The organism is Thermosporothrix hazakensis (genome assembly GCF_003253565.1).
GTDB classification, from domain to species: Bacteria; Chloroflexota; Ktedonobacteria; order Ktedonobacterales; family Ktedonobacteraceae; genus Thermosporothrix; species Thermosporothrix hazakensis.
The window spans coordinates 57,672-114,966 of sequence record NZ_QKUF01000002.1; the positions used below are offsets into that span (position 1 = coordinate 57,672).

59 protein-coding genes and 3 pseudogenes (1 of these 62 running past the window's edge) are annotated in these 57,295 nt (G+C 53.5%); 28 read left to right on the top strand and 34 right to left on the bottom strand.

What is annotated here, in order from left to right; translation table 11 throughout:
- The first annotated feature begins 530 nt into the window (after positions 1-530).
- From EI42_RS05450 to EI42_RS05460, 3 genes are all read left to right on the top strand, one after another.
- Positions 531-839: a hypothetical protein gene (locus EI42_RS05450; RefSeq protein ID WP_111319667.1), complete on the top strand. Its 309-nt coding sequence runs from the start codon at positions 531-533 to the stop codon at positions 837-839.
- A gap of 75 nt (positions 840-914) precedes the next feature.
- Positions 915-1,499, top strand: a complete 585-nt coding sequence (locus tag EI42_RS05455) for an RNA polymerase sigma factor (RefSeq protein WP_111319669.1) — start codon at positions 915-917, stop codon at positions 1,497-1,499.
- A gap of 27 nt (positions 1,500-1,526) precedes the next feature.
- Complete coding sequence (locus EI42_RS05460) at positions 1,527-1,844, top strand: RNA polymerase sigma factor (protein ID WP_111319671.1); 318 nt, start codon at positions 1,527-1,529, stop codon at positions 1,842-1,844.
- 163 nt (positions 1,845-2,007) lie between these two features.
- Here the strand turns inward: EI42_RS05460 and EI42_RS05465 are convergent, their stop codons facing one another.
- From EI42_RS05465 to EI42_RS05480, 4 genes are all read right to left on the bottom strand, one after another.
- Positions 2,008-2,214, bottom strand: a complete 207-nt coding sequence (locus EI42_RS05465) for a hypothetical protein (protein ID WP_111319673.1) — start codon at positions 2,212-2,214, stop codon at positions 2,008-2,010.
- Positions 2,215-2,308: 94 nt separating this feature from the next.
- Positions 2,309-3,439, bottom strand: a complete 1,131-nt coding sequence (locus EI42_RS05470) for a glutamate--cysteine ligase (RefSeq protein ID WP_111319675.1) — start codon at positions 3,437-3,439, stop codon at positions 2,309-2,311.
- Between the two features lie 385 nt (positions 3,440-3,824).
- Entirely contained in the window at positions 3,825-4,448 is a 624-nt protein-coding gene (gene merB, locus EI42_RS05475) for an alkylmercury lyase MerB (RefSeq protein ID WP_111319677.1), read from the bottom strand.
- Positions 4,449-4,547: 99 nt separating this feature from the next.
- Entirely contained in the window at positions 4,548-4,955 is a 408-nt protein-coding gene (locus tag EI42_RS05480; RefSeq protein WP_111319679.1) for a pyridoxamine 5'-phosphate oxidase family protein, read from the bottom strand.
- A gap of 147 nt (positions 4,956-5,102) precedes the next feature.
- On the opposite strand from EI42_RS05480, the gene EI42_RS05485 reads away from it, so the two are divergent.
- Entirely contained in the window at positions 5,103-5,513 is a 411-nt protein-coding gene (locus tag EI42_RS05485) for a MerR family transcriptional regulator (RefSeq protein WP_111319680.1), read from the top strand.
- Positions 5,514-5,632: 119 nt separating this feature from the next.
- On the opposite strand, the gene EI42_RS05490 is transcribed toward EI42_RS05485, so the two are convergent.
- The 3 genes from EI42_RS05490 to EI42_RS05505 all read right to left on the bottom strand — a co-directional run bounded on the left by EI42_RS05490 (position 5,633) and on the right by EI42_RS05505 (position 7,819).
- Entirely contained in the window at positions 5,633-5,863 is a 231-nt protein-coding gene (locus EI42_RS05490; protein ID WP_111319682.1) for a hypothetical protein, read from the bottom strand.
- A 366-nt stretch (positions 5,864-6,229) separates the two neighbouring features.
- Entirely contained in the window at positions 6,230-7,027 is a 798-nt protein-coding gene (locus EI42_RS05500; RefSeq protein ID WP_146505339.1) for a hypothetical protein, read from the bottom strand.
- Positions 7,028-7,279: 252 nt separating this feature from the next.
- Positions 7,280-7,819 (bottom strand): hypothetical protein, encoded by a 540-nt coding sequence (locus EI42_RS05505; RefSeq protein ID WP_137686044.1) that lies wholly within the window; start codon positions 7,817-7,819, stop codon positions 7,280-7,282.
- A 122-nt stretch (positions 7,820-7,941) separates the two neighbouring features.
- Between EI42_RS05505 and EI42_RS32320 the strand changes: the two genes are divergently transcribed.
- The 3 genes from EI42_RS32320 (at position 7,942) to EI42_RS32330 (ending at position 9,402) form a co-directional block, all read left to right on the top strand.
- On the top strand, positions 7,942-8,109 hold the full coding sequence (locus EI42_RS32320) for a hypothetical protein (protein WP_170142383.1): 168 nt from the start codon (positions 7,942-7,944) through the stop codon (positions 8,107-8,109).
- A gap of 302 nt (positions 8,110-8,411) precedes the next feature.
- The gene (locus tag EI42_RS31865; protein WP_146505341.1) at positions 8,412-9,146 is read left to right on the top strand and encodes a hypothetical protein; all 735 of its coding nucleotides are present in this window, start codon (positions 8,412-8,414) and stop codon (positions 9,144-9,146) included.
- A 91-nt stretch (positions 9,147-9,237) separates the two neighbouring features.
- Positions 9,238-9,402: a hypothetical protein gene (locus tag EI42_RS32330; protein ID WP_170142384.1), complete on the top strand. Its 165-nt coding sequence runs from the start codon at positions 9,238-9,240 to the stop codon at positions 9,400-9,402.
- Between the two features lie 48 nt (positions 9,403-9,450).
- On the opposite strand, the pseudogene EI42_RS05515 reads toward EI42_RS32330, so the two are convergent.
- Positions 9,451-10,141, bottom strand: a pseudogene (locus EI42_RS05515) (CocE/NonD family hydrolase).
- A gap of 80 nt (positions 10,142-10,221) precedes the next feature.
- On the opposite strand from EI42_RS05515, the gene EI42_RS34805 reads away from it, so the two are divergent.
- Both EI42_RS34805 and trxA read left to right on the top strand, forming a co-directional pair.
- Positions 10,222-10,413 carry a type 2 periplasmic-binding domain-containing protein gene (locus EI42_RS34805; protein WP_428843950.1) on the top strand — a complete coding sequence of 64 codons (192 nt, stop codon included), beginning with the start codon at positions 10,222-10,224 and terminating at the stop codon, positions 10,411-10,413.
- A 200-nt stretch (positions 10,414-10,613) separates the two neighbouring features.
- Positions 10,614-10,931, top strand: coding sequence for a thioredoxin (trxA, locus tag EI42_RS05525; protein WP_111319694.1), 318 nt, complete (start codon positions 10,614-10,616; stop codon positions 10,929-10,931).
- 269 nt (positions 10,932-11,200) lie between these two features.
- Here trxA and EI42_RS05530 read toward each other — a convergent pair whose 3' ends face one another.
- Positions 11,201-12,268 (bottom strand): lactonase family protein, encoded by a 1,068-nt coding sequence (locus EI42_RS05530; protein WP_111319696.1) that lies wholly within the window; start codon positions 12,266-12,268, stop codon positions 11,201-11,203.
- 352 nt (positions 12,269-12,620) lie between these two features.
- Here EI42_RS05530 and EI42_RS05535 point away from each other — a divergent pair, with 352 nt between their 5' ends.
- The 3 genes and pseudogenes from EI42_RS05535 to EI42_RS34645 all read left to right on the top strand — a co-directional run bounded on the left by EI42_RS05535 (position 12,621) and on the right by EI42_RS34645 (position 16,211).
- Positions 12,621-13,127, top strand: coding sequence for a 2Fe-2S iron-sulfur cluster-binding protein (locus EI42_RS05535; RefSeq protein ID WP_111319698.1), 507 nt, complete (start codon positions 12,621-12,623; stop codon positions 13,125-13,127).
- A complete protein-coding gene (locus tag EI42_RS05540) occupies positions 13,124-14,116 on the top strand; it encodes an FAD binding domain-containing protein (protein WP_111319700.1) in 993 nt (330 codons plus the stop codon). The genes EI42_RS05535 and EI42_RS05540 overlap by 4 nt, the downstream gene beginning before the upstream one ends.
- Positions 14,113-16,211: pseudogene (locus EI42_RS34645) on the top strand (xanthine dehydrogenase family protein molybdopterin-binding subunit). Before EI42_RS05540 ends, EI42_RS34645 begins: the two are co-directional and overlap by 4 nt.
- A gap of 298 nt (positions 16,212-16,509) precedes the next feature.
- Here the strand turns inward: EI42_RS34645 and EI42_RS05550 are convergent.
- The gene (locus EI42_RS05550) at positions 16,510-17,610 is read right to left on the bottom strand and encodes an inositol-3-phosphate synthase (RefSeq protein WP_111319702.1); all 1,101 of its coding nucleotides are present in this window, start codon (positions 17,608-17,610) and stop codon (positions 16,510-16,512) included.
- 417 nt (positions 17,611-18,027) lie between these two features.
- Between EI42_RS05550 and EI42_RS05555 the strand changes: the two genes are divergently transcribed.
- Positions 18,028-19,032: an alpha/beta hydrolase gene (locus EI42_RS05555; protein ID WP_170142385.1), complete on the top strand. Its 1,005-nt coding sequence runs from the start codon at positions 18,028-18,030 to the stop codon at positions 19,030-19,032.
- Positions 19,033-19,078: 46 nt separating this feature from the next.
- Here the strand turns inward: EI42_RS05555 and EI42_RS05560 are convergent, their stop codons facing one another.
- The 3 genes from EI42_RS05560 to EI42_RS05570 all read right to left on the bottom strand — a co-directional run bounded on the left by EI42_RS05560 (position 19,079) and on the right by EI42_RS05570 (position 22,294).
- A complete protein-coding gene (locus tag EI42_RS05560; RefSeq protein WP_111319706.1) occupies positions 19,079-19,939 on the bottom strand; it encodes a carbohydrate ABC transporter permease in 861 nt (286 codons plus the stop codon).
- Positions 19,936-20,874: a carbohydrate ABC transporter permease gene (locus EI42_RS05565; protein WP_111319708.1), complete on the bottom strand. Its 939-nt coding sequence runs from the start codon at positions 20,872-20,874 to the stop codon at positions 19,936-19,938. Before EI42_RS05565 ends, EI42_RS05560 begins: the two co-directional genes overlap by 4 nt.
- A 76-nt stretch (positions 20,875-20,950) precedes the next feature.
- Positions 20,951-22,294, bottom strand: a complete 1,344-nt coding sequence (locus EI42_RS05570; protein WP_111319710.1) for an extracellular solute-binding protein — start codon at positions 22,292-22,294, stop codon at positions 20,951-20,953.
- Positions 22,295-22,681: 387 nt separating this feature from the next.
- Here EI42_RS05570 and EI42_RS05575 point away from each other — a divergent pair, with 387 nt between their 5' ends.
- Positions 22,682-23,704, top strand: coding sequence for a LacI family DNA-binding transcriptional regulator (locus EI42_RS05575; protein ID WP_111319712.1), 1,023 nt, complete (start codon positions 22,682-22,684; stop codon positions 23,702-23,704).
- A gap of 32 nt (positions 23,705-23,736) precedes the next feature.
- On the opposite strand, the gene EI42_RS05580 is transcribed toward EI42_RS05575, so the two are convergent.
- From EI42_RS05580 to EI42_RS05620, 10 genes and pseudogenes are all read right to left on the bottom strand, one after another.
- The gene (locus tag EI42_RS05580; RefSeq protein ID WP_111319714.1) at positions 23,737-24,219 is read right to left on the bottom strand and encodes a hypothetical protein; all 483 of its coding nucleotides are present in this window, start codon (positions 24,217-24,219) and stop codon (positions 23,737-23,739) included.
- A 214-nt stretch (positions 24,220-24,433) separates the two neighbouring features.
- The gene (locus tag EI42_RS33115; protein ID WP_211326038.1) at positions 24,434-24,793 is read right to left on the bottom strand and encodes a hypothetical protein; all 360 of its coding nucleotides are present in this window, start codon (positions 24,791-24,793) and stop codon (positions 24,434-24,436) included.
- Positions 24,765-24,968: a hypothetical protein gene (locus EI42_RS05590; RefSeq protein WP_111319718.1), complete on the bottom strand. Its 204-nt coding sequence runs from the start codon at positions 24,966-24,968 to the stop codon at positions 24,765-24,767. Before EI42_RS05590 ends, EI42_RS33115 begins: the two co-directional genes overlap by 29 nt.
- Before the next feature lie 153 nt (positions 24,969-25,121).
- Positions 25,122-25,943 carry an ATP-binding cassette domain-containing protein gene (locus tag EI42_RS34260; RefSeq protein ID WP_281278992.1) on the bottom strand — a complete coding sequence of 274 codons (822 nt, stop codon included), beginning with the start codon at positions 25,941-25,943 and terminating at the stop codon, positions 25,122-25,124.
- Positions 25,944-26,027: 84 nt separating this feature from the next.
- Positions 26,028-26,783, bottom strand: a pseudogene (locus EI42_RS34265) (ABC transporter transmembrane domain-containing protein); the annotation flags it as partial.
- 94 nt (positions 26,784-26,877) lie between these two features.
- Complete coding sequence (locus EI42_RS05600) at positions 26,878-28,626, bottom strand: ABC transporter ATP-binding protein (protein ID WP_170142387.1); 1,749 nt, start codon at positions 28,624-28,626, stop codon at positions 26,878-26,880.
- Positions 28,627-29,438: 812 nt separating this feature from the next.
- Positions 29,439-30,308, bottom strand: coding sequence for a TIGR03560 family F420-dependent LLM class oxidoreductase (locus EI42_RS05605; RefSeq protein ID WP_246046274.1), 870 nt, complete (start codon positions 30,306-30,308; stop codon positions 29,439-29,441).
- Positions 30,309-30,538: 230 nt separating this feature from the next.
- Entirely contained in the window at positions 30,539-31,537 is a 999-nt protein-coding gene (locus EI42_RS05610) for an aldo/keto reductase (RefSeq protein WP_111319726.1), read from the bottom strand.
- A 366-nt stretch (positions 31,538-31,903) separates the two neighbouring features.
- Positions 31,904-32,560 (bottom strand): hypothetical protein, encoded by a 657-nt coding sequence (locus EI42_RS05615; RefSeq protein WP_111319728.1) that lies wholly within the window; start codon positions 32,558-32,560, stop codon positions 31,904-31,906.
- A gap of 52 nt (positions 32,561-32,612) precedes the next feature.
- Positions 32,613-33,230: a hypothetical protein gene (locus EI42_RS05620; protein ID WP_111319730.1), complete on the bottom strand. Its 618-nt coding sequence runs from the start codon at positions 33,228-33,230 to the stop codon at positions 32,613-32,615.
- 163 nt (positions 33,231-33,393) lie between these two features.
- Between EI42_RS05620 and EI42_RS05625 the strand changes: the two genes are divergently transcribed.
- A complete protein-coding gene (locus tag EI42_RS05625; RefSeq protein ID WP_111319732.1) occupies positions 33,394-33,675 on the top strand; it encodes a hypothetical protein in 282 nt (93 codons plus the stop codon).
- Between the two features lie 45 nt (positions 33,676-33,720).
- Here the strand turns inward: EI42_RS05625 and EI42_RS05630 are convergent, their stop codons facing one another.
- A complete protein-coding gene (locus tag EI42_RS05630; RefSeq protein ID WP_111319734.1) occupies positions 33,721-34,695 on the bottom strand; it encodes a carbohydrate-binding protein in 975 nt (324 codons plus the stop codon).
- Positions 34,696-35,162: 467 nt separating this feature from the next.
- Here EI42_RS05630 and EI42_RS32340 point away from each other — a divergent pair, with 467 nt between their 5' ends.
- From EI42_RS32340 to EI42_RS05645, 4 genes are all read left to right on the top strand, one after another.
- The gene (locus tag EI42_RS32340; RefSeq protein WP_170142388.1) at positions 35,163-35,564 is read left to right on the top strand and encodes a hypothetical protein; all 402 of its coding nucleotides are present in this window, start codon (positions 35,163-35,165) and stop codon (positions 35,562-35,564) included.
- On the top strand, positions 35,521-35,949 hold the full coding sequence (locus EI42_RS32345; protein ID WP_211326039.1) for a GNAT family N-acetyltransferase: 429 nt from the start codon (positions 35,521-35,523) through the stop codon (positions 35,947-35,949). Before EI42_RS32340 ends, EI42_RS32345 begins: the two co-directional genes overlap by 44 nt.
- An 82-nt stretch (positions 35,950-36,031) precedes the next feature.
- Positions 36,032-37,216, top strand: coding sequence for a DNA glycosylase AlkZ-like family protein (locus tag EI42_RS05640; RefSeq protein ID WP_111319738.1), 1,185 nt, complete (start codon positions 36,032-36,034; stop codon positions 37,214-37,216).
- 336 nt (positions 37,217-37,552) lie between these two features.
- Positions 37,553-37,963, top strand: coding sequence for a nitroreductase family deazaflavin-dependent oxidoreductase (locus tag EI42_RS05645; RefSeq protein WP_111319740.1), 411 nt, complete (start codon positions 37,553-37,555; stop codon positions 37,961-37,963).
- 760 nt (positions 37,964-38,723) lie between these two features.
- Here EI42_RS05645 and EI42_RS05650 read toward each other — a convergent pair.
- The gene (locus EI42_RS05650) at positions 38,724-39,359 is read right to left on the bottom strand and encodes a TetR/AcrR family transcriptional regulator (protein ID WP_170142390.1); all 636 of its coding nucleotides are present in this window, start codon (positions 39,357-39,359) and stop codon (positions 38,724-38,726) included.
- Between the two features lie 154 nt (positions 39,360-39,513).
- Between EI42_RS05650 and EI42_RS05655 the strand changes: the two genes are divergently transcribed.
- Complete coding sequence (locus tag EI42_RS05655; RefSeq protein ID WP_111319743.1) at positions 39,514-41,079, top strand: FAD-dependent monooxygenase; 1,566 nt, start codon at positions 39,514-39,516, stop codon at positions 41,077-41,079.
- 344 nt (positions 41,080-41,423) lie between these two features.
- Here the strand turns inward: EI42_RS05655 and EI42_RS05660 are convergent, their stop codons facing one another.
- Entirely contained in the window at positions 41,424-42,125 is a 702-nt protein-coding gene (locus EI42_RS05660; protein WP_111319745.1) for a PIG-L deacetylase family protein, read from the bottom strand.
- A gap of 707 nt (positions 42,126-42,832) precedes the next feature.
- Here EI42_RS05660 and EI42_RS33790 point away from each other — a divergent pair.
- The 7 genes from EI42_RS33790 (at position 42,833) to EI42_RS05695 (ending at position 47,974) form a co-directional block, all read left to right on the top strand.
- Entirely contained in the window at positions 42,833-43,495 is a 663-nt protein-coding gene (locus EI42_RS33790) for a TetR/AcrR family transcriptional regulator (RefSeq protein ID WP_111319747.1), read from the top strand.
- A 216-nt stretch (positions 43,496-43,711) separates the two neighbouring features.
- Positions 43,712-43,987: a DUF5808 domain-containing protein gene (locus EI42_RS05670; protein ID WP_111319749.1), complete on the top strand. Its 276-nt coding sequence runs from the start codon at positions 43,712-43,714 to the stop codon at positions 43,985-43,987.
- Between the two features lie 100 nt (positions 43,988-44,087).
- Entirely contained in the window at positions 44,088-44,684 is a 597-nt protein-coding gene (locus EI42_RS05675) for an exonuclease/endonuclease/phosphatase family protein (RefSeq protein WP_111319751.1), read from the top strand.
- Between the two features lie 5 nt (positions 44,685-44,689).
- A complete protein-coding gene (locus EI42_RS05680) occupies positions 44,690-44,959 on the top strand; it encodes an exonuclease/endonuclease/phosphatase family protein (protein ID WP_111319753.1) in 270 nt (89 codons plus the stop codon).
- 141 nt (positions 44,960-45,100) lie between these two features.
- Positions 45,101-46,027 carry a hypothetical protein gene (locus EI42_RS05685; RefSeq protein ID WP_111319755.1) on the top strand — a complete coding sequence of 309 codons (927 nt, stop codon included), beginning with the start codon at positions 45,101-45,103 and terminating at the stop codon, positions 46,025-46,027.
- A gap of 326 nt (positions 46,028-46,353) precedes the next feature.
- Entirely contained in the window at positions 46,354-47,418 is a 1,065-nt protein-coding gene (locus EI42_RS05690; protein WP_111319757.1) for a MarR family transcriptional regulator, read from the top strand.
- A gap of 145 nt (positions 47,419-47,563) precedes the next feature.
- Positions 47,564-47,974 carry a PPOX class F420-dependent oxidoreductase gene (locus EI42_RS05695; protein ID WP_111319759.1) on the top strand — a complete coding sequence of 137 codons (411 nt, stop codon included), beginning with the start codon at positions 47,564-47,566 and terminating at the stop codon, positions 47,972-47,974.
- A gap of 84 nt (positions 47,975-48,058) precedes the next feature.
- Here the strand turns inward: EI42_RS05695 and EI42_RS05700 are convergent, their stop codons facing one another.
- The 6 genes from EI42_RS05700 to EI42_RS34270 form a co-directional block, all read right to left on the bottom strand.
- Positions 48,059-48,253 (bottom strand): hypothetical protein, encoded by a 195-nt coding sequence (locus tag EI42_RS05700; protein ID WP_111319761.1) that lies wholly within the window; start codon positions 48,251-48,253, stop codon positions 48,059-48,061.
- Between the two features lie 57 nt (positions 48,254-48,310).
- Positions 48,311-48,850, bottom strand: coding sequence for a class I SAM-dependent methyltransferase (locus tag EI42_RS05705; protein ID WP_111319763.1), 540 nt, complete (start codon positions 48,848-48,850; stop codon positions 48,311-48,313).
- A 227-nt stretch (positions 48,851-49,077) separates the two neighbouring features.
- Positions 49,078-49,863, bottom strand: coding sequence for an enoyl-CoA hydratase-related protein (locus EI42_RS05710; protein ID WP_111319765.1), 786 nt, complete (start codon positions 49,861-49,863; stop codon positions 49,078-49,080).
- A gap of 21 nt (positions 49,864-49,884) precedes the next feature.
- Positions 49,885-50,484, bottom strand: coding sequence for a TetR/AcrR family transcriptional regulator (locus EI42_RS05715; protein ID WP_111319767.1), 600 nt, complete (start codon positions 50,482-50,484; stop codon positions 49,885-49,887).
- A 124-nt stretch (positions 50,485-50,608) separates the two neighbouring features.
- Positions 50,609-51,094 carry a 3-hydroxyacyl-CoA dehydrogenase family protein gene (locus EI42_RS05720; RefSeq protein ID WP_211326041.1) on the bottom strand — a complete coding sequence of 162 codons (486 nt, stop codon included), beginning with the start codon at positions 51,092-51,094 and terminating at the stop codon, positions 50,609-50,611.
- Positions 51,095-51,277: 183 nt separating this feature from the next.
- A complete protein-coding gene (locus EI42_RS34270) occupies positions 51,278-51,409 on the bottom strand; it encodes a hypothetical protein (RefSeq protein ID WP_282957310.1) in 132 nt (43 codons plus the stop codon).
- Positions 51,410-52,762: 1,353 nt separating this feature from the next.
- Here EI42_RS34270 and dnaE point away from each other — a divergent pair.
- Complete coding sequence (gene dnaE, locus EI42_RS05735; RefSeq protein ID WP_246046273.1) at positions 52,763-56,260, top strand: DNA polymerase III subunit alpha; 3,498 nt, start codon at positions 52,763-52,765, stop codon at positions 56,258-56,260.
- Position 56,261: 1 nt separating this feature from the next.
- On the opposite strand, the gene EI42_RS05740 is transcribed toward dnaE, so the two are convergent.
- Positions 56,262-56,711, bottom strand: coding sequence for a response regulator transcription factor (locus tag EI42_RS05740; protein WP_111319777.1), 450 nt, complete (start codon positions 56,709-56,711; stop codon positions 56,262-56,264).
- Between the two features lie 88 nt (positions 56,712-56,799).
- Positions 56,800-57,295, bottom strand: partial view of a pyridoxamine 5'-phosphate oxidase family protein gene (locus EI42_RS05745; protein ID WP_111319779.1) — the 3' portion only. The gene runs 422 nt beyond the window's last position; the window shows 496 of its 918 coding nt (coding positions 423-918); its start codon lies beyond the right edge, outside the window — the gene reads right to left on this strand; its stop codon occupies positions 56,800-56,802.

A 57,295-nucleotide genomic window follows, 5' to 3' on the forward strand; every position in this document is an offset into this window, starting at 1 on the left:
TAATCTTTTCACCGAAACAACATCTCTTTAAGTAGAAGCAACATTCTCTACCTGCTTTTGAAGACTGGCCGAATGGTCTCAATAATGCTTTTCGCTCTCGCCTGCCAAGCATCGACGAAGGGCATTGTTGCACTGCTCACTCAATGGCCAGTCTTTTTTCTTTTCCGTCACATGGTGCCCTGACCTCTGCCCTATCGCTCGGAGGCACCCGGTGCGCCTCCCTCAAGCGATAAGCTATTCATATTGTGAAATTCCTGTTAAAAATAACACTGGGTCTTCAATTCAAGACAAAAAAGTGTTGCATATCCTTGTCTAAATGCATAACATTGATTTATACTGTTATTAGATCAGAGTGAGCAAAGTACAAGTTATTGAGTATCGATGCTTGGCAGGCGAGAGAACTCATAACTTGTAAGACCATGAGTGATACACGAGGAACGAGTATTCTTTTCTCAGACGATCTCCATGCAAGCTCCCCCTGGTCTCCTGACACATGTACACGGCAGTTACACGTGACAAGGAGGCAGCATATGGACATGCTCCAGCTTATCACCGTCTTGCCTCCATTCTGGCAGATCTTCTGGGTCAGTTGCTTTCTACTGATCATGCTTCTGGCCCTGCTTCTCAAGACCTTGCCAGACTTGCGACGCACCTTCTTCTTGCAGCAGCAGAAGAAGCGCAAACCGAAGAGCGTGCCTCTGAAGGGGCTTCCCGGCAAGTGGCACGACATCTTGCCCTTTCGCCAGAAGAAGGGACGCAAGACCGCCTTCGGTGTGAATGTGCACTTCCTCTTCTTCTCTGGTCGTCAGAAGAAGAGCAGTCAATTGAAAAAGCGGTAACGTAGGCTGTTTCTAGCAGGAGAGAACGATACATATGGTATCGTTTCTTCTCCTGACTCCAGGGAAAGATGCATTATGCTTGCAAGAAGCAGAACAGACTGCCTGGACGATCAATTGACGTCATACATGGCATTCATTCGCAGAACCCTCTATCAGAGCTCGTTCCGCTTGCCTGCACCAGATGTAGAGGACATCGCGCAGGAAGTGCTGATCAAGCTCTGGCTCACCCTCAGGCAAAACCATAGCATTCAGCGCCTTGAGCCCTACATCCGGCGGATGGTGCACAATGAGGTGATACAACACCTCCGCAGGCGAAAGCTGGTCTACGCCCTTCCGCTTGACGAGCAAGGCGAGCTATGCGATGGAGAGCTGCTCTCAGCAGCGGGTGAGCTGGCAACCGATCCAGCCGAATGCGTCGAGCGGCAACAACTGCTTGACGACATCATGCAGGCTGTGAAGACCCTACCACCCATGCAAAAGAGGGCCATACAGCAAGCGATCAGGGAAGTGCTGGTCCCCCACCTACCCGGACAACCGGAACTGACACCACCCACCACTGCGGAACGTATCAGGCTCCGGGCCTCCCAGAGCATCGCTCGCAAGCGGCTGAGAAGGATCGTACATGTCACTACGGCAGAGCGTCTCGCTCCCTGTCTGTAGCAGTCACAAAAGGCAGGTAGAGAAATCATGGCAAACTCACAAACGCAGATCTCGAAACCGTTCTGTTGTTGTCCATCATGTCCACTTCGGAAAGGGAGGTCACAACAGCACTGGCTTAAACCGGAATATATCGAACGCCTGAACGAGCTTGAAGAGCCGTATCGTACCGTACTCAAGCACCATGATGTTCTACGAATCCCCTACGGCAGTATCGCGCTGAAATTCAAGTGTCCGCCCGGCACCATCAAAGCGCAGGTCTCACGCGGGCGGAAAAAGCTGAAAGATATCCTCGATATTAAAGAGACAATCTGCCCTCCCGATTGTCCTATGAGCAAGCTTCAATAGCCTGCTCACACAGCTTCAGGAAGCCGCCGTCTTTCCTGGACGACGGCCTCTTTTCCTTTCAAAAAGGGAGGAGAAAGCATCACCCGTATCTCCTCTCACACAGCAACAAAAAGCGATCATGGTTCTCATTTCTCTATTCAACAGACAGAGAACTGGCATCGGGCTACATATCCGCCAGCAAGACGCCTTTTCGATCAAAGATACGACCACGGAGCGGCACATTGGTTTCCAGGCAGAGGCGCATATTCCGGGGATTGGAAACCACCTTTCCCGCAACATCAACCTGCCAGTACACCAGTGTACCACTCATGATCACAAAGAGGACCACAATCAGGATTGACAGATGATCTACTCGACGCCCTATCTCCATAGTTCAGCCTCCTTTCCCTCTGAGCATAGCAGGCAAAACAGCCCAGGTGGGGAAAAAGGAGATACAGAGGGAGATACAAAATGCTCGATATTGCCTATCCAGTACTGGCACCGGCAATCCGCAACGCCTCCTCAATACTCCCGATATCCTCATACAGACGAAGCAGCTCATGGGCAGGGGTAATCTTGCGCTGCACCTGCTCATGCAGCCGAGCCAGCAAACTCACGTCGGGATCAGCAACACGCTCAAGGGCAATGGTTGCTGCCCGCACAACCGCTCGGGCACCCTCTTCGATCTCTGGATGTTGAAAGCCTGAACGCGCTGCAAGCTGATGCATGCCCGGATCGGGCACTGTCATCCGGCCCTCAAGCGTCTCATCGATGAGCAAGCCCTTGAGCAGCGCAAGCAAGGAAGCATAGAGCGAAAAGTCAGCACTACTATCACACGCCTTGAACTCAATACGCCCGACCTCACGCGGAAGCCGCGCAAGCTGTGTCAATGATGGGTCGCTGTCGATGAGCTCATGTGTATGCTCTACAAAAACAAGCGTGGCCGGACGCATACCGGTCCGCTTCAGGGTGCGTATCGAGAGCCCTCCCCACGGCCTGCCTTGAAAAAAGGGAGAGCTAAAGCTGAACGGGACGATATACGGGCTGTAGAACGTCAACTTGCGCCCCCGGTCAAGCACCTCTTCAGGAGTAAGCTCAGGACACGAGATATTCAAATCGGGGCCATAGGTCAGCATCGTGATAGCAGATGAACGCATTTCAGGCGATTTATTATACAATCCCTGCTCAAACGCGTTCATTGGTGGGTCTGGGAAGAACGTATCTTTATAGGGGTGAAAACTTGTCAGGGCAGGAACAAATCCGATATCTCGTGTATGCTGCATCAACAGCGTGAAGCTCATTCTCAGCTCATTGATTGCTCCCTGAATCGTGGGGTGAATCGTTGTCCGTATCTCGATTCCCTTCGGTCGAAAATCGATAAATTGTCCGTCCGGGCTGAAACGCCGCTGCCCTTCCAGGTACCAGCGCTTCCGCTTGATGCCACTCTTCCCGTTCACAAGCTGTTCGATATCATCATCATACACGGGCAAACGGGCAATAATCGCAGCTACTTCTGCAAAGGACGTGTTCGCATGATCAGCAAAATGGCCTGCTGGATTGAGAAAGGCGACCTCATGCTCACAACCAAAACCAAAACGGGTGAACGCTCTACTCATCGCCTTGCAGCCTCCTGAGTGTCCGATCAGCGCGCATACAAGAACATCAGAGAAGGACACGCGTTTCAATGCTGGATCTCTTATCCGCATCAAAAGCGCGAGTTCATGGAGTTCCCTCGGCTCACCAAACGGACGATGCTATGACAGCTCAACAGTATTACCCTCGATCCAGAAGCCGTCCAGTCCAACCTCTGGATGAGTACAAGCCCCCCGTGACACCTGCTCATCAACAGGATGAGCAGCTCGGACCATCATTTCTTTTTAGTATACTGTCAGTTCAGAGCTCATCGACAGCGATATGTCCCCGCTTTAGAGCGGAAGAGTCATTCTCTTTTCCAACAAAAAAGAAAGCGGGAGGCAGTGAGCCTCTCCGCTGCACATTCATCTATTTCTTGATACCAAAGCAAGCAGCAGCTACCTGTTGCCCGACCTGTGATGCCTGTTCGAGTGAGAGCAACACCGCGTTCGGATGAGTTGCAAGATAGGGCGTCGCCGCACGCTCTGACGAGAAGAAGAGCGCATTTTCGCAGAACGTCTGACGAACGCGGTTCTGATCGAAGGCAATAAGCAGCGCAAGAATGCTTGTGGTGGGCGAAAGATCGCGAATTGCTCCCGAGGGTGAGGCCACAAAACTGATCGGCTCGCCCGTCGTGGGGCAATGTGATAGAACATGTGCCTCCTGACCCAGGCAAGGCGGAAAGAGCACCGTATCAAAGGCACACCATGTATAGAGTTGCTTCCCGTTCACCTGAAAGTGATGTCGCGTCGGGACCAGTGTCACGCCCCATCCGACCACATCGCCATTCTCGTTATACTCGGTGTCCGGCAATTGATGCAACCGCTTCTCAAGCCCATCCTCGCTGATATGAAGCTCGCTGGCAAGTTGGGCTTTCGATACTGGCCCCCCCTGACTGATCCGTCGCAGAATCAGCAGACGCAGCTCCTTCTGCTCAGACTGGAGTTGCTCAATCAAACCTGTCGTTATCGCTTCAAGAGATGGTACTGACATTCCTTTCCTCTCTTCTACATGAAACTTGTTCTATTCTTGATGAAATACTGTATCCAGTATCATACAACAGAGCAAGCAGAAGAGAGCAGGCACCAACCCTTACAAAGACTCGATCACATTGATAGGTTGGAAGTGAAGTGAGATGCGATCTTGCCGACCGAATATCTCTCTATATTGTTGACGTGTCTCCTCCCTATCAATATAACGTGCGATCAGTCGGGCAAGCTCATCCTGGACCCTGGCTCGATCCTGGGAGATCTCGACTATTCCGTTGATAGTGACATAGCGCATTCCGTCCTGTATACAAAGCGCGACGCGTGCATCACGAAACATATTCTTCGCCTTCCGTAAATGCTTCTGCGTATTCAGTATAATTGTTCCATCATCTTCGAGTAGATACCAGACCGGAGTGAGCTGTGAGCTTCCATCTTCGTTGAGTGTGCTTAATACCGCAATATTGGGCTCCTGAAGATACGCTTGTGCTCGTTCTGAGAACTGTGCAGTCATAAGTCAATTCCTCTTTCCACTTGGAATTATTGCTGAAAAGCAAGTTTCATTTTTCATGGGGTAGTATAAACTATGACACTGATGGCATAGTCAAGAGGTCTGGCCATGCTCTGACACTACAGGGAAGTTACCAGGAGGTCTTTATTGATGCGCATCAGCGAGCTTTCTCGTTTCACCGGCGCAAGCATTCGTTCGCTCCGCCATTATGAACACAAGGGACTGATTCACCCCGCACGATTGGAAAACGGCTACCGTGACTACGAAGAACGGGTTATTGAGCAGGTCAGGCTGATCCAGCTCTATCTGAAACTGGGGCTGAACATCGACGAAATAAGTATTCTTGTTTCCTGCACCGGCTTGACCGAGGACGCCACCAACGAAGATAAGCAAAGCGCTATTACCGGGCTCCTCAAGCTCTATAAACAGAAGGTTCAGCGACTTGATAGCCAGATTCAGGAACTCAGCACGACAAAGAGCCGTCTGCTTGAACGTATCCAATCAATCGAAGAGAAAAAGATCCTCAACGAAGAAGAGATCAGGATTTTGTGGGGCAAATAACAGAAAAGCAGATTGCCCTTCAAAAAAAGAGGAAGGGCCCCCCGAAAGGGGAGCCCCATGAGGGCATGAGGCAGTCACCTCACTTGCGCTTCTTCCTGAAGATGCCGCCGCGCCGCTCCTCAGGCTTCTCTTCCATCCTCAGGACACGGCCCGTCCTCTGACGGCAGCTCGGGCAGGTGTCGCAGCAACAGCCCCTTGCGCAGCCGCACCCCGACCTTGAACGCTTCGAGGACCTCATTCTCTTTTCCTTCCGTACGAACTGAGCACTCCAGCGGTTTGCTGAAGATATTGCCCTCCGGAATGATTCCGAAGAACAACACCTGCGACAAACAGTACGGAATGATCTTCATCGCCCTCATATCCTCTCTACGTTCCCAAAACGCGCTTCTCTTGAGAAGCCCGGTTCTGCGAACCATATGGTGCGATCCGGTTGGGCAACGAGACAGGAAAAATGAAAATGTGCTTTCAGGATACTCTCTACGTGTACTTCACACAAGAGGAAAAGAGGGAAAAAATGCTACACGCATTCACAAATCGGGAGAAGCACGAGTGGTTGGAGCTTCCTGCTACGAAAGCGCCGGCCGCGTCCTGTGGGGCAAAGAGCAATGACCACATCTCTCAACTCCTATTGCCCTCAAAAAGAGGGAGGGGGCTCCCCCAAAAGGAAGCCCCCTGAAGGTGCAAGGTGACATACCTCCTCTTCTGGCTCACGGCCTTCAGCGCCGATAAGTGACCTGATTGGCCATCCACAGCAGCTTCTTGAGCTGAACGAGGAACGCAAGGTCCTCTTCCGTGGCCTGTCCGGACGCGAAGCGGCACTTCTGACAGGCCGCACAGGTGCAGCCGTGCGGGCAGCGGCAGCGCACGTTCGGGTCGAGCTGCCACATCATCCGCTGGAGCGCATCCCGCGTCGAGCGCAGCGCTTCCCTCATGAGTTCCTGCGTGTATTGCCGCTCGACCCGGCGGATATCCCCTTCCGCCTGGGTGTACTCCGGGCTGTTGAGCCAGACATCCAGCTCACAGCGTGCACAGGTGCCCGCACCGTTGCACGTGCAGTTCGGCACAGGCTCTTCAGGCGCCAGTCGCCAGAGCGGGCTCTTTCCTGTCCGCCGGACGAACTTGCGGTAGGCCGACCAGATGCGGTCCTCCTTCCACTGCGGCAGATCGTTCGTCTCCAGGTAGATCTCGATGAGCGTACGCGCTTCCGCCTTACAGGCATCACACGTACACCCCGGCAGATGGAAAGCTTTGTGTTCCATCAGATCCCCTCTCTCGGTCGCTTGCTTGCAGGTGATGTTGCCCTCCGGAAAACATGCTCCGAAGAACAAAACCAGCGACAAACAGCGAATGCGATGAGATCGGTTGCCAGTGTTGCAGGTACTGCCTTGCTTCTCCTCCTTCGTGGTTGCTGCTCCCATTCCTTCAAGCTCCCTGTGACGACAGAGGCGAGAGAACCGGGCTGTCCTGTACCCTCGATTCTGCGAACCGTTTCCGGTGCGATTCGAGCGTAACACGACATTGAGCAGATGTAGTTATAAACGATAGAGATAGCATAAAGAATTTTTTGCGCTCTCTACAAGAGGAAAAGAGGGAAAGAATGGTATGCTTCATGGCTGAGCGAATCGCTTATCACTTCCATCAGAAGGATGCTGTGTCCCATCAAAACTGCTCGCAGCATCGGACGGGAAAAACACCTTGCCAGCCCCAAAACAAAAGGGAGGGGCTCCCTGTATGGGGAGCCCCGTGAAGGGGAGAGGTGGCGTCCTCTAGCTGCTGATCAGCCTGAGAGCCTCCTGCACCAGCACTCTCAACTGGACGAGAATCAAGAGATCCTCTTTTGTTGCACGCCGGTATTTGATCCGGCAGCGCCAGCACTCGGAGCCTTTCTGTGAACACGAACACCTGAAGTCCTCGTGCACATTGAGCTGCTCTGCCAGCCGCTGGACCTCCATTTGCGCAGCGGAAGCCTCTCGGACGGTGAAGCCCTGGTCGGCCTCCTGAATCGCCTTGTCGACTGCCGCTTTCACCCCGGCGTACTCCTCACTGGCGAGCCAGATGGCCCGCTTACACCGCGCACAGGTGCCGGCCCCGCCGCAGGAGCAGTCCGACAGAACCTCGTCCGGCTCCAGCAGCCGAAGAGGGTTCATCCCCGTCCGCCTGGTGAAGTTTTCACAGGCCCGAATGAACCTGTCATCTGCCCACAGCGGAATATTGAACCTCTCCTGGTTTTCCTCCAGGATCTCGCATATTCTCTTTGTGCAGTCCTTGCATGTACATCCCAACGGGAACTGTTTGTTGTGTCCCATTTGATCCTCTCTCTCGCTTGCTTGCAGGTGATGTTGCCCTCCGGAAAACGTGCTCCGAAGAACAAAACCAGCGACAAACATGCCATGAGAAGGGATTGGTTGCCAGTGTTTCAGGAAGTGTCTTGTCTCTCCTCCTTCTTGATTGGCTGCTCTGTTCACTCAAGCTCCCTGTGGCAACAGAGGCGAGAGAACCGGGCTGTCCTGCACCCTCGATTCTGCGAACCGCTTCCGGTGCGATTCGAGCGCGTCACGACATTGAGCAGAAGTGGTTAAGCATGCGTATAGCATAAAGAACTTTCTGCTCCTTCTACAAGAGGGAAAGCGGGAAAAAACATTGCACTCGAGGACTGTCGATCATCTCTACCACACCTCTCATCGACGACGCTTGCAGCATCGAGCTGGAAAAGCATCTTGCCGGCCGCAAAACAAAAGGGAGGGGCCCCCCATACGGAGAGCCCCATGAAGGTGAGAGTGACGTACCTCCTCTGCTGACTTACGGCTTTTCCTCACGCCTGAAGCCCAGGATCCGCCTCCCGAGCTCCTTCACTGCCTGTCCACCCTGGACGAAGAGCCGTACGTCCGTCTCCGTCAGTTGCAGAGAACCCATGCGGCACTTCAGGCACCTCATGCAGGAACAGCCGCGAGGGCAGTTGCACGAGACATCCGGGTCGATCACATCCGCCAGTTGGCGAAATACGCTCACCAGCGCCCTCGCCTCCCTGACGCCACACCAATGGGTGTCGACGCGGATGATTTCGTCAGCCTCCGCTTGCGCCTCGGCTCGCTCCGGGCTGTTGAGCCAGGCGACCCGCTCACACTGTGCGCAGGTACCGGCCCCGCCGCAGGAGCACTTCGACGGAATCTCGTCCGACTCCAGCAGTTGGAGCAGGTTGATCTCCGTCCTCCGGGCGAACCTGCTGTAGGCCTGAAGGAACTCGTCGAGTGCCGCAGTCACCACCCTGGTGGTGAACCACTGAGCGTTCAGCCGGGCGAGTGCACGCACCTTCGCTTTTGCCGCGGCTCGCTCCGGACTCCTGATCCAGGAGTCCAGCCTGCACTGCGCGCAGATGCCAGCACTGCGGCAGGAGCAGTCCGACAGAACCTCGTCCGACTCCAGCAGATGAAGCGGGTTGGTCCTCGTCCGGTAGACGAACGCGTTGTAGGCCCGAATGAACCTGTCATCCACCAACTGCTGAACCCTGAACGATTCCTGGCTCTGCTGAAGAAGAGCCTCCACCTTTGCGGCGCAGTCCTTGCACGTGCATCCCAGGGGAACCTGCTTGTTGTGTCCCATTTGATCCTCTCTCGGTCGCTTGCTTGCAGGTGATGTTGCCCTCCGGAAAACATGCTCCGAAGAACAAAACCAGCGACAAACATGCCATGAGAAGGGATTGATTGCCAGTGTTTCAGGAAGTGTCTTGTCTCTCCTCCTTCTTGATTGGCTGCTCTGTTCACTCAAGCTCCCTGTGGCAACAGAGGCGAGAGAACCGGGCTGTCCTGCACCCTCGATTCTGCGAACCGCTTCCGGTGCGATTCGAGCGCGTCACGACATTGAGCAGTGTAGTTGTAAAGAATATATCTAGCATACAAAATCTCCCCTGTTCATACAAGGGGAAAAGAGGGAAAGAACGCTATACGCGCTCGATCACCGGGAGAATCAGGCGTGAAGGGTACTCCCTACCATGATAGACACGCTGCATGGCGGTCACGAAATCGTCCTCTCGCTCGGTTGCAATAACACCACCTGTATTCGAGTTGCGATCAAAGCGCAGGAAATTGCTGCTTGACACTTCCAGCCGTACCCGATGCCCCGGCTGAAACAGGTTCGAGATCAAGCCGTAGCTCATAGACGCGTTCCGACTCCAGGAACGTCGGATGCGAGAATGATTTCCGATAGCGATCGCGAAGAATGCCATCAGTAAGCAGCACAGCACGTCCATCGGGATAGATATCGACTAGCTTCCCGGTATAATCGGTATCGCGTGCAGAAGATGAGACATAGACCACCAGTTCAACCGAGCCTGTAACTTCAAGTGGCTGCTCAAGCGGGGGCGTGGTATAGCAGAGCACATCATCTCGCTCCTCAACCGCCCGCTGATCATAGGGACCGGGATCGCCCCAGATGATCCCACTTGCCGTTGGGACCGGGTTATGTAGATCATAGCAGTAGGTATCGAAAGCTGCATGCTCAGACACACACGGAGAGAGCAGGCCATCCCCATCGGCAGTATTCGCATGTCCCTGACTCTGCAAATAGTAGGGGCGATACTGTGTATCGGGCAACGGCCATGCCTCCTCATCGCGCCACTGATCGACCCCCATGACAAAGAGATGGACCGGTTTTTCCCGCTCAATTCCATGCGCTGGTCAGTCTGGTAGCAGCAGGTATCGGTATCTCAATTCTGCCCGCCTGGCCCCGCATCCCGCTGGATAGCGTGGTGTGTCGCCCGCTACAAGGCCTTTCTCTGATAGCCAACCTCCAGATGATATGGAGCGCCAACGAGCCAACAACAACGCTTCAACAGTTCCTTCAGGTGGCACGAGAGGTAAGCACCCAGGCTCTTCAAACAGAGACCTCTTCCCTGCCAGCCTGACAATCGTTCTCGCATGCCTGATTCTCGCGCCCTTTCGCTTCGACTTTACGATTATGACTGCAAAAAGCATGAGCTTGCATCGAGCGATACAATAGGGGATAAGATCATTTATCAACTTGCATACATACTCATTGTCTTTTTTCTGTGGGGGTCTCCGGGCTCTGGCAGAGAGACGGTACAGAACGAAAGGAGAAGCGCCAATGTCAGATGTACAGGAACTCAATGAGCAAAACTTTGAGGACGAGGTGCTGCATTCATCCGAGCCAGTCCTTGTTGAGTTTACAGCGAACTGGTGTGGTCCCTGTAAATCGTTCGCACCTATTACAGAAAAAGTCGCATCCGACTATCATGATAAAGTAAAGGTCGCACGGGTGGATATCGATCAAAACCCGAATGTTGTGCAAAAGTACGGCGTTCGCTCCCTTCCCTATGCAATGGTTTTCAAGGATGGCCATAAGGTCGATCAGCTGGCAGGTATGACCAATTACGAACACCTTGTCCACATGCTAGGTGTCTGAGGTGCATTCTGGCGCATCTCATTCCACTGGTGTGGACGATGCGCCAGAACACCCTTTTATCCTCCCTGTCACAACATGGGCTCTGTTCCCGATTTCACAGCCATGCGCCTCCCACCCGTCACGCGCCTGACAGAACGCATGCAACCGGTCAGACGCAGCAAAAGCCCTTCCTACCCTCTTCTCTGAAGCGAGAACACGATCCGATCAAAAGACCTCCCCGACCTGATAGTGAGGAGGCCCAAACACCTGATACGCAAACAAACTTTCCATTACACAAACTTTAAACAAACAGGGTGCGAAAGCGCCAGCGCCTCGCCCGTCGCGCCCAGATGCCCGGTATCTGGATCGAGCGAGAATACGATCACTGAATTTGAATCCTGATTGGCAACCAGCAAGAAACGACCATTCGGAGTAATACTGAAATTACGTGGAGTCTTGCCCTGCACGGATGCTCGCTCAATGAAGCTCAGCAGGCCTGTTTGTGGATCAATGCGGAAGGCAACAATACTATCATCACCACGGTTTGAACCATAGAGAAGCTCCCCGGACGGATGCACACAAATTTCCGCACCGGTATTTTCGCCCTCGAAACCTTCGGGCAGCGTCGAGACAGTCTGCAACGGCTGTAGCGCCCCATTCTCGAGCTCATAGCGATACGCCACAATGGTCGAGTTGAGTTCATTGATCACATAGACGAACTTGCCCGACGGATGGAACGCCAGATGACGCGGACCTGCCCCCGGCTCAGCCTTCGTCTCGGTGCACAGTTCCAGGTGACATGTCTTTCGATCTAATGTATAACTGGAAATGGTATCGATTCCTAGATCACAGAGCAGCACATGTTGTCCACCGGGTGAAAGAAACGCGGAATGCACATGCGGACCTTCCTGCCTGCTTGGGTTCACGCCATGCCCTTCATGCTGGACAAGTTGCGCTATTTGCCCGATCTTCCCATCGCTCAGCAAGGGAAACACGCTGGCACTTCCACCGGTATAGTTCGCAACAATCAGACATGATCCGCTGCGGTCCGCGACCAGATGGCAGGGCCCCCGCCCGAGGGTCGCTTCCCGATTCAAAAAGGTCAGCGTCCCCTGCTGCGGATCAATGGCAAAGGCCGCGACCGAACCACCTGGCTTGCCCTCATACGTGTCTGTCTCACTCACCGCATACAGAAATCGTCCATCATGACTCGGCGTCAGGAACGAGGGATTCTCAATACCAGAAAAGCCCTCTATTAGCCTGAACTGCCCGTCCTCCTCGTCGAACTCATAAATATAGATCCCGGGGTCCTGCGCTGGCGCATATGTGCCTATATAGAGAAATCGTTTTGGAGCCATCTCCGTTTTTTTCCTTCCAGACAAATTACGTTTACTCTCGCTTCACCAAAGGAGAGCCTCTATCTTCTACTATTATTGTAGCGCAAGCCAAGCCCATGCGAGAACGCCCTTATCCCCTCTTTCTTTCCTGCTCGCTTTACTTCCCTTCTTATTGCCATGGAACCCGTTCTTCCCTTCTATACCACCATCCATCCTATGCAGGACGCAGGCCACCTTTGTGGCTCGCCTTGTTCCTGTTTGTACACTGGTAGTATGACCCATCGACATATATAAGAGGATATGGTCTCGTTCCCGTCCATAAGCCGCAGCAAGCGTTGCTTCAATGCGCTGCCGAAAGGAGATCTATACTGTTATGAATGTTGAGATCACGCTTCGAGTAAATGGCACAAGCCATCGGCTTACGCTTGACACACGTACGACGCTGCTGGATGCGTTACGCGAGCATCTCGGATTGACCGGTGCGAAAAAAGGATGCGACCACGGCCAATGCGGAGCCTGTACCGTTCTCCTCAACGGGCGGCGCGTCAACAGTTGTCTGATGCTTGCCGTCGCTCATCAAGATGTCGATATTGTAACCATTGAGGGTCTCGGTGATCAGGAGCATCTGCACCCGCTTCAGCAGGCATTTATCACACATGACGCTCTGCAATGCGGCTACTGCACACCTGGTCAGATCTGCTCGGCTGCTGGAATGCTGCAAGAGGCTGAGAATGGATGGCCGAGTTTTGCCAGTTCCGACCTCAAGGCGCAGCAGATCGTCCTGGACGAGGATGAGATCAAAGAGCGCATGAGTGGAAACCTCTGCCGTTGTGCAGCCTACGCCAATATCGTTGAGGCAATCAAGGAGGTGCGTTCATGAATCCTTTCCGCTACGAACGCGCCAGCGACACATCTACGGCTATTGCCCTGCTGACACGCTTCCCGGAAGCCGCGCTCCTGGCCGGGGGAACAAACCTTGTTGATCATATGAAGCTTGGCATTGCCCAACCGCACACTGTGATCGATATCACGCAGCTTCCCTATCAACAGATCGAACAGCTTCCAGATGGCAGCCTGCGCATTGGAGCGATGGTGCGCAATAGCGATCTTGCCGCTGATACCACCATACGTCAGCGTTACCCGGCGCTGGCTCAAGCCCTGCTCTCGGGTGCATCCGGACAACTGCGCAATCTTGCCACCACTGGCGGGAATCTGCTTCAGCGCACGCGTTGCGTCTATTTTCAGGACGTCTCAAAGCCTTGCAACAAACGCGTACCCGGAAGCGGCTGCCCCGCACGTCAGGGCTACCATCGCAACCTTGCCATTCTTGGCGTCTCGGAACACTGCATTGCCAGCCACCCATCTGATATGGCGGTCGCAATGATGGCGTTTGATGCCACCGTTCATATCGTGGGTCCACAGGGAGAACGAACCCTCCCGCTGCTGCTGCTCTATCGTCAACCTGGCAACGAGCCGGAGCGTGATACCGTGCTCAAACCAGGTGAGATGATTACGGCTGTTGATCTCCCACCACTTCCGATGGCCGCTCACTCGCGCTATCTGAAAGTACGTGATCGGGCTTCCTACGCCTTCGCCCTGGTCTCAATAGCCGCCGCACTTGATGTGGAAGACAACACGATTCGTGATATACGCCTTGCGCTTGGCGGCGTTGGCTCTATGCCGTGGCGCGCGCTGAAAGCCGAAAATGTGCTCCGTGGCTCCCCTGCAACCGAGGAGATGTTCCTTCAAGCAGCCAACGCAGAGCTAGCCGATGCCTACCCGCTGCCTGGCAACGCGTTCAAAATCGACCTTGTACGCCGGGTCCTGCCACCATTCCTACTTGAGCTGACGGAGGAGAGCAAGCGATGAAGACACAACTCGTGACACGCGTCGTCGGCACCTCCCTGGATCGCGTTGATGCCGCAGCAAAGGTCACCGGAACGGCCCGTTACGCCAGCGAATATCCGGTTGAAAACATCACATACCTCTACCCGGTCCTGAGTACCATCGCGAAAGGGCGCGTCACCAGCATCGACGCAGAGACAGCGAAGCAGATACCCGGGGTGCTCAGCGTGCTGTGGCATCAGAACACGCCACGTATTGAGCCGCTTGCCAACGGAGATCTTGAGGTGCTGCAACATGATCAAGTCCATTACCGGGGGCAGATCGTCGCCGCAGTAGTTGCCGACTCGCTCGAGACCGCTCGCCATGCTGCCGAACAGGTCGTTGTCTTCTACGAAGAGCAGCCCCATACGGTTGAGCTTCGAGTGATAGCAATACACTCTATACGCCCTCCGAGGACGCTGTAGGCGCACCGGCTGACTCGCTTAAAGGCAATGTAGAGAACGCGCTTGCCCACGCCGAGTTCTCGCTTGACGCGGTCTATACCACGCCCACCGAACATAATAATCCAATGGAGCCCCATGCCACAATAGCGCACTGGGAAGGCGATACCCTGATGCTCTATGACTCGACACAGGGTGCTCACACCTCACAAGAAATGATCACCAGGGCGTTCAATATTCCTCCCGAAAATGTGCATATCGTCTCGCAATACATCGGCGGCGGCTTCGGCTCAAAGGGGACACCCCATCCAAACGTGATCCTTGCCGCGCTGGCTGCCCGAGCCACAAAGCGCCCGGTCAAATTCGCGATCACTCGCCAGCAGATCTTCTCGCTTGGAGGCTATCGCGCCCCGACGATCCAGCACATTCGTCTGGGAGCCAGAGGCGATGGCCGGCTGACAGCAATCTCCCACGACGTCATTACCTCAACAGCAACAATCAATGAATACGTTGAGCAGGCCGCCCTGGCGACACGGATACTCTACTCTGCCGAGAATCGACGCACCACCCATCGCGTCGAACAGCTCGATCTGCCTGCGAACTCCTGGATGCGCGCCCCGGGCTGGTGTCCGGGCGTGTATGCACTTGAGACAGGGATAGACGAACTGGCGATCAAGTGCGACATCGACCCGATCGACTTCCGGCTGCGTAATATCCCGTCGGTTGACCCTGAGAGCGGGCTTCCCTTCAGCAGTCATGGTCTGGCAGCCTGTCTGGAAAAGGGGGAGCAGCTCTTTCACTGGCAACAGCGCGACCCGAATCCCGGCATCTGCATCGAGGGCCGCTGGCGCATCGGGAGCGGCGTCGCAGCCTCAACCTACCCGGTTGAGATATTCCCCTCGACAGCTCGCATCGAAGCCAGACCCCCGAATCGCTATGCTGTCTTCATCGATGCAACCGATATCGGCACCGGGGCCCGCACCGTCCTGACGCAGATCGCCGCCGACGCGTTGGCTGTCCCGATTGAGCAGGTTCATCTTGAGATCGGTGATAGCACGCTACCACAGGCAAGCGTAGCAGGCGGCTCAAGCGGTTCTATGTCATGGGGATCGGCCATTTTCGACGCTGCAACCAGACTACGTACAGTTCTGCAAAAGAAGCACGGCGGGATCATTCCACCCGAAGGAGTGGCCGTCACCGGTTCGATCAACTCGAATCCGCTTACCAAACGCTATGCGATGCATGCCTTCGGCGCAATCTTTGCCGAAGTTCGCGTCCATATGGACACCTGCGAAATACGCGTCCCGAGGCTTCTGGGCGTCTTTGCGGCGGGGCGTATTCTGAACCCGAAGACTGCTCGCTCGCAATTCATCGGTGGCATGACAATGGGACTCTCAATGGCGCTGCACGAGGAGAGCATCCTTGATCCCGCCTTCGGTGATTACGTCAACCACGACCTTGCCGAATACCATATCGCAACCTGTGCAGATGTGGGGAATATCGAGGCAACCTGGATTGACGAGCAGGACATGTACGTTAACCCACTTGGGGCAAAAGGCATCGGTGAAATCGGGATTGTGGGGACAGCCGCAGCCATTACCAACGCTATCTTTCATGCGACAGGTATTCGTGTCCGCGAGCTTCCTATCACGCTTGATAAGTTGCTTCAGGTTTCCTGAGCCCGCCTCTCAAAGCGGCAGGCGTTGCTGATCGTCCTTCGATCAAAGGCGCCTGCTTGCTTTTCAGGCATGGAACTGATAAAAAATGAAGGAGTTTCTCGGGGTACAAAGTCTATTTCCCTTCAGTTTGTATTCAATTGCTCCATTTCTATTGCACTTTCCCTCCGACTATGGTACATCTTCAAGAGAGAGATGTTGCGTCTGTCCCCCCTGAACTGACGCAATGCGAACCTGACAGAAAATCTCTCGGACTCACAGGCGGGGAGCAGAAAATCTGCTCCTCGTCTTTTTTAGCGCCTCATTGCTTCTGAAGCCGCGCAACCGCCTCCTGAATAAAGGTCTCGGTCAGCTCGTGGGCAACAGTATCAGGATGTTGCACCGGTGGCGATTTCATCAGGTAGGCACTTGGCCCCTCCAATGTCCCGCTGATTCCGCAATCCCGCGCCAGCTTGACAAGCCGCACGGCATCAATCACCACGCCTGCCGAGTTCGGCGAGTCCCAGACTTCCAGCTTCAACTCAACGTTGAGCGGCACATCCCCGAACGTGCGCCCTTCCAGCCGGATATAAGACCACTTGCGATCAGCCAACCAGGCAACATAATCCGACGGCCCGATGTGTACATTCTCCTCCCCAAGCTCATAATCGAGCTGGCTCGTCACTGCATTCGTTTTGCTGATCTTCTTCGATTCCAGCCGCTCGCGTTCCAGCATATTGTAAAAATCCATATTTCCGCCGACATTGAGCTGCATTGTTCGCTCAAGTTTGACGCCACGCTCCAGGAAGAGACGAGCAAGCATGCGATGAAGAATCGTTGCCCCCACCTGACTCTTAATATCATCACCAATCATTGGCAGCCCCGCTTCGGTGAAGAGCTTCTGCCAGTACGCTTCCCGCGCAATAAAGACGGGAATACAGTTCACAAATCCGACACCAGCCTGCAAAATCCGCTCAACATACCATTTCGTCGCCGCCTCCGAGCCGACCGGCAGATAGTTGACCACGACATCGGTGCCCGTATCCTTGAGAATCTGCACGACATCGCTTGCCTCACCCGAGGCGCTGGTCACCACCTGTGAGAGATAGGTACCCAGACTATCGTTTGTCATCCCACGATAGACCTTCGCCTGAAGGTGCGGCACAGTGGCAAAGCGATAGGTATTATTCGGGGCTTCATAAATAGCCTCGCTCAGATCTTTCCCTACCTTCCGCTGATCGATGTCAAAAGCCGCTGAAAACTCGATATCCCGCACATGGTAACCGCCAAGCTCAACATGCATGAGCCCGGGAATAAAGGCATCAGGCAAGGCGTCACGATAATAATGCACTCCCTGGACAAGCGAGCTGGCGCAATTTCCTACGCCGATAATAGCGACACGTACCTTTTTTGGACCATTCATAAAACAAATATCCCTTTCTATCCATTTTCGTTTCTCCAGCAATCGCACCTCGTCTGATCCATCAAAAGAAGAACCGGGCAAGCGTCCGATGAAAGGGTCAATCTATTCATAGAATACAGTGAACCTGTATTGATAGATATGATATATGCAAATAAATTGCATATACTACAGAGAAAATCTATCCACGCTTCTGCAAAATGTTCTTCCTGAGCTCTTTTTATATACCTCTTTTCCTATACAGTGAGGAAAGGGAGCGTTTCTGTGATAGAAGTAGAGTGTGGGCAATGTTTCCCGCCAAATCATAAAACAGAGAGGACAAACATGTTCATCATACTTGCGCTTCTGATCCTTTTTCTTCTACTTTTACTTGAACTCTGCTGGTATTTCGCGCATCAAGTTCTCAGGCGCAAAAGCGACATGAAGAAGAGATTTGTTCGTATTCATAAAATAGAGGAGGGAAAAGATATCACATTACAGAACACCCGGGAGACCAGAAGGCCGGGCATCTTCGGACTGGAAGGAAGTGAGGGACAGGCGATTGTTGGCCCGGTCTTCGCATCTGATGCCCAGAGCGTCACGCGCCAGCTCATCCATGTGGAAGGGAAGATCTCCCCCCGGACAGCAGGCATCTGGAATACCACTATTTATGGCGGTAAGATGCAGGCACAACTGAATCTCCCTATTGAGGAGGTGGCTGTACCAACACCACTCGGTGATATGCCTGCATGGTTTGTGCCGGGAGGTTCGTGTTGGGCGATTCTGGTACACGGCGCAACGGCCAATCGCGAGCAGGGTTTACGCGTCCTGCCGACGCTTGCGGAATGTGGGCTCTCGACCCTCACCATCACCTTTCGCAACGATGCAGAAGCACCGGCAAGCCCCGACGGCCTGAGCCATCTGGGAGCCAGCGAATGGGAGGACCTGGAAGCAGGCGTTCGCTACGCGCTGGATCATGGTGCAGAGCAGCTTATCCTCTATGGCTGGTCGATGGGAGGCACGATTGTGGAACTCTTTTTGCGTCAGTCTGCACTCGCTTCGCATGTTCGAGCGGTTGTGCTCGATTCACCTATCCTGAACTGGCGGGCCAGCCTGGAAAGCATCGCGAAAAAGAATGGCCTGCCAGCCTTCTTTGTTCGCCTTGTCGAGCCAATCATCTTACTGCGTACCGGCATTCGCCTCTCCACCCTCGACCTGACAACGCGCAGCCAGGGAAACAGTGCGATCCTTTTGTTTCATGGCACCGAGGATACCATCGCCCCTATTGCTCTCAGCGACCGCTTTGCCAGCACGCACGCTGACATCATTACCTATCATCGCGTTCCGAATGCCGAACATACCCAGTGCTGGAACGCCAACGGGGAAAAATACGAGGCCATCCTGCATGCATTTCTGCACAACATCCTGAAGAAAGACGCTCACTAAACCGGCTCAGAGAGGGAAAGCGTACAGCGTTCCCTCTCTCATTATCCTATCCTTTGATACCGGTTCCAGCGATACCCTGCACGATTTGCCTCTGAAAGAAGAGGAAGACGATCAGCGCGGGCAGCGCTCCCAGAACCGCCGAGGCCATCACCTGAGCATAGTGGATACCATAGGCTGTCTGCACAGTTGCCAGCCCAACCGGCACCGTCATCATATCGACGCCCGTGACTACGATATATGGCCAGAGGAAGTTATTCCAGGCAGAAACAAAGGTGAAGATGGCCACAGCGGCGACAGCGGAACGCGAGAGCGGCAGCCAGACTTGCCAGTACAGCCGCCAGCGCCCGGCGCCATCGATAACCGCCGCCTCTTCCAGCTCATGCGGCAATGAGTCAAAGAATTGCTTGAAGATAAACACCGCGATCGGCGAGGCAATCTGCACCACGATCACGCCTGCATAGGTGTTCACCAATCCAAAAAGCTGCATTAACGAGAACAGCGGCACAATCAGAATCTGGCCAGGGACCATCAAGCCCGCCAGAATGACCCAGAAGACAAACTTACTGCCGCGAAACGGGATACGCGACAGGGCATATGCGGCCAGGCTGGCAAAGAACACCGCCAGCATCGTAATCAGAATCGAGGTCAGGAAGCTATTGAAATACCAGCGCAGCAGGTTCCCGGCATTCAACACATTTTCATAGGCCGCTCCGGTAAAATGCGTGGGAATCCAGGAGACAGGAATAACGGTTGTCTCTCCTTCGGGTTTGAAAGACGTATCAACTGCCCACAACAATGGGATTGCCCACAGAACCATCAAGAAGAGCAGCAGGAGAAAGGCGACCACCTGTGAGATATGCGGGCGGCGGAATCTCCTCTCAGGCGCATTGACAACAACACTGCTCATGCTTCGCCTCCCTTCTTACGATAGAACAGGAAAAACTGGATACCAGAGATAAGCATAATCAGAATGAAGAACAGGTAGGACATTGCCGAAGCCAGACCAATGCGGAACGAGGAGAAACCCGTCTCATAAACATACTGCATTAGCGGACGCGTCACATAGTTCGGGCCACCGCCGGTCAACAGGAAGATCTGCGCGAACACCTGAAGCGAAGAGATCACCTGCAAAATCATGACGAGCAGCGTCGTATTCTTCAGCAAAGGAAGCGTAATATGCAACAATTTGTTCCAGGAGTTGGCTCCATCAATTGAGGCCGACTCATACACTTCCTGCGGGATCTGCTGTAATCCAGCCAGATACAGCACAAAGTTAAAGCCAACCGTCCACCAGATCGTTACGATAACCGTGGACACCATTGCCACGTTTGGATCACTCAACCACCCGACCTCTTTGAGGCCAATCGCGGTCAACATGCCGTTAATCAGACCAAAACCAGGCTGATACAGCCAGTTCCAGACCAGCACCACAGCCGAAACTGGCAGAATGTAAGGAGCAAAAACAACCGTGCGGAACAGCCAGCGTCCCGGGATCTTCATATTTGCCAGTAATGCCAGCACCAGTCCGAACACCATTAACAGCGGCGTACTGATGACCGTAAAGAGCACCGTATTCCCCAGTGAGCCCCAGAAACTCGGGTCTGTCAGCGCTTCCTGATAGTTCTGGAGCCCCAGGAATTGATCTTTTCCCGTCCCGGCCAGACTCCAGTTAAAGAAGCTCATCCCAAATCCCAGAATGATCGGAAGGAATACAAAGAGAGCGTATGCAATCAAAAAAGGGGCAACAAATGCATAACCTATTACGTCATTCTTCCAGCGAGCAGAACGCTTACCCGGTTTCTCAGCCGCCTGCACCTGCTCTGAAATCAGCATATTTGCCATATTCTCTCCTTTCACCGTTACCCCTCATCAGGGAAACAGTTTGGCGATGACGCACATGTCAGCGTCCTTGCAGGGGTTAAAAAGGCCTGGGAACACGCAGCAGCTTTTCCATCGAGCGACGGAACTGCTGTACTCCCTGCTTTGGCGTGAGCTGCTTCGCCATTGCAGCCGCAAACGCCGCTCCTGCCTGATTTTCCATGTCAGAGGCCGCGCCACTGAACCAGGCAGGCGGATCAAGCACCAGGTTGGCCGCTGCACCGGCATAGTGTGCCTGCGGTACCAGGTTTTTATACTCAGCGCTATTGGCCACACCGAGATAGGCGGGAATATGGCCGCCCTGCGCCCAGATCAGACTATTTTTCAACATGGTACTGATAAAGAGGAGCGAGGCTGCCCGACGTTGCGGATCTGGAGCCATCTGATGAGGAAGGACAAACGCGTGAGAATCGGCCCAGGTGTGATAATTGCCAAATATATTCGGGAAAAGGGTCGCATCAAACGGAATCTTCTGATTCTGGAAGGTGGTCACTTCCCATTCCCCATTCCAGAGTAGGCCAGCCTTCTGATTACTAAAGTAGGCCACTGCCGCCGCTGCATCGATACTCGGGTAGGCACCCTCGGCCACGACTTCGGTGAGAAATTCTACCACCTGCTCAGCCTTTGCATTGTCAAGAATCAATTCTGTGCCATCGGGAGAAAATATCTGGCCGCCAAGCTGGCTATAGAGCGCGACAAAGAGCCTCCAGGGATTCACTCCTACTGCCTCCATCACCAGGCCATATTTTCCGGTCACTTTTTTCACGGCCCGGATTGCATCCATCATTTGCTCAGGCCCTTGCAACTGCTTCAAGCGCCCATTCCTATCAAGTAGCCCGGCCTTGCCGCAGATATCGGTGTTATAAAACATAACCAGGGGATGCGTGTCGAGCGGAATTGCATAGAGTTTCTGGTTGCGGTGCGCGTTCGCCCAGACGGGCGGCAGAAATGAATCATTGGTAATCCCATACTTTGCCAGTTCGGCGGGATCAAATGGATCAATCAGGCCTCCAGCGGCAAACGTTGCCAGACGCGACATATGAATAATACCAACGTCAGGAGCGCGTCCGCCCGCTGCCGCCATTGCCAGCTTGGTATAGTACGGGCCTCCCCATTGCAGGGTCACAGCTTCAAGCTGTACTTCCGGATGCTGCTGCTTGAATACATTCTGCATCTGGACCATACGCTCTCCATCTCCTCCACCAAACAGGTTCCAGAACGTGATTGCAGCCGTACCTCCTCCCGAAAGGCCACACGAACTGAGCAGCGGCACCAGAAGACCACTCCCAAGCCCAAGCGCTGCGGTCTGACCCAAAAAGCGACGACGCGTGAACAGGCGACGTTCATCACGCTTCATGTGGACATACTGCTGTCCTGAATTCATACTGACCCTCCCTCATCTCGTAATAGATCCGCCCATAGAATCGCTATTACTGATGAACTTGAAGCCTCCTCACAAAAAACGAGGAGAAGCCAGGAAAAGGAGCCGGGAAACATGCACGAAAAGCGAAGCAGAGGGGGCACCTTCGTGATCTCGCCTCCATGCAGCATCTCGACATCGAGCACTTTTACAACGTTGTAAAAAGAATTCCAACGTTGTAAGCGATTGTAGCATAACTATTTTCTCTTTGTCAATTCACAAAAGCGCAAATTCTCCATGAAGCAGCCCGAGATAGTCGAAAGCTGCATCCATGCAAGATTGACAAAGCTCTTCTCACGATGTTATAGTTTCCGTTGCAAACCTGGGAAGAAAAATAGAGGGATAAAAAGCGTGCCTACTACATTGAAAGACGTTGCTTTACGTGCAGGAGTCTCTATTAAAACCGTCTCAAACGTTATTCATGGCAACATTCATGTAAAAGAGGAAAAGCGGCAGCGAGTCTTACAGGCACTGAAAGAACTGAACTATCAGCCAAACCTTCCGGCACGTTATCTACGCAAAGGACGTGTAGGGATTCTCTCACTGGTCATTCCCGAGTTACGCAACCCCTACTTTGCAGAAATCGCTGAAGCGGTTATTGACGCCGCCGCCGAGCAATCATATCGTGTCATGCTTGATTTTACCAGCGGCACCTATGAGCATGAGCGTCAGGCCATCGAAAAGCTGCATTCAAACCTGATAGATGGTATTATTCTCAACTCGCTGATGTTGAAAGCCGAGGATCTGCATATCCAGGGCAACGAGAAACTCCCTATCGTTCTGCTCGGTGAACACTCGCTCGATATGGAATATGACCATGTCACCTTTGATAACGTGGCAGCAGCCTATGCAGCAACCACCCATCTGCTCCAACTCGGGCGACGGCAGATTGCTGTCATCGGCTTCTCGCGACAGATGCAACGTGAGACAACTCTATTACGCTTTCGAGGCTACGCCCAGGCGCTTGCTGATGCTGGACTCTCCCTGCAAGAATCGCTACTTGTGTATACGCCCACAGCCTACGATCGAGAGAGTGGGGCGCAGGCTGTACACACGCTGCTTGAGCGCCAACAGCCTTTTGACGCCCTCTTCTGTTTTAACGATCTGATGGCCTTTGGTGCTATGCGAGCGCTCTATGAGCGGGGTCTTCATGTTCCAGAAGATATTGCGGTCGTTGGCTTCGATGATCTGGAAGAGGCTCGCTTCTCTGTTCCGTCGCTCACCACAGTAGCACCCGATAAACGCCAGATAGGAACCACCGCCGTGACGCGGCTGCTTCAGTGCATTAATGGCCCGGAGACACACGTTCCCGGAACGGTCACGGTCCCCTTCCGCCTGACTATGCGCGAGAGTACCGGATTTACCCCTCAATGAACTGCTGCAATACTCGTACGCGTGCAACGCAACTACGCCTGCACGCCGAGTATCTCTCTCAGTTGTGCTAAAACGGTGGCCTCTTGCTCATCGATCCGCTTTGCACCAATGCCCAGAAAGCCACCGCCCTTTGAGACACCTGCAATCCGTTCCGCGCTCTGATACAGCCACTGCTTGTATGCCTCGACCTCTTCAGGTGTGGTCTTGCTTTCGAGAAGCGTTAACGCAGCCCGACACCGCTCAAATGTAAGCAGGATAAGCTGTTCCTTCTCACTGATCGTCTCTTTACGGGTCTCTTTCACCTGCACCTCACCCCCTGTGAAGAGCTCCTGAATAAGCGGGACAGCAGCAAACTTCTGTGTGGTTTCCCGCACTTTGGAATACAACGAGAGCGCCTCTCTGGTCTTCCCGATGGCCCCACTTTTCGAGACAGCAACCAGTGTCGCACCGATCATATACGGCAAAGACGCCAGTATATTCCATTCTTCCGTGGTATAGTCTGCCTTTGTTGACATAGAGCCTTTCCCTTTCGCTCGTTTCCCTTCCTCTTACAGGGTAGAAAGAAGTGCTATTTCTTGCATAGCCTCTTCCAATCACTCAAAAATGTACGAGGATCTTTTTCTATTTTACACACTAGACTCATCTTTATCAATGCTTTTCCTCTCATACCAGTATTTCCTTTATCACTCTATGGAACCAGCGATTACATGTCCTTCTTCTCTCCCCTTCTTACACCAGCCCAGGCTGTTGAGCAAGGAGAATCAAATGAGCTCTATCGCGGGCACCAAGTTTGGAAAACTGGCGCAATTGTTCCTGCACCTCCTGCAACCGAACGACCAGAAAATAACGCGATCGCTGCACTCCACCACCCCAGATCAAGAGCAATGCAAGCAGTAGTGTTTCACTCATATTCGCCAGATCCGACCACTGGAATGCAGCCTGCATATGAGAGCCACCATTCCCGAGCAGCAGCGCTACCATCCCGATCAGCGCAAATGGTGCAGCCCAACAAGCCGGAAAGCGATAGAACAGGAGACTGCACAGGGCATAGAAGCCATAATCACCCCGGCTCCACCACCTTGAGCACAATACGACAGAGCAGGCAGGCACCATACATCAAGAAGACCGCGGGAAAGCGCGTCATAGACCGCGAGATGACCAGCAGACCAATACGAGCAAAAAGAAAAACTCCACGCGCACCAGCGCCCACCACGTAGTGCAGTCTCACATCGCTTTGCGCAACAATACCCTGCTTACACGCCATTGTTCTGGCACCACTCAGTCAGGGAACACGGAGTGCCAACGAGAAAGCCTGCTGGTGAGGTTCCACACCTCTAAAACTACAGAGGTTGCACCCGCTCTGGGCCACAAGGAGTGAGCAAGGGAAACAAGGGTATGCTCCCCTGCTCATCTCAGCCTATTCCTCGACAAGCTTGTTTTGCCACAAAGCCTGCATCTCATCAGAGCATTTCAGCAAAGAGTCGAGTGTTCCCTGCGCCGCAAGCTTGCCGTCCTTCAACACAATGATGTGATCGGCCTGCCGCAACACTGCCCGCCGATGTGAGACGACAAGATAGGTCTGCTCCCGGCTGGCAAAGAGCCGCTGCCAGAGCTTGCTTTCCGTCTCCACATCCAGCGCACTGGAAAGATCGTCCAGCACGAGCAATTCCGCCGGGCGAGCAAACATCCGGGCAGTAGCGGTACGTTGCGCCTGCCCGCCCGAAAGCTTCATACCGCGAGTACCTATCTCCGTCCGGACACCTTCAGGAAAGCCCATCACATCTTGATCCAGAACAGCCTGATAGAGCGCACGCTGAATACTGGCCTGATCCTCGGGCCGACCGAGCAGAATATTCGCCTGCAACGTATCGCTGAAGAGGTGGGCAATCTGCGGCGTATAGGCGGATCGCGGCGGCACAAAAAAGGTCGCAGCATCGGTGACAGGTGTTTCATTCCACCAGATCTCACCCCGTTCCTTCGGCAACAGGCCTAACAGCGTGCGTACCAGCGTTGTCTTACCCGAGCCGACGCGTCCTACCACTGCCGTCAGCGTTCCTCGTCGAAGTTCGAGAGAAACGCCCTCAATCCCACCACCTGGATAATGGTATGTCAGGTCGGTAGCCCTGAGACGCTCTAATGGCTCTGGTAGCGCTTCTAGAGCCTCTTCACCTGAAGAGACACTTTGCAGCTCCAGGGAATGCCGTTCAACCAGTTGGTACGCCTTCTCTTTTCCTTGCATCAGCGAGAGCAGCCGCCCGAAGGAAACCCGGGCCCTGGCATAGCTCCCCAGAATCGCCCCCACACCGGCAATAGTCCCCGACAGCGATTCGATATAGTAGATAAACAGGGCAATATCACCAATGCTCAGACGTGCCGAATGCGCCTGAAGAGCCGCAAGAAACAAGATAAGGCCAGTTCCAAGCCCCACCGTATTACCGGACAAAGCATTGAGCATCTCTGTTTGCAGGCGCTCACGCAACATCTGCGCTAACCGATGCTGGCTTAATTGGCGGAAGTACGCCATAACTCGATGCTCGGCCCCGGCAACCTGGATCGCCTGCGCTGCACCCAAAATCTCCCCGATCATGCCTGTCACCTGCCCGGTCGCGTCTCTGCTCGCCTCGCGGTACTTCTCTACCCGCTTCATCCACATCTGCGTGATCACAACCACAAGCGTCAGGGGCACAAGTGACAACAGTGTCAGCAAAGGATCAATACGCAAGAGAATGACGATAGAGACAATCGCAAAAAGCCAATCGCCAAGCAAGCTGATACCCGGCGTGTCGGCGATGATCTCTGTATCATCACGTAACGTATTGAGTGCCTCACCCGAGGAGACCGTGAGCGCTCTGGCTCCGGGCAGCCGGAACATATGCGCGATCACGTTGCGGCACAGCAACCCGCGCACTGGATAATGCACCTTCAAGGTGTTGTCAAAGCCGACAAACTGCACAATCATCTGTACCAGAATAAGCGCGAAGAGAGCCAGCAGCAACAGCAGCAGAGCGGAATCAACGTGAGGCCTCTGTGAGACCGTATCGAAAAGGCGCTGAAGCAAGAGGCCAAATGCCACCGTTGCCCCCGACTGAGCAAGGAGCCAATCAGTGCCCGCATCTCGTAGAAAAAGCGATAGCGAATCAGTGCCCCGCGTAGTCTATATACTTTATAACCCTTCATGCAACTATTGCTCCATCAGCAGTCCGTAACAGGTGCGAGAAACGAGAATTCGGGTCGTTTGCCAGATCCTCACGTCGTCCCGCCTCCACAACTGTTCCATGCTCAAGCACGAGAATATCGTCAACGTGCTGAAGTGTCTCTAACCGATGCGCGATGATGATGCCGCTCCGCCCGGTAAAGAGTCTCTCCATGCCTCGCTCTAACAGCTTCTCCGTGAGCGGGTCCAGTCGGGATGAGGCCTCATCAAGCACAACAAGATCAGGGTTGGTAAGAAAGACGCGGGCAAACGCCAGCAGTTGCGCTTCGCCAGCCGAAAGGCCCTCTCCTCCTGCACCAAGCATGGTATCCAGCCCCTGCGGGAGCGCCTGATACCACGGCAACAGGCCGATCTCTTCCAGCACCTGCAAAACACGCTCATCCGAAACCTCGCGATCGAAGAAGGTCAGATTATCGCGCACCGTCGCCCTAAAAAGATCGACATCCTGCGTTATCAGCCCGATACGCCGCCGCAGGTCCTGTAACTTCATCTCGGTATGCGCAACCCCGTTTAGCCGAATGACACCAGAATGAGGGTCATACATACGAAACAGCAGGCGTGTCATGGTTGTTTTGCCCCCTCCACTCTGCCCGACAATCCCCAGAAGCCGACCCGCAGGCAGGTGAAACGAGATATGCTGAAGCACCGGTTCAGCATCGTCATAGCCAAAAGAGACATCCTCAAACGTCACCGCAAGCGGCCCCGCTGCTGGCTGCGTCCCTTTGCCATCTTTCATCGAAGAGCGCGTGCCCAGCAGCGCCTCAATCCGCCGAATACAGGATGTAGACTGATTGAGATCCTGTAACTGCCACTGAATCTTGTCCAACGGCTGCATCAGCAGGGAGCTATACACGAAGATCAGGTAGACCGTACCCGCAGAGGCTAACCCGATACTCCAGAGGTATGCACCCAGAACCAGCCCGAGGACGCGTCCCAGAGCAAAGAGCGCCTGAGAGATAATCCAGGGGGTCGCTCCCGACCAACCCGCATGACAGGTTGTGGTATACCAGCGCGAGAAGCGCTGAAAGAAGTGCCGCCAGATATAGCCCATTCCGCCGTTCGCGCGCACATCCTCCGTTGCCGAGAGATATTCACCCAGGAAACCAAAGAAGCTCGAACTGGCTTCGCGCGCCACAACCCAACGCTCTACCGAAGGGCGGCGCATCCAGGTGAGCACCCCTACAACAATCAGACAGTAAAGCCCCATGCAGACGCCCAAGCGCCAGTCAATCCAGCTCAGCACAACCAGCATCCCCACCAGGAGAACAAGGTGAAAAAGCATATGCACGATAAGCTCTGAGAAGAAGTTCGAGAGGTCATTGACGTCCCCGTCAATACGCTCGATCAACTCACCATGAGTATGGCTCTTGTGGAAGGCTCGATCAAGGCTCAACACATGGGTGAGGAGGTCAGCACGCAAGTCATTGGTCGCTTTCCAGGCCACTTGCTCGCACAGATATGCGGAGGCAACCGAGGCCCCCTGATTCAGAAATGAGACGAGCAAATACAAAAGCGCCAACCAGAGCAGCGATTGCGACAGTCCCTGCTCGCGTGTTGTATCGATAAAGATCCCGAGCACTTTCGGGTTAGCCAATTGTAAACCAATGCTGACAAGCAGTAGTACCGACATAAGTATTACGCTTCCCAGTTGCGGCCTGAGATAGCGCGCCAGCAAGGCAAAGTAGCGGGTAAACGGTTGCTTGCTCACTCTCACCATCCTTTCCGGTACCAGATCCGGAAGGGAGAGAAGCAAAGAGGCTCACAAGGCATCTTTCTTTCTCCTTGTCTGTGTAGCTGTTTTCCAAAACCCAGGCGACAAACCAAACGCATAAACCACACCATACCGGGGGGCATGCATAGGCAACAGAGACAAAGAGAAAGTTGTTGCTGAGTCTGCGAAGAGAGAAAAAGTGGAGAGGAAAGAGCGCCTCACACTCATGTCTCACCAACACTATACATGCACTCGAAGCAAGAAATGGTTTTCTCCTGCTGGCGCCATTCCAAACAAAAGGGAAACAGCCAGCGCTTGAGAGAAAAATGATGCTTGCTTCTCACCAGAATGGTGGTCAGAGCATGTATTAGTACTGGTCAGGCATACGTGCTTTTCGACTCCTTGAAGATTTATCTATCGAGACAAGCATAAAGCATGTTTGCTCTTTTGTCAAGTGTTTCTCATGTGCAGCACCTTGAAAGCAGAGTCACACGGACACCTCACAGGCAGCGAACAGTGTAGCCACAGGGCAATAGAAGCCGCATTTCGAGAAAGCGAGAGGGCCAGCCTTATGTGCTTGCGCCCATAAAATAGTTACCCCTCTCTATACATAAAATTACCTCAATATGATGTATTGCTAGAAAAGGATAAAATCCTGAGAGAGGGAAAGCTTTTCAAGCAGGCCTGCTTGTCATGTGCCATCGGGGTAAAACATGGGCAAATGAGGAGAAGAAGGACGCACCCGCTTTTATCGTCATTCAGAATGCATGTCACGATGCAAGCGGGTGACGTCCAGGCGAAAGTAGAGGTCACATGCTTTCGTTCGCGAATTCGGCTTGCAGAGGCGCTATCACTTCCCTGACAAGTAGTTGGATACAGTCGCGCTGAAGAGGTGGGCGCAGCTCAAGAACCAGATGCGTCGCTCCAATGGCAATGTACTCACGCAGCTCATCGCGCGTCTCAGCCGGGTTCTCCTGATTCAGCACCAGTTGCACCGAGCGTTCCACTGTACGCGGATCACGCCCGATCGCTATACAGTGCTCATCAAGTACCTGGCTCCGATGGCGGTAGAGCTCTACAGAATCCCCGGGAGAGTTCCAGATGTCCGCCTGCTCAGCCACAACACGCAACATCAGTTTCTCTCCACGGCCACCAAGCAATAGCGGCGGCGCAGGCTGCTGAAGCGGCTTCGGCTCACAACGCGCCTGGTGCAACTGGTAATATTTCCCCTCGAAATCCACAACCGGCTCTTTCCAGAGACGCCGTATCATCACACAGGCTTCTTGCAGACGACGAATCCGTTCACCGGGAGGATAGAGCGGGATACCATACGCATGATGCTCTCGTTCATACCAGCCCGCTCCTAACCCCACATCAAGCCGCCCACCAGAAATAATATCAACAGTAGCCGCCATATTCGCCAATACCGCGGGGTGGCGGTATGTGTTCCCCGTTACCAGTAACCCCAGACGCAAGCGCCTTGTTTGCGCTGCCAGGGCTGCAAGGAGCGTCCAGCCCTCAAGACAGGGTCCCTCGGGATGAGCACCAAGCGGCATAAAATGATCAAAAATCCATGCATGCTCTATCGCAGGCGCTGCATCCGCCTGCTGCCAGAGTGCCAGAATCTCAGGATAGGAAAGATGTTGTTGAGCCGTCTTTATACCAAAACGAAGCGACATATATACTTCCATTCTCCTCTTCATCGTACTATCCCTACAATATCAGGAGACACATAGAGTCAACAACGCCCGCATGGCCAGATCTCCACCCTGTTCTTTTGGCCAGCACGAGGCAAGCAGCGTTTCTCTTTGTGTAAAGCCGTCCAACGACCATACGCATTGCTCAGTGATTACTGACAGACAAAACGACAAGGCCAGGAGCCATATGCGTGGCAACCCGGCCTTGTCCCCTACCTCGCTTCTTTTGCCCTTTCAAGCAGTTCGTCAATCTGACGCATTTGATCTTCTGGTAACGGCCCATAATGCAGCGCAGCCACATTCTCTTCTACCTGCTCGACAGTCTTGAAACCGGGAATTGGAATCGTCATCGAGCTTCTCGCCCAGATCCAGGCCAGCGCACCCTGTACAAGCGTCCGACCATCTGCGGTTAGCACTTCTCGCAAGGCATCAACCAGTGCAGCCCATCGATGAATCTGATCTGCTTGAAAGTATGCGCACCATGAGGGAGCCCGCCGCCGAAAATCGTCTTCTGCTAAACCGGCATTGCTCCGATATTTGCCGGTCAGCATCCCCATAGCAAGCGGAGAGCGACAGAGAGCCGCTAACCCCTGTGCCTCACAGAACGCCAATACCTCATCATTCCCATCGAAGACATTGCGCTGCTGCTGAATCACCGTACAATGAGGTCCCTGTGCGAAAAGCGCCGCCAGTTCAGGATCATCGGTACTGGCTCCGTAAAAGCGAATCTTACCCGCGTGTACCAACTCCTCAAGCGTCGTGATGACCTCTTCCCCCTCGGCACGCGAGGAGATCCCACAATGCAACTGATAGAGGTCAATATAGTCAGTTCCGAGTCGGCGCAAACTCGCCTCACAGGCCGAGCGAATATACTCGGAGCTGACATTGCTTCCCGTCGCCTGCCGGGTTGCCTCATCAAAGAGAAAGCCAAACTTGGTCGCTATGATAACCTCATGTCGCCGGGACGCGACCGCTCGACCCAGAACGCGTTCACTATGCCCACAACCATAGACATCAGCAGTATCAAATAACGTGACACCCAGGTCCAGGCTCCGCTGAATCGCGCGTATCGATTCTTTATCGTCCACGGCCCCCCACCCATCCGGCTGACCATCAAGAGTGAATTTGCCGCCAATAGCCCAACATCCCAGGCCGATCGCACTGACCTCTAATCCACTTCGCCCCAATGTACGCTTCATGACCGTATTCATTCCCTGTTCCTCTCCTTTCTTTTTGAGCAAGAGCTTCTCGGATCTGCATGTATGATAGTACACATGCGAATTTCCCACATCCACTCAAAGCAGGATTTTCTGAAAAACCCTCACGCCCCGAGCAAGACGCTTCACCTGGCTTCAGGAGAGGAACCACAAAGATGAACAGCCTTTCGCAGCAGTTGTACCAAACATACCCAACGGGAGCAGCTTTTGCTCGTCTCATCACACACCCCGATTGCTACCCGGTTCGAGCAGGATCTTATTATGCATCATCACAGCGAAGAGTACAGCAACGTTCAGCCCTCAAGGTGCTTCACTGGCAGAGAAAAAATGACTATAGCCGCTTTTTTGCCCTTCACCTGCTTAATGATCTGCTCGAAACTGGATCGAATACATCCGCACTTCCTCCGCGAAATCGTGCTGAATCTGTTGAAGAATGTCCTTGAGCTGATACCCTCTTGCCAGGCTCCCCTGCGAGATACGAAGCGGCGCGCCCGTTTTTTCCAGCATCCGCCGCATGCGCCACGCCTTCAGCCCGCCAATGCGGGAAAGATAAAGCTGCACATACCTCATCTGAATGGCAAGATGCGGCCCAAATACTCCCGATTGAAGCGAGAGACATTCAATATAGGACCAGGGAACAACCGTGCGCCGAAAAAACGGTGGGCTGGCAAGCGTGATCCCTTCCTCGTTGATCTTTAGCACCGGAAAACGGTAATACGCAAAGAGAAACCAGCCATTTATCAGCAAAACGACAGCGATAAAAAGACCAGACGAGAAATAGGTAAAGAAATATATTTTTCTGGTTGTATCCTCAATGGCAACTGCCGAGAGCGTCTCTAACGGATAAAGCTGAAACAGGATAAAGGAGACCAGATTCATCAGCAGGGCCGCGATCATGATACCCCCGAGCAGAATAAGGCCATTCCAGATCCGCAACAGCCTGCCATTGAGCCTCACGCGAATTTCCCGCGCTGGCAATGTGTATGGAAAGCGTGGTTCGTGCAAGCGAGAGTCCATAATAAGCAATATTTCCTTTTCTATTCTCTGAAGCGGTCAGTCTTCCGGGCGCTCAAGCCCTGTCCGTACCTGGATCGAGTATTCGGAGCTCTTCTGCATAGTGATCCTGTATATCGCGCACAATATTGGGCAGAGGATGCCGCAAGTCAAGTAACTCCTGAGAGATAACGAGCGGTGCCCCTGTTTTCGCCAGCATACGACGCATTCGCCACGCCTTCGGTCCGTTGAAACGAGACAAATAGACTTCCGCGTCCCGGGGATAGATCGCAAGATATACTCCGCCTCGCTCTAGCTGAAGCTCCAGACGCTCTATTTCTGTCCAGGCAATGAATATTCGCAGGAACAGGGCAAGCATGATCCCCTCAGGCGTCACCTGAAGAACTGGGATACGAAAATAGGCATAGACAAGCCAGCCCATACCCAGAAACAAAACTCCGCTATAAAGTACCGGCGATAGCAAGGAGAGCCGATCCATCCACGCCGCCTCAAGCTGGAACATCCGGAGAAGAATGGAGATCAGCCGGACACCGCCATATATGAGAAGGGAGCCTCCACATGCAACCAGCATTCCCCATAGTTGCAAGGTCATCTTTCTGAGCTTCCAGCGGCACTCGCGATGAAGCGCCTGAAACGGATCTGCTGCCCGCCCATAGTGAGAGAAAGGGTTCATCGTATCTCCTGCAATACGTTATCACGAGTAGTATATCTCTTTTTATCGATACCTCTCTATGAGATAGCTCACAAGCACTCCCTGCAACGCCTGTGACACCTTCCGCTTTCTCATAGCGTGTCTTCTACAAACATGCCGGTTGAAAACAAAGGAGAGGGAAAGCATGGAACAGGAAGAGCGCTATAAACAGCTTGAAGATACACTTGTGAATAGTCTGCGTTTTCTGCAAAAGAAGCATCCCGGCGTTCGTATCGAGATCAACAACGAGGTTCTACGCCCGCAGCATATCCAGCTTCAGGACAGCACCATTCCAGAGCTTCAGACGCAATTACAGCGGAACGCGCCATCACTTCTTGAGCGCACTGTCCATACGCTGGAAAGCGAGCACTCGGGCGAGATATTAGATGTTGCCGAGGATGAGCACGTTTTCAGCTATCACTTTTAGAGAGGTACTGCCTGCATTGTCCACAAGCAGTACCCCGGCGCTTTCTCAGGCAACGCGCACAATCCAGTTGCTATTATTGGCTACACGCTGGAAGGTAAGCGTTGAACACCAATAATCGCTCGGGTTGGGGCTGGTTGAGGGGCTCCAATAGGAGTTCGATGCATCGGCCAGCTTCCAGGTACCACCCGAGCGAAGCTGGAAATTGCTGCTCTCAAACACGGTATTCTTCGCCTCGGTACAGTACCAGGCCTGCCCGGTCTGCGGGTTCCGTGTCGCATAGATCTCGAAGATATTCCAGCCATAGCTTAACTGTGCCCTGTCTGTACCAGAGCTCGTGTAGAAGGTGTCCCAGGTTCGGTTCTGATAGTTATACAGATACGCGGTCCAGGAATTCCCGCCACTCGCATTCTTCACGATCTGGACGGTATAGGCAGAGCGCCCATTCACAACCGTCGTGTAGAGCCGCAAGAAGTTCTGATCCATCATGATCTCTTTTTGTGGACCACTCCCTGAGCCAGCCGAGCCGCCACACCAATCCCAGGCCCATATCAAATCACCGACCGCCCGAGAATAAACCGTCGTGACTTCCATGCAAGCATTGTACGGCTTCATCGTCGGCGTATAGGTATAGTCGCTGGTGCTGCCCCGCACCACGTAGGACGGATCAACGCTCTGAGTTGCCATCATGCCATCATGCGTCCCCTGACTGGCGAACACGCCCCAGAACTGATGCAGCGTCTGTTGCACCAGGCTCCCGGATGCCTGTTTCCGGGAATTCCTGAAATCCTGAAGGCGCTGGTGCTGCTGCTTCTGTATTTTAGTAACCATTGCCGCACGACCCGAGTCGCGTAACAGGGTAGGGGTCACATCATGTGCGCCAATGACCACACCACCACGCGGCGCATTGGGATCGGGAGAAGACGTCGCATGCGTGGCCTGAGCGAACTGTCCACTCAAGGCAAACGTGAGGCAGAAAGCAAGGAAGAGACCAATACAGGCGCGTTGCACCCTTCTCTTCATAGCGAGACTCCTTTCTCTTCTGCTTCCCTGACATCCTTGTCAGGGAAAACAATCAGCGTAGAAAATGGGTAACGCAAGCAAAAAGTGGCAAGAGGCTAGAGAATTTATGGCACCATATACAATAAGAATACACTATTCTGCACGTTCCGTAAAGAGGGACATTCCACTCAGATGAAACACCCGTTTTTCTGTTTTTCGCCTCGTACAAGTATCTTTTTCTTTTCTTTCCGTATACTATTCACTGTTGAACGGCCCCAAAAATGCAAGGAGGCATTACAATGATTACACTTCGTCCATCCCAGCCTGACGACTCTCCAGCGCTCCTCACCCTGTTTCAGGCTCAAGAGCAGCGACAACATCAGTAAGATCAGCGACTCGCGCTTCATACGCCACAACAAATTCGCACATTCCTTGAACAGGAGCCCGGCTTTGTTGCCCTCAACTCAGCAGGCCAGATTCGAGGATACGTGCAACCCGCTATCTGGGAAGTCGCTCCCAATAGCATCTTGCAGGCTTTCCTCACCCCTCAAAATGGAACAGTGCGCCTCGTCCTCCTCGGGATGCGGAAGCACGATGCGCTTGAGGTGCTTCAACGTTGTCTGGAACAGGCCGAACAATACTGGCAAGCACACCATACGACTGGTGATCTGGTACGCTGGCCCTCTACCGACCCCTGGATCTTTCCCGCGCTTACGCCATTCGGCTTTCAGCTTAGTAGTATCTGTGCTATGCACAATCCCACAACAGTTACCGCAGCGCCGAAACCGGCAACTGTGCGCATCAGGAAGGCCCGGCCTACCGATGAAAAACTACTCCTGCAGCAGCTTGAAGAAGAGCTACGCTATCACGCCCTTCGTCCGTTACTGTGAGGCGGCCCATATCTCCTTTCGACAGGCCCTGCGTCGTCTCTGGACAGGAGAGCCAGATGCACCGATCGTTTTTGTTGCCGAAACGCAAGATCCAATCATCGGTATGGCAGAAAATAGCCTGCTTCCCCTCACAACAGAGGACACCCCGGGCTTTGTCCCGGCCGGCATCCACTGGAGCATTGATAATATCTGCGTGCTTTCTTCCCAGCGTGGTAGAGGCATAGGCAGTCAACTGCTCACAGCGGTTTTTGAGAAGTATCAGCATATGTCGCCGCTACACAGCATGCTCCTCTGGTATAATCCCGACAACCCGCAGGCTGCTCATTTTTGGCAGACGACTGGCTTCCGCCCCCTCTGGACAACCTATCAGCGAATACACAAATAAAGGACGAGTGTTGACCGTTATTCATGTTACACTGCGGGAGAACACGACGAAAAGCCAGTTAATCAGAAGGAGCATCCAGGATATGGAACAGGATAACGATCTGCTTTTACGCATACGCTGGTGGAGCTACCAGCGACAGCGGCTCGGGCAAGCTGCAGCAAGCATGGAAGAGGTCTTACAGGATGTGGTCGGCGTCTATAGCTCTCATCCAAGCGCGCCGCTCTCCCTCCTTGCGCGCACTGCAGCTTTCTCTCCTGAAGCGTTTCGAGCGCTTGATCTGGAGAAAAAGGCAGTTCGTATTCCTGCAATGCGTCGCGCGATCTATCTGCTTCTGACGGAGGACGCGGCTTTTGTATTTGCTGCTACACGCGAGAACAATGAACGACTGATAAAACACCTTGACTATGCGGCTCGCTATCGCAAACATGAACATCTATCCCGAGAAACCTATCCACAGCTCAAGGCAGCGCTACTGGCTGCGGCACAAGAGCCATTGACCCCGAAACAACTCGGACAGGCGCTCAATCAAGCCAAAGGAACTGCCATGATAGCTCATTTTCTGGGCTATGAGGGAGCCATGCTCAGAATCGGAGCTCATAGCCTGCGCTCGAATAGCCTGCGCTACGTCAGCACTGAGGCATGGGGCATCGAGCTTCAGTGCGAGCTTTCTCCTGAGGAAGCGCGACGACAGCTCGCCTATCGCTACTTCCGTGCTTTTGGTCCGGCCAGCGTCAGAGATTTTCGGTGGTGGGCAGGCATTCCCGCCAATGCGGCAGCAGCAGCCGTCGCTCAACTTGAGACTGTGGCGCTTCCGAACGGCCTTCTGCTCCTTGCGGAAGACCTTGCCGCCTTTGAACAGGTTACACCGCCACCTGCCGACGCAATCGACATTTTGCCCATCTGGGATAGCTACACAATGGGTTATGCTCCCAGCGGGCATGCACGACAGATTGAGCCAGCAATGCAGGCTCACGTCTATAACAACCCGACAAGAGAGGGCGGTGACGGCATCGGCTCCGTTCTGCTAGCCGGAAAGATGGTTGCCTCATGGAGCAGCACGTTCACGGGCAATCATTTCAACGTCACCCTTGATCTGTTCGATCCCACTGCGGAGGCACATATGTCCACCATACAGGCACGCTTCGAGGAGATCGCCACGGCACTCGGTGGCACAACCTGTACCATCACCCCACATGATCCCTCGGCACTGCCATTAGCGGTCGCGAAAAACCGCATGCATCCCGCAGCGTCTTGCAAGCAGCAGTAGCCAATAAACAATGGTCGAAGGCCATCCCTTATTCACCCCCTCATGCTTATGGCAGGGGGTATCGATCAGGGTCGGGCCGCTTGCTCCTTTACCGCGAACCAGTTTCGACCGCCCTGAATCATTTCAGGTTCATCTTTGCCCGGATAGCTGCTTCATTTCCTATCCGGGCTCACCCCCACTGTTGGGGAACGCCACACCTCAGCAGCAGTACGCTGAGCACGTTTCCCAACAGGCCAAAGCCGCTCATACAGACAATCATCTCTCCAGACGATGCCCACCCCCTCCCTCCCGCTGTACTCTGTCATCAGGAAGATTGAGTAGAAAGGATAACATCCTATGAGCAATGGAAATGAAGCTATCATTGCGGAATTTCGAGCGAATGGAGGCAAGGTCGGCGGCCCATTTGAAGGCGCTCCGATGCTTCTGCTGACCACGATCGGAGCAAAGAGCGGTCGGCCCCATACTACCCCCCTGATTTATCTGGCCGATGGTAACCGCCTGCTTGTCTTTGCAAGCAATGCCGGAGCACCAACCCATCCAGCCTGGTTCCATAATCTGCAAGCAAGCCCTGATGTCATCGTCGAAGTGGGTACTGACACCTTCCCGGCCACAGCCACTAGAATTACCGGCGAGGAACGGGATCGCCTGTACGCCAGACAGGCCACGATCTTCCCGGCTTTCGCTGATTATGAAACCAGAACATCCCGTCTGATCCCGGTTGTCGCCTTACAGCGTAAACAGGGATAGAAACGGATGCACATATCAGGATTAACCAGAATGGCCCGCCGTATGTGGCGGGCCTCTCCTTTGCTCTCATCACTTTTGCGCTTCGGCAACGGTATCATCTGAGCATTCTGTAAATGACAGATAAAGCTAAACAAAACACCCCGGTACAGCACAGGAAGGATAGAATGAAGCCCCCAACTGGAGAGATTGCCATGATATCTTAAAAGGAAGGCCACGAAAAAGCATGACGATCCCAAGCAGAAAACCGAGGACGATGATAGACAGAGAGAAGCGGTCGGCTTTTTTCCAAACTTTCGCAAGCGCTATAATTTCTCTATCTGGCCGATCGGTATCGAAATGAACAGGGACGTTATCAACACGTCAAGTTGAAAAAGGATCTCTAACATATATTCTCCTAATTTCTCCTTCTACAGCTTAAGGATATATTTTATCTATTTTATCCCTGCATTTCCTTCTCAAACCATATTCTGCTATACAGAGCATACAATCATCCATAAACAGGATATTATCGATATGGAGCACATAATACTTGAAGAACAGGAAACGAACAATCAGCATGAAGACAGAAGCAGCAGAAATGCGTACGCACGGAAACAGTTGTATCTATACCCTCTCCTGTTATTGCTATAGAATACACATACTTCTCACGATATGCTGTATCCAATCATTTCACCTGATACAATGGAAGCAGCCCAACTGGACAAAGCAACAAAAAAGGAACCGGTACAATCGTACCGGTTCCGATAGCAGCACCTCTGATTTATGGAGCATAAGAAGCATCCAGGCCGTGCGCCAGCAGTTCAAGCCCCGCCGATATCATCTCTGCCAGCGCCGCATGAATCTCATCAGCAGACTGGCCGCTCTCGCATCGGGCATCGTATTCGGTGAAAAGCTTCCCATAAAGAGCCAGTATCAGGTGAGCGACAAGGTGAGGCACAATCTCGGGTGCATGCATCTCTTCGGCCAGCACGCGCTCAACCTCTCTCTCACCCATCTGCATCATGCGCAGGCTATACGCTTGCAGGGATGGGGTGCTCTGTATCATTTGAATGACTTGCCGACGCTCTGTGCCCTCCTCAACAGGCATAGCCCGAAGCCGTTCCAGGCTGAAACGAAGATCCTCACGCAAAAAGGCCAGCAGCGTTTGTCCCTGCTGGCGCTGCTGAATGCGCTTCGCTAATTCCGTCTCCATTGGCCGATGAAGCCCGAAAAAGAGCTCTTCCTTCGTCGGGAAATAGTTATAGACCGTATTTGCCGAGACGTCGGCAATGTCCGCTACTTCGGTCACAGTCACCTGGTCAAAGCCCCGCTCAAGAAAGAGCCGAAGCGCCACAGAAGCTATATGCTGCCGTGTCTGCTGCTTTTTTCGTTCGCGTCGTCCTGATGGCTGTCTCATAGGTGCAAGTATAGCCTCTTCTTCAAGAGACTGCAAGTCTGGGGGTTGACATTTTTTTAGCATGCTTTATAATTGCAGTAACTTAAAAAATTAAGTTACTGCAAAAATTTGTACAACTCAAAAATATGGTAACTACAGAATGGAGATCTGTTTCATGGAACACGAGACTACATCCGTATTGATTGTCGGGGGAAGCCTGGTCGGGCTCTCCGCTGCTGTGTTTCTGACATCGAGGGGCATACCAACCGTGGTTGTTGAGCGGCATAGCGGTAGCTCGCTTCACCCTCGTGCGATTGGCTTCACTCCAAGAACAATAGAGCTGTTCCGGACGGTTGGCCTGGAAGCGCGTATCCCCCAGGCTCCCCCGAGTGTCAGATTACGACGAGCCCGCATTGAGAGCCTTGCCGGAGCATGGTTCGAGGAAACTGATTGGACCCCTCAACGCAAGGAAACACCCACGATTGTCTATTCTCCGTGCACAGGTGCGGCTATCGCTCAGGATAAACTCGAACCGATCCTGCGAGAACGGGCGTATGAGCTTGGCGCGGACATTCGCCTTTCGACAGAGCTTGTTCACTTTGAGCAGGACACGGGCGGTGTGACTGCGACCCTCTGCACGCGCGATGGACACACCTCGACACTGCGTGCCGCGTACCTGATCGCCGCCGACGGCTCTCGAAGCTCAATCCGTGAGACGCTTGGCATCGGTCGAAAGGGACGAGGGCTCATCAGAATAATGCGAAGCGTGCTCTTTGAGGCTCCCCTTGATGCGTACCTTGCGCGGGGAGTATCGCAATTCGAGATAGAGCAGCCAGACATGGACGCCTTCCTTACCACCTACGGAGACGGGCGCTGGGTTCTGATGTTTTCCGATGACATCGAACGAGACGAGGATACCCTGCGCACCCTGATACAAAAAGCCATCGGTCGATCAGACCTCCCTATCAAGATCATCACAACCGGGCGATGGGAGCTCAGTGCTCTGATAGCCGATCGTTTCGCCTCGGGAAGGGTGTTTCTGGCTGGCGATGCCGCCCACACCTTGCCGCCAAGCCGGGGCGGATATGGCGCGAATACCGGGATCGAGGATGCCCATAATCTCGCCTGGAAACTGGCTTCGGTCCTCTCGGGGCAAGCCACGCCACGTTTGCTTGATACCTATGATGCAGAGCGCCGACCAATCGCCTGGCTTCGCCATCAGCAAATCTTCGCCCGCCCTGACTATCAGGAGGCCGCTACCCCGGCAGACGCAGCGACACCCATCCTGGATGATGCCGCAATGGAATTCGGGCAACTGTATCGATCAGCCGCAGTGCTTGGGGCAGGAGATGAGCTGCCACCCGCGCAACGGCCGGAGCAGTGGGCAGGGCAACCCGGCACCCGAGCACCACATATGTGGGTCTTCGTCGGGAATGAGAAACGCTCAACACTCGATCTATTCCAGCAGACCTGGGTACTGCTCTCAGAGGAAAAACGCTGGCACGCGGTCGCCACAGCCGTCGCCGAGGAACTGGGCATCACATTGAAATTCATCCATATCGGGGAAGCTATACGGTCAGTAAACGGGGAAAGCTATCAGACAGCCCTGGGATTACAGCAGGGAGGCGCCTCGCTCATCCGCCCGGATGGCTACATCGCCTGGCGCTCTCTCGACTGGCCCGAGGATGCTCAGAGAACCTTGCGTGACGCGCTGCGAGCGGTTGCAGCAACGACGCGCTAGCCTGGTATCCGCAAAAAGGATGGGAGTACCCGCAACATGTCAGATACTCCCATATAAAGCAAGCACGTGATGGAACCGGGCGTATAGTTTTCGCTCGTGGACGGATCACCAGCGCCCGGTGCTTCCCGTCTGGCGAACAGAGCCTTACGGGTGATAAATGAGATCGTTATAATAAGAGGTAAAAAGGCAGAAAAAACAAAAAAACCAGCCCACTAGCAGCAGCTTCATGAAAGAATACCTGCTTTCAGCGATACAGATACATACGATGCACAGAAGGTATGCATCCTCCTCACTGCCTTTTTTTGATAGCCAGCCAGGAGATGTGCATACCTTCTGTATCGCAGCTACACGCTCAGATGGTGGAACGCTTCCGCATACGCCAGCCTGTGTTCTGCACCCGCAAGCATCGCTCTCCGCTTGACTCGTTCCCGCACACTAGACCCCTTCACCTGGCTGGCATGACATTGGAGCGCTGCTATTTTCTTCTCCAGGACCGGGCTAATATCAACCCAGTGGTTTGGTTTATCGGTCGGGAACAGATACACCTGCCGGATTTTGTGGGGTGTCACGCCTTCGGTGAGCTGCTCCGGGAAGTACAGCCGTCCTCGGGCGCTTGCCAGTGCATCCAACGCGCAGAAGCCAACCGCCCGATGATCGGGGTGGATCTCGCCACGCCGCCAGGGGTCAAGTGTAAAGAGCACATCAGGCTTCCAGCGCCGAATCACATGAGCGATCTCACGCCGAAGCTGCATCGTTGGCTCGACCTCTCCATCAAAATAGCCATCTAAAAACGTCACAGTCTCTACACCAAGCACCTGCGCTGCCTCTCGCTGCTCGCGCTCCCTGATCCTCGCTACCTCTTCGGGAGTCAGATCACCATCATCATCACCTTTATCACCACGCGTAACCAGCAGATAGTGAACATGGCAGCCCTCCTCTACAAGTCGAGCGACCGTGCCAGCCGCCAGAAACTCCGCATCATCCGGGTGTGCCAGCACAAAGAGAATCCGCTGTCCACCCGGCGGCAATAAAATAGAAGAAGCCATTTCTTTTCCTCTTTTCCAGTATAAATAGCGTTATAGAGCACACCTGATTGTCATAAGACTCTATCGATAGAGTGACGCGCCCCTATCCGGTTCGTGAATCTCTATCTTGCCTCTCTATTATGGCACAGGTTGACGCTTCCTTTTATCACTATCGAACAGATCACGTCAATTTAATAGAGGAGTTCTTTTCACCGAGATGAGGAAAGACGAAAGAGTGTATAATCATAGCGGTGATAGAGAATACCTGCTTCTACAGGTTTGTTTGGGTGTAAAGGGGTCGTATCCATTCTTCCGATGGGAGCTCTGGTGATAGAGGAATATCCATTTTTTCTTCTCATACAGCTTCTTGCCTATTGAAAAACAGCTCACACCAGATTATTAAGAAAACAGGAAAAGTAGAAAGAGTGATGCTGTGCGACAATTGCTGTTCGCACTGGTCCTTGCTCTCCTGACGCCACGCACCTGAAACCAGTTCAGCATCTTGCATCTTTTTCCAGGTCCTTTTCTTTCATCTCCTCCAAAATAGGGATCAACAAACGCATATGAGAGCGCTCAGGGATTGCGCACTATCAGATACCATTGTCAATCCCGTCATCCCTCTGGCATTTGAAACGATTCAAGCAACTATTTTAAACATATGTTTGAATTATACGTATGTATGATATACTTTGTCAAGACTCTATCTTGAAAGGATTGCACAAAACTCTATGGGCACAAAAGAGCTCATCATTGAAGCAGCGGAACGCCTCTTTGCTCAACACGGCATTACCAGCACGTCCTTGCGCCAGATCACAGCCGCGGCACGCGTAAATCTGGCCGCGGTCAACTACCACTTCGGGACAAAAGCTGCACTTGTTCATGTGGTCTTGAAGCGGCTACTGCTTCCACTGTCCGAGCAACGCCTTCAGAATTTTGCCAGCATTATGGCAAAAGACACGCTACCGACGCTTGAAGAGGTCCTCCACGCGTATTATTTCCCGTGGTTTGAGCGCTTCAACCAACAAACTGAAGCGGGACGACTCAATACCCAGCTCTTCAACAAGCTTATCTACGAGACGGATGAGGAGATCAGGAAGAGCGTCAGCGAGATCGTGGCCCCGGTAACGGAGAAGTATCTGTCGCTCTTTCAGCAGTTGTTCCCCGAGCTTCCAGAAGCTGAACTGATCTGGCGTTTCAAGGTAATGCACGGTGTTGTAACCACACACTATATCAGCGAGCTGGTGCCTCTCCGGGTGAGCGAGAACACCCCTTCTGAAGCCCAAAGTCTCGCCTGGGTTATGACCTATCTCACAGCAACATGGCAGGCCCCGGCAACACCTGTAGTCAGCGAGACACGCAGCACGCTGCGCGAAGAGCAAAAGAACAGGTAGGCTTCCCTTCATCCAGAAGAGGCCGGCAGAGAGGCGAGAGCAAGCCACGGTATCGCTTCTCTGCCCCCTTACAGGCCAGCCGACTGAGCTTCGCCCTTCTCATCAGAGGGAGCCACCTCCCTGAGATCATGACTCCCTTCATGTCCTATATCGATAAAACTTCATTTATATCTGCGCGTAAAAAAAATGAAGACCAAAACGAAGGGAGGAACCCCTATGACACGCAAACAGATAAGCACCCTGCTTCTGGCCGGGCTTGGAACCGCTGCCGTCGGAGCGGCGATCTTCGATCAAATGCGACGGCCAGCAGAACAGCGGACCTGGCACGGCTCGCTTGGGCCTATCCCATACGATTTCCGTTGGCCAACGTCTGAACGGCTACGCGAAAAGCTCTGGAACAAAGAGACCTCTCGTGTTCTCATGCCACACGTTTTCGGAGTTGGATGGACCCTGAATTTCTATCCACTACTCCACCCCGATCGTCTGTCGTAGGGACAGAAAACAGGCTCCTCTCGCGCGAGAGGAGCTTTCCCTCGCGAGCGTACAAGCACCCCATAGAAGCCCTTTCACATGTACTCCCGTTGAGCTTGATATGCTTCTCGTTCAGCTTGTACCCTATCGAAAAGAGGAAGAAGACTATGAGTCAGCAGGAATATGCCGGCACGCTCCGCATCCTGACACTGAACCTCCGGACGGCGCATGGATGGATCGTCGTTCGGTGCTTCGCAAGGGATTCCACATCTTACAGCCCGATCTGCTCGCACTACAGGAAGTTATCAAGACTGCCGAGTACGATCAGGCCGCTGATCTCCTCGAACCGGAATGGCAGATTGTGCATCAACAAAACCGCAATATGCAGGGGACGGGAATCTCAATTGCAAGCTGCTGGCCGCTTCGCAACATACAAGAACTGGATCTGCATGTCACGCCTCGTACAGGTGACTTTCCCTGTGGAACGCCCATTGCTGAGATCATGGCCCCCGAACCGATTGGACCGATCCTGTTCGTCAATCACTTCCCGAACTGGCAACTTCAATTCGAGCCTGAACGCGAGCTACAAGCCGTGGTCGTCGCTCGTGTTATTGAGGAAAGCGTGCAGCGACAATCCGTGTATGTCGTACTTGCCGGTGATCTGGACACTGACCCCGCTGCAGCAGCATCCGCTTCTGGTGCGGCTATCACGCATTGAACACTATGAGCATCTGCTATCGCGACGCCTGGAACAGTATTCATCCGCATGAGGAGGGCCATACGTTTACGCCTGATAACTCGCTCATGGCTCAAGCAAACTGGGTCTGGCCTTTTCGACGGCTTGACTCTATCTTTGTGCGCTGCGGTGAGCATGGAGGACCTACCCTTAAGATCACAGACTGTCAACGAGTCTTCGATCAGCCAGAAGGAGACATCTGGGCCAGTGACCATTTCGGACTGATCGCTGATCTCACAAACCCGCTTGAACAGTGATCTGCCGTACTTTCAGCCTCACAAAAGCCCTGGCGCTTCTTCCCGTTCCGACGTATCATACACGCAGCAAAAAGAACTCGACCAATGCCGAACAGTCCGTATACAATTACGGTGAGACCACATACAGGGGAGAATAGAGAGATGGGAACAGGAGCCAGTCGTCAGGAATTCAGTGGTAAGCGCGTCATATACTGGGAACCGGGTACCGCACTCACCGATACCAGGAATACACTCTATTGCATTCGTATCAACACTGGCAACGATCCCTATTCCAGTTGGGCCGAGAAATTCGACGCCTTTCTGCAAACACCGGGAGTTGCAGACATCAGCGGGCTGGTGGTCGGAAACGGCAGCCATGACGATGAAGGAGCCTGTTATTATCGCGCAATTGTGACGCTTGTCGCTGCACGCCAGCATTTATCCGGGCTCACCACGCTCCGCTTCGGTGATGGAGACATCAGGCAGGCAGAAGAAGAGCCGTTCTGGATCGAGCCCGGCACGCTTTCCTCGCTGCTTGCCGCCTATCCAGCCCTCGACATGCTGTGTATCAGCGGCACCAATGGTATACGAGCAGGCTTACTCTCCCATGAACGTCTGAGAACGCTGATTATCGAAAGCAGCGGTCTGGATGCCCGCATTGTCCACGAGGTCCAGCACGCTCACCTGCCCGCTCTCGAACATCTTGAACTCTGGACGGGCCTGAAAGATTGGGGATGTACAACCACGCTGGCCGATCTGGCGCCACTACTTTCCGCCCGGATCTTCCCTCATCTCCGCTCATTGGGCCTGCGTGCCTGCTCCTTTGCCGACGATGTAGCCTGTATGCTCGCACAATCTCCCCTGCTAGCACAGCTTCACAGGCTTGACCTCTCATTGGGCACGCTCGGAGATCGGGGAGCAGAAGCGCTCTTACGCAGTCCCATGATCCATACGCTCAAAGAACTCGATATCCATCATCATTTCTGCTCACAGGAGCTGGTAACACGCCTGCAACGCGCTGGCATGAGCGTTGATAGCAGTGAGCCACAGCCCGCAGACAAAGCTCGCTTCATCGGCCTTTATGTTTAACACTTCCCCTGGCTGCTGCCATCGGATTCTTCAACCGGTGAACTACAATTCACGCTTCCGGCTCCTCTATAACGGGCGTGTAGTAGAGACGTCTCCTCTTCAGAGATGGCACGGTTGTTGGGACACCGGCTCACCCGGGGACAGGTTTTCCTTGAGCACAGTATGCTATAATGGCTTCATTGAATTGATAAGAGAAATGACAGACTATTTCACTTTCACAATACCTTTCATTTTCATGAACTTTACCTTATTTAGTGAGATAAGTCGACCTGGAGGAATGGAGAGTATCAAGCGGTTCGCAGAAGAAACCGGGAGAACACCCGGAGATGTACAGAGAGTTTGTCCGGGAGCTACAACACAGCTACGAGCTCGGTACAACCTTCTATAGAGCAGTCGCCAGCCGCAGCGGCATGACCGTTACAGACCTGGAAGTGATCGCGATTCTCAAGCATACTGGCCCGACAACCGCGGGGCGGCTCGCTGAGCACACAGGCCTCACCACCGGAGCCATTACCGGAATGCTCAACCGCCTGGAAGAAACAGGGCTGCTACGCCGAGAGCGTGACCCCAATGATGGGCGCCGGGTTATCGTTCGTCTCATTCCAGATAAGGAAGAGATGAAAACAATCAGCGACCTCTTCAATGCACTTGGCGATGAATGGAGAGAGCTGGCAACACATTATACAGATGAGCAACTGACGCTTCTGCTGGATTTCCTGAAGCGCAGTAATACGATCTCACAGAAATATATAGCTCATTTACGTGAGATGCCAACCAGCAACGAGGGGACCTACTCTGCGCCACTTGGCACTGTCAGGAGCGCTAAACTTGCCATGCCCTCCGGCATCACACAACTCTACCTGCACACCGACAACGATAGAGAGACGCTCTACAAGGCACGCTTTGAAGGCCCACAACCCGATGTCAGAGTAAAGGATGGAGTAATCACGATCCGCTATCCCCGTCGTCTGTGGTCCATTACCACGAACAAGCGCGTTGCAGATGTCACGCTCAATACTATTATCCCGTGGCGCATCACGCTTAATGGAGGTGTATCGGAGATTGTCGCTGATCTGATGAAGCTCAAGCTGGCCTCTCTGGAGATCAAGGGCGGCATGAATAGCATCAACCTGGAACTTCCTCTCCCCATTGGCACTGTGCCTGTACGTCTCAGTGGAGGCACGTCGGAAATGCAGATTCATCGCCCGAAAGGGGCCGCTGTGCGTGTCCACTTCAAAGGATGGGCGTCTCATTTCATCTTTGACGATCAGATCTTCAGTGACCTGGGCAATGATATCCGCTTGCAAAGCCCTGATTACGAAACAGCAGAGCATCGCTACGACATTGAAGTACAGAACAGCGTGGGCAATGTCACAATCACGCCACGCTAGCCACTTGAGGGCTCCTGTCACGCAGGAGCTCTCTAACATTATTTATGAGCAGCATGCATAAGCTTATGTGAGATATGATTTGTGTTCATCCTGCAATGGGTGTATACTCTCTCTCAAAAGAGAACGAAAGGAATACTCGAACAGCATGTCACACATTCCAGCATCTCATCTCGACATCTTGCAAGCACCCGCTCTGGCCTATATGGCAACCCTGGGCCCAAAGGGCGACCCTCAGGTCAGCGCTGTCTGGCTTCTGTGGGATGGAACGCACCTTCTTTTCGCATTCCAGAAGAAACGGCAGAAGTACCGCAATCTTCTGCGTGATCCCCGCGTCTCGATTGCACTCACCGATCCCGCCAACCCGTACCGTGCGCTGGAGATCAGAGGAAGAGTCGTCCGTATGGATGGTGATCCTGACTTCCAGTTTATCGATGCAGCTTCACAAAAATATCTCGGACGGGCAAGCACACCAGAAGAGAGAGGACCAGCAGAGGAGCGCGTGGTTATCGTCGTCAAGCCAGAACGCGTCATTGCCTTTCCGCCAGAGGACAAATAGGACTCTTGACAACATGGAGGGAAGTCCCGTAATCGAGTGCAGGGGCGACCTATCCCCTGCATCTCCCTGTTCTTCAGAAAAGGGTCATCTCCCCTTGAGCGGTTTGCCCCAGACGATCTCAGCCTGAACCGCAAATTGCAGTTGCCCATCGCGGCTATACGGCTCAACCAGCGCGCATAACTCCGCATCAAAAGCCTCTGCATCCTCCTGCGTCATCCTTTCACGCGAGAACGAGGCACGCCCATGAAAGGACTCAATATAGTCCTCAATCGATTGCATACAGGGAATGGGAGTCGTCCGATAAACGCCTGCCTGCTGAAACAGGCCATATTCTTCTCACAGAGCATAGATGTTGATCTCTCTGTAGCTTTTATTCGTTGAAAATCGGGAAATAAGCTGCCTCAACACATCCTGCCAGGGAGGCGGCAGATGACCGACCGTCAGCGAGGCAAGGAAACCGCGTAGGGTCAGCAGCGACGCAAAGCGTGGCATCACCACAGACCACTCAAACCAATGCAGACAATCACCCACGACAATCAGCGCATAGGGGGGCTGAAGCGCTGCATGTTCAGCATCTCCGATAAGCCAGCGCAAACGCGGATGTTGTCCACCCGGGAGCCCGCGCCCTTCCTCAATCATCGCCTCTGAACGATCGAGCGCGTCAAGGCGGTCCACTCGCTCAACCAGTGAACGCGCCAGAAAGCCGGTTCCACAGCCAACATCCAGCACATGACGGGGCTGATCCACAATCAAACCATCCAGCCAGTCAAACACCTCATCAGGATACGAGGGACGATAGCGGTACGCCTGCACAACGCTTGCTTCCTCAAACGCAGAGGCAACTTCAGGGCCATAGGAATCAGGTCGCTGATCCATAGAAATCTTCCTTTCTGCTTCTAGCTGTATTATGGCTCCAATCCCTCATACGTTATGACCTCTGCTATAACGACTATGAGAAGGTTCCACTTCATCCAAAAGGGGAAATAAAGGGACACTATACTATCTATCGCTCAAGAGCCTGTCCAAAAAAGAAAAAGCGGGATGGAGTCATTTCCATCCCACTCAATTCATCGGGATTCGGTGGAAAAAAGATGGTACACGATCTAGTGGCCGGTCCAGCGCGGCTTACGCTTCTCAGTAAATGCTTTGGGTCCCTCCACAAAATCCTGAGATGCAAACAGGCGCTTCAGGAGGACACGATCATCCTGCATTGCCTCTTCAATCGGCTTGTTGAGGCCAGAGAGCACCCCTTCTTTCGTGAGCTGGATACTGAGCGGCGAGCATTCCAGAATGGTATTCGCCCACTGCTCGGCCTTTGCCATCAGCTCTGGGCCGGGCACGACCTCATTTACCAGACCAAACCGATAGGCTTCCTGAGCAGTAATCTGTCTACCAGTCAAAAGCATGCTCATAGCCTGCTTCAGCGGGATCTGTGCGGCCAGACGATGCATCCCACCGGCTCCGGCAATAAAGCCTACCCGGGGCTCGGGCAACGCGAAGCGGGCATGCTCCGCCGCGATAATAATATCTGAGGCCAACGCGATCTCGAAACCACCTCCTAACGCCACCCCATTGACCGCGGCGATAATCGGCTTATAGCAGGTAAACCCGCTGGTGATGCCTCCAAATGGGGCGTTTTTGCCAACTGGCTGCTCACCTCGGGAGGTCGCGGCTGCGGTTGCCTTGAGATCATTTCCGGCACAAAACGCTTTCTCCCCGGCTCCGGTGATGATGGCAACCCAGGCATTTTCATCCTGCTGAAAATCCTGAAATACAGCGGCAAGTTCTGCATTCGCCTCAGGATGCAGCGCATTCATCACCTCGGGACGATTGATGGTCACATAGGCTATATGCCCTTTTTTCTCATAGATGCTATACTGGTATTCCATCGCTCCCTCTTCTTTCTCTTTTCAGTGGACATCCTCATCCTCATGCAACATATGGCAGATCAAAAGAGACGCGGCATGCACATCTTCTTTACATTCTTCCTCACTGCGCTCGACCAGAGCATCAACCAGGTGGGCAATAATCGACATCAGTACCCAGGCACACGTTTCGCACCGAATATCCTGCCGAATAAGGCCAGCCTTCTGTGATACCTCAAGATCTCTCTTGAGTCGTTCATAGCGGCGCTGGACAAGCTCACGCTCATTTTGATCAAACTCAGGATTGATGAGGCGGAGTTCCTGACGCACCCGCTGTAAGCCACTTCTCTGATGAAGCGTCTTCCAGATCAGTGCCTCCGTTTTCTCGACGGTCAGTTTCTCTTTGGGTAGCGAAAAGATCGTGTTCTCTTGCGTGTCTCGTTCCTGCTCAAACAGGGCAAGCAATACCTGTTGCTTTGAGGCAAAGTAGCTGTAGAAGACGCCAACGCTCACCCCGCTGCGCTGGACAATCGCGTCTACCGTGGTTTCTGTATAGCCATGTTCTCGAAACAATTCCAGAGCAGCTTCAAGGATCTGATGAAATTTTGCCCGACTTCTTGCCTGCCGGGGAACTCTCGGAGCCATAAGCGATTCACTAACTTTCTTCAAAACATAGATGTTCGTTCTCGTTTTCAGTGTAACAGATCACTCTTCTGCTCACAAGTCACACTGGCATCTCTATGCTACCCAGCGAAGTCGGGACGACGCGTTATTCGTTGCTCTTTTCGCCGGTCCCCTTTGATGCTGCAAGCGCAGCCAGTGATCGCACAATCGCGATTTCTTTCTGATCCCGTTCAGTCTCAAGCGCTTCATAGGGCACTGCCCCAAACGAGTTCTCAACCTGATCTGTTACCAGTCTGACAAACTCATCGTCCAGATGCACCATCTCTTCGCTCTGCGACTCCCAGCGCTTTTCGAGACCGGGGCCAAGATGCTTGATAAAGGCAGGCAGCCCGCCAGGGCCTCCCCCCAGATGGAACGAGAGGAATGGACCCCCCGTCGCCCAACGCAGGCCAATCGAGTTCGTCACGATATCGTCCAGCTCATCGAGCGTTACCACACCTTCACTCACCAGATAGACGCACTCCCGAAACAGCGCCGCTTGCAGTCGATTGGCAACGAAGCCGGGAATCTCTTTTCGCAGCACACGCGGCTTCTTGCCAAGCGCCGCATAGAACGCAACCGCTTCATCCACCGCACGCCTGTCAGTCTGTTCACGCGGAGTCCAGACACAAGCTTCTTCCAGAGGACATTTATCACTTCCATGTTACACATATTGCGGGCCGGCTTCGTCTACCTCTCCAGCCTCCAGAGGCCGATAGGGCCCACAAGTCAGCCTACAGAGCTTATCTACCAGAAAAAGGCTGCTCTTTTCCGTTTAGGTAACATATCGGGGATTCGCGATAGTATGGAGAGTTGAAAATGACTTCACCCCTCGTTCATAGATCAGATAACCGGCTCCTCCCAGAACAGAGAGCACAGTCACCCCACCCACGGCATATTTCAGCATGACTCTACGTTGTAGCTTTTTCAATCGCTCTGGCTTGTAAAGCGGTTCCACAGGCATATCTGTAACAAGAGACTCTCCACAAGGTGCGCAGCGGAGCATACTCAGCCCGTTTGCAGCGCCACACACAGAACAGACAAGCATAAGAGATGACATAGACCTGCTCCCTCCCTTGATGCATAACCTTCTCTATCGTGACTTATAGATATACACCACACAAAGCTAAATGCTTACCCAAACAGGCTTTTCTATCGTTACGCTCCCTTCCATATCAGGATAATATAAAAAGGCTCTATCCTGAGTGTAGCGCTTTTAGTAAGGACAGGGACATGTAACAGCAGTTCATTCAGTATGCTTATGGGCCATGCACATAATACATCAAGCACTCCTATTCTCCTGCCAATTTCCTCTTCATGAAAAGAGTTTCTGGTCAGGGCATATATAGCGAAATACATATTTACTTGTACATCGCAAAGAAAAGCGGACAAACAATCGTGAGAGAAAGCACTATTAAGTACTGGATCATATACATGAAGCAGTACGACATAGCTATTTCCCTGTAAGATGAGCACATATGCTCGATGTCACCAGCCGTAACTTGAAGCATGCTCGATTGTCATTTCAAGGTCACAGTCGCGACAAAGAGGTTCTTCATCCACTACAGCCATATGTTCCTGACAGAAGGAACGCTGGCAAGAGCTGCAAATAAAGTGCGCTTCCTGGTCACAGTTCAGATCAGCGCAGGAGGGGTTCTTTTTTTGCCTGAAAGAAAAGGCAACTGGCATTACTACTTCTTTCATTGCTCTTTCCTGTTGCGGTCAGTAAAGTATGGAATACTTTCATTCATCATATTACTATGAATACGACTATTTAGCAATTATTAAAAATCGTTACACGAAGTCTCCTTATTAAAGGTACAGGGCACAGATGAAATCTCCTGTCAGGCATGTTCGCCTTCTCTGGCTCAGGGAGCGCATTCATCCTCTGACTCAAACCGGGGCTTTCTAACACCACTTCGAGTGAGACAGGAAACCACTGACCTTCTTCCTACAAGTGCAGCACCTACCATGCATGCACTTTGTCTTTCCAATCACCCGAAAATATGTATCATCCATCCAGTGACCGGACAAACGCATTTATCTAATTAAAAAGTCATTTTAAGCTCCATATGCATCATATATTCGACATTTCCTTTTTCTCCCTGGGAAGTGGGGAATCTGGGACCATTGGCGGGCACACTTTTCCCGCACAAAGTGGCCTCACTGTTCTTCAGAGCATCCCTGAAACTAGCCCACAGAAAGGAACGCTCCGCGCCCATCTCTGCTATACTGGCTGCAAATGAGGAGGAGGTTGAAGATGCAGTTCGCGCATTTACATGTTCATACTGGCTACTCCCTGCTTGATGGCTTATCTCATATCCCCTCGCTTGTTCGCCAGACGAAAGCGCTTGGCATGCAGCACCTCGCGATCACCGATCACGGCGTGATGTATGGAGCACTTGAATTGTACCTCGAATGCCGTAATGCAGGCATACACCCCGTCATAGGCATGGAAGCCTACCTTGTCGACGATATCCACCATAAGCCGAAGAAAAACAACGCCTACTGGCACCTGCTTCTACTTGCCGCCACACAGCAAGGCTATCGGAACCTGCTTCAGCTCACGACGCTTGGTTTCACAGAAGGTCTCTATTATGGCAAGCCACGCATCGACAAGCAGATGCTCATGCAGCACGCCGACGGGCTAATCGCGACCTCGTCCTGCCTGAGCGGCGAAATTCCAGAACTGATCGCCAGGCGGCAGGATATGGAAGGCGCACGACGAGCTCTTCGCTGGTATCTGGATCTCTTCGGCGACCGCTTCTACCTTGAGTTTCAGCAGCATTACGGCAAAGGCTCTCTGCAAGACCGCTGTAACGAAGGGCTATACGCGCTCTATCGCGAGACGGGCGTCCCTCCGATTCTGACCAACGACCTCCACTATGTGTCCAGAGAGCAGGCAAGCACCCATGACCTGTTTCTCTGCATCCAGATGAATAACCGCTACGACGACCCCGCGCGCTTCCGCTTCGACTCCGAACACTATTTTCTCAAGTCGCCGCAGGAAATGGCGCAACTACTTCCCGAGCTGCCGGAAGCACTGACAAATACTGTTGTACTGGCGGAGCGCTGTCAGGTTGATCCAACGGTCGATAAAACCGGGCTGCCCGCCTTTGACATTCCGCCCGGCTTTGCCTCCGCTGATGACTACCTTTATCACCTCTGTCTGGAAGGAGCCCGATGGCGCTTCGGCGAGATCAGCACCCGCGTGCAGGAACAGCTCGACTATGAGTTCGCGATTATTCGGCAGAAGGGCTTCGCCTCATACTTCTTGATTCAGCAGGATATCACAACCTTTGCCCGCTCGCGCGGGATCACCTGCCTGGCCCGAGGCTCGGCGGCGGGCAGTTTGATCGCGTACTGTCTGGGAATCACCAACGTTGATCCCCTGCGCTACAAGCTGCTGTTCGAGCGCTTTATGAACCCCGAACGCAACGACATGCCTGACATCGACATGGATTACCCCGACGACCGACGTGATGAGGTCATCGCCTACACGATACAGCGCTACGGCTTGCAGCATACCGCCCAGATGATTACATTCAACACGCTTGGGGCCAAACAATCTATCAAGGATACGGCCAGAGCACTTGGTAAGCCGGATCTTGGTGAACGCCTCTCTCGCCTGATTCCAGGAGGGAAAGGATCGCTTCAGGCAGCTCTGGCAGAGGTACCGGAGCTTCAGGCGCTCTATGAGCAGAATACAGAAGCACGCGAGTTGATGACGCTGGCCCAAGAGATCGAGGGCTATCCTCGCTCCACAGGCGTGCATGCCGCCGGGGTCATCCTCTCTGAGCGTCCGCTGCAAGAGATCGTGCCGCTTGCCCGCAAAGATCCAAAAGATCCCTCATCCCCGCTGGTCTGTGGCTATGAGCATAAGTGGCTCGAAGCACATCTCGGCCTGATTAAGTACGACTTCCTCAGTCTTGCGAACCTCTCAATTCTGCGTGAAGCGCTCACCTTCCTCTCCAGGACACGCGGTGAAGAACTGTTGCTCGAACAGATTCCGGTCGATCCCACGCCGAACCCACTGCTCAGCAAGATGCGTGAGAACGCCTTTCAGATGCTCTCTCGGGGAGACGCTATCGCAGTCTTTCAGCTTGAAAGCGCAAAGATGCGCGAGTACCTCAAGCAGCTCAAGCCAACCTGCATCGAGGATATCATGGCAATGGTCGCGCTCTATCGCCCCGGCCCGATGGATAGTATCCCCGACTTTATCGCCTGCAAACATGGTCAGAAGAAAGTTGAGTACCTTGATCCACGCCTGCAAGAATGGCTGGAAGAATCCTACGGGGTTATCGTCTATCAGGATCAGGTGTTGCAGATCGTCAATAATCTGGCAGGCTTTCCCTGGGGCAAGGTCAACATGTTCCGCAAAGCGCTGAGCAAGAAAAAGAAGGAAGAAATCGAGGGCTACAAAGAAGACTTCATTCAGGGCTGCGTACAGAATGGGATGAAGGCCGACGCCGCCGCAAAGCTCTTTGATTTGATCCTGCCATTCGGAGGCTATGGCTTCAACAAGGCACATGCAGCAAGCTATGGAGTGGTTGCCTACTACACAGCGTATCTCAAAGCCAACTACCCGGCCGAATATATGGCCGCTGCACTGACCACGAATGCCGGAAACACGAAGAAGATCAGCCTGTTCATTGCTGAAGCGGACAAGCTGGGAGTCAGAGTCCTGGGGCCCGACGTGAATGCCAGCGAGCGCGGTTTCTCTATCGAGAACGGCGCGATCCGTTTTGGTCTGCTGGCAATCAAGGGAATCGGTGAGAGCCCTATTCAAGCCATTCTCCAGGCGCGAGCAGAGGGAGGCCCCTTTCGTTCGCTTGCCGACTTCTGTACACGCGTCGATGTCGGTAAAGGGGTAATCGAGGCGCTGATCAAAGTGGGCGCAATGGATTCGCTGGCTGCTCGCTATGTGCTCCTTGCCTCCGTTGAACGGGCGATGCACTTCGGCAAACGCGAACGCTCCGCAAAAGAGCGCGGCCTGATCAGCCTGTTCGGTGAGATGGAAACAGCCGACATATCGCTTGAGTTCACCCTATCCGTTGATGTTGCCGAAATTCCTCGCAAGCAACTGCTGGATTGGGAGAAAGAGCTCCTCGGCTGTTACCTTTCACCCCATCCGCTGTCGTTTCTCGCGCATCTGTTTCGCGGGCGTGTGACCCACTCAACAGCGGAGCTGCTCGAAGAGGGTTCTGCGCTCCCTCGCACGTCGGTTGTTCTGGGTGGACTCATCACCTCCGTTCGGCACTTTCAGACGCGCAGAGGCGAGGCGATGTGCGGTTTCCAGCTTGAGGATGCCGAAGGAAGTATCGGGGTTATCGTCTTCCCGCGTGCCCTGAACGAGCTCCAGGAGCAGATTGAGGAGGGACGCATTGTCATGCTTTCTGGCGAGGCCTGCTATCGAGAACAGCGCGACGAGGTTGTGATTCAGTGTGCCACCATCGAGCCTGTACAGGCCGTCGAAACAGAGATGAATCGTCAACGCTCGCTGGTCTGGTTCACGCTCCACTCCTGCCCTGAAAGCGATAGCGTGGCACTTTCCAACACGCTGTCACAGGTACAGGACCTGCACACCTGCCTGCACAACGCCGAGAAGGGCTACGATTGCTACGAGATTCAGGTTATCAGCACGGAATGGAGCGTACGCCTTACGCCTCCCGATAACACCTTTCACTTTACCGACGAGCTGCGGCAGCGGCTTGCCGCCATTGTGGGAGAAGAGAACATTTATGTCCAGCCTCTCTGAATCAGGAAATCAGGTGAAGCTCCCGAGCTCTGACAACTGCCTGCATCCGGTTCGTCACCGCCAGCTTGCCCAGAATATGCTTGACGTGCTGCTTGACCGTATGCGGGCTGATTACCAGATACTCGGCTATCTGTTGATTTGAGGCTCCCGTTGTCAGCAGTGCCAGCACTTCACGCTCCCGCTCGCTCAGCGGCTCAACAAGCGGGAGCACTTCTTTCTCCGCGTGCAGATGTACTGCCGCCTGCAAGCGCTGGATATATCCCGCCGAGGCTGCCGTCCAGGGGCCAATTCGCGTCAGCAAAGAGGCCATCGGCTGTCCCTCATCGAGCCAGATATACCAGGCCTCGGTCTCGGGCAGCAGCGCCCACAGAGCGACGGTTGCTTTTTCCTGAAAGCGATATGCCTGCATCTTTGGCTGCCAGCAGGGATGATAGTTTGCCTGACGAGGCATATCTTTCCTTTCCACCCGAAGAGTGGCTGCAATTAGATGCTCACAGCCGGTTGTATAACACACTTCCGCTCAGAAAACGAACCACACGTCAACGCTCGTCTAACAGCGGATTAAAGGGTGAATAGCTGACATCATAGGCGCGGTATGGAAAGGCATTTCGTTTCTCAATAACCTCTTCAAGAGAGAAGACGACCAACCGTTCAGCTCCGGGAAAAGCCGCGACATGCCGTTCATCCCAGATGATGTGAGCCTTTCCGGTCAACTGGAGCATGTGCCCCCGCTCAAAATCAATCAACAGCAGGCCGGTGGCGGAGTTGATTGTGATGTTACCAAGCGTCTGGAACATCATATTCCCGGCATAATCAGGGAAGATCAGCGTTGAGGCATCGGGCACATGCACAAACCCCGGGTTCCCGCCGCGATGGGATGCATCCGCGCCCCGCTCTGGATGCGCTGTCGCGATAAAGAAGGTATCCGTTGAGGTGATCCAGCGCTCCTGTGCAGCGCTCAGCGATGAAGAGCGATAGACCTCTTGCTTGCTCGCATCATAGACCTGTTCCAGTTCTCGCACCTGAATATGCTTC

Coding starts and splice junctions, on each gene's coding strand:
- trxA (WP_111319694.1), top strand. CDS start 10,614: ATGTCAGATGTACAGGAACTCAATGAGCAAAACTTTGAGGACGAGGTG.
- EI42_RS05580 (WP_111319714.1), bottom strand. CDS start 24,219: ATGTCAACAAAGGCAGACTATACCACGGAAGAATGGAATATACTGGCG.
- EI42_RS05630 (WP_111319734.1), bottom strand. CDS start 34,695: ATGAAGAGAAGGGTGCAACGCGCCTGTATTGGTCTCTTCCTTGCTTTC.
- EI42_RS05590 (WP_111319718.1), bottom strand. CDS start 24,968: ATGGCGTGTAAGCAGGGTATTGTTGCGCAAAGCGATGTGAGACTGCAC.
- EI42_RS05550 (WP_111319702.1), bottom strand. CDS start 17,610: ATGAATGGTCCAAAAAAGGTACGTGTCGCTATTATCGGCGTAGGAAAT.
- EI42_RS05650 (WP_170142390.1), bottom strand. CDS start 39,359: ATGAGACAGCCATCAGGACGACGCGAACGAAAAAAGCAGCAGACACGG.
- EI42_RS05610 (WP_111319726.1), bottom strand. CDS start 31,537: ATGAATACGGTCATGAAGCGTACATTGGGGCGAAGTGGATTAGAGGTC.
- EI42_RS05535 (WP_111319698.1), top strand. CDS start 12,621: ATGAATGTTGAGATCACGCTTCGAGTAAATGGCACAAGCCATCGGCTT.
- EI42_RS05625 (WP_111319732.1), top strand. CDS start 33,394: ATGGAACAGGAAGAGCGCTATAAACAGCTTGAAGATACACTTGTGAAT.
- EI42_RS05565 (WP_111319708.1), bottom strand. CDS start 20,874: ATGGCAAATATGCTGATTTCAGAGCAGGTGCAGGCGGCTGAGAAACCG.
- EI42_RS05660 (WP_111319745.1), bottom strand. CDS start 42,125: ATGGCTTCTTCTATTTTATTGCCGCCGGGTGGACAGCGGATTCTCTTT.
- EI42_RS05450 (WP_111319667.1), top strand. CDS start 531: ATGGACATGCTCCAGCTTATCACCGTCTTGCCTCCATTCTGGCAGATC.
- EI42_RS05490 (WP_111319682.1), bottom strand. CDS start 5,863: ATGAAGATCATTCCGTACTGTTTGTCGCAGGTGTTGTTCTTCGGAATC.
- EI42_RS05715 (WP_111319767.1), bottom strand. CDS start 50,484: ATGGCTCCGAGAGTTCCCCGGCAGGCAAGAAGTCGGGCAAAATTTCAT.
- EI42_RS05705 (WP_111319763.1), bottom strand. CDS start 48,850: ATGGATCAGCGACCTGATTCCTATGGCCCTGAAGTTGCCTCTGCGTTT.
- EI42_RS33790 (WP_111319747.1), top strand. CDS start 42,833: ATGGGCACAAAAGAGCTCATCATTGAAGCAGCGGAACGCCTCTTTGCT.
- EI42_RS05700 (WP_111319761.1), bottom strand. CDS start 48,253: ATGCAATCGATTGAGGACTATATTGAGTCCTTTCATGGGCGTGCCTCG.
- EI42_RS05470 (WP_111319675.1), bottom strand. CDS start 3,439: ATGAGTAGAGCGTTCACCCGTTTTGGTTTTGGTTGTGAGCATGAGGTC.
- merB (WP_111319677.1), bottom strand. CDS start 4,448: ATGTCAGTACCATCTCTTGAAGCGATAACGACAGGTTTGATTGAGCAA.
- EI42_RS05615 (WP_111319728.1), bottom strand. CDS start 32,560: ATGGACTCTCGCTTGCACGAACCACGCTTTCCATACACATTGCCAGCG.
- EI42_RS05640 (WP_111319738.1), top strand. CDS start 36,032: ATGGAACAGGATAACGATCTGCTTTTACGCATACGCTGGTGGAGCTAC.
- EI42_RS05675 (WP_111319751.1), top strand. CDS start 44,088: ATGCTTCTCGTTCAGCTTGTACCCTATCGAAAAGAGGAAGAAGACTAT.
- EI42_RS05560 (WP_111319706.1), bottom strand. CDS start 19,939: ATGAGCAGTGTTGTTGTCAATGCGCCTGAGAGGAGATTCCGCCGCCCG.
- EI42_RS05680 (WP_111319753.1), top strand. CDS start 44,690: ATGAGCATCTGCTATCGCGACGCCTGGAACAGTATTCATCCGCATGAG.
- EI42_RS05605 (WP_246046274.1), bottom strand. CDS start 30,308: ATGTCGCTTCGTTTTGGTATAAAGACGGCTCAACAACATCTTTCCTAT.
- EI42_RS05620 (WP_111319730.1), bottom strand. CDS start 33,230: ATGAACCCTTTCTCTCACTATGGGCGGGCAGCAGATCCGTTTCAGGCG.
- EI42_RS05485 (WP_111319680.1), top strand. CDS start 5,103: ATGCGCATCAGCGAGCTTTCTCGTTTCACCGGCGCAAGCATTCGTTCG.
- EI42_RS05685 (WP_111319755.1), top strand. CDS start 45,101: ATGGGAACAGGAGCCAGTCGTCAGGAATTCAGTGGTAAGCGCGTCATA.
- EI42_RS05740 (WP_111319777.1), bottom strand. CDS start 56,711: ATGCCTCGTCAGGCAAACTATCATCCCTGCTGGCAGCCAAAGATGCAG.
- EI42_RS05695 (WP_111319759.1), top strand. CDS start 47,564: ATGTCACACATTCCAGCATCTCATCTCGACATCTTGCAAGCACCCGCT.
- EI42_RS34260 (WP_281278992.1), bottom strand. CDS start 25,943: ATGCAAGGAAAAGAGAAGGCGTACCAACTGGTTGAACGGCATTCCCTG.
- EI42_RS05710 (WP_111319765.1), bottom strand. CDS start 49,863: ATGGAATACCAGTATAGCATCTATGAGAAAAAAGGGCATATAGCCTAT.
- EI42_RS34270 (WP_282957310.1), bottom strand. CDS start 51,409: ATGCTGAAATATGCCGTGGGTGGGGTGACTGTGCTCTCTGTTCTGGGA.
- dnaE (WP_246046273.1), top strand. CDS start 52,763: ATGCAGTTCGCGCATTTACATGTTCATACTGGCTACTCCCTGCTTGAT.
- EI42_RS05540 (WP_111319700.1), top strand. CDS start 13,124: ATGAATCCTTTCCGCTACGAACGCGCCAGCGACACATCTACGGCTATT.
- EI42_RS05670 (WP_111319749.1), top strand. CDS start 43,712: ATGACACGCAAACAGATAAGCACCCTGCTTCTGGCCGGGCTTGGAACC.
- EI42_RS05505 (WP_137686044.1), bottom strand. CDS start 7,819: ATGGGACACAACAAACAGTTCCCGTTGGGATGTACATGCAAGGACTGC.
- EI42_RS05645 (WP_111319740.1), top strand. CDS start 37,553: ATGAGCAATGGAAATGAAGCTATCATTGCGGAATTTCGAGCGAATGGA.
- EI42_RS05655 (WP_111319743.1), top strand. CDS start 39,514: ATGGAACACGAGACTACATCCGTATTGATTGTCGGGGGAAGCCTGGTC.
- EI42_RS05690 (WP_111319757.1), top strand. CDS start 46,354: ATGTACAGAGAGTTTGTCCGGGAGCTACAACACAGCTACGAGCTCGGT.
- EI42_RS05480 (WP_111319679.1), bottom strand. CDS start 4,955: ATGACTGCACAGTTCTCAGAACGAGCACAAGCGTATCTTCAGGAGCCC.
- EI42_RS05570 (WP_111319710.1), bottom strand. CDS start 22,294: ATGAATTCAGGACAGCAGTATGTCCACATGAAGCGTGATGAACGTCGC.
- EI42_RS05530 (WP_111319696.1), bottom strand. CDS start 12,268: ATGGCTCCAAAACGATTTCTCTATATAGGCACATATGCGCCAGCGCAG.
- EI42_RS05555 (WP_170142385.1), top strand. CDS start 18,028: ATGAAGAAGAGATTTGTTCGTATTCATAAAATAGAGGAGGGAAAAGAT.
- EI42_RS05465 (WP_111319673.1), bottom strand. CDS start 2,214: ATGGAGATAGGGCGTCGAGTAGATCATCTGTCAATCCTGATTGTGGTC.
- EI42_RS05460 (WP_111319671.1), top strand. CDS start 1,527: ATGGCAAACTCACAAACGCAGATCTCGAAACCGTTCTGTTGTTGTCCA.
- EI42_RS05455 (WP_111319669.1), top strand. CDS start 915: ATGCTTGCAAGAAGCAGAACAGACTGCCTGGACGATCAATTGACGTCA.